Origin of the sequence: Nocardia niigatensis NBRC 100131, from assembly GCF_000308655.1 — a bacterium.
GTDB classification, from domain to species: Bacteria; Actinomycetota; Actinomycetes; order Mycobacteriales; family Mycobacteriaceae; genus Nocardia; species Nocardia niigatensis.
Genome location: NZ_BAGC01000002.1, coordinates 1 through 57,671, shown reverse-complemented (window position 1 = coordinate 57,671; position 57,671 = coordinate 1). Strand labels below are relative to the sequence as shown.

Here is a 57,671-nt window from a genome sequence, read left to right as displayed (position 1 = left end):
CTGGAAATCGACGAAACTGCTCATGTTCCGGAACGCTAGTACCTTCCACGCCCGAGCGGAGGGGGTCGAAATTACTTTCGGACGCGGACCAGAGCACGCGGCGCATCGGTGGCGATGAATCCGGACATCGCCATTGCAGCCAGGATGACCATGCCGCCGAGGACGGCCAGGGTGGTGATCATGGAATCTCCTCTCGAATGCCTCCGTCCACGGTGACGGCCGATGCTGAGAGGATGCTGGGCCGCCGCCGAGGACGGCCTGACAGTAATCGGCGAGCTCCGGTCGTAGGCTCGTTTTCATGTATGCGGTGACGCTCGACGGTTTCGGTGGGCCCGAGGTCATGAAATGGGCGCAGGTGGACGACCTGCCCGCGCCCGGACCGGGCGAGGTGGCGATCGATGTGGTGGCCGCGGGGGTGAATCGCGCGGACCTGCTGCAGCGGCAGGGTTTCTATCCGCCGCCGCCGGGCGCCAGCGAGATTTTGGGCCTCGAGGTGTCCGGAACTGTCGCGGAAGTCGGCCCGGGGGTGCGGGATTGGCATCCGGGCGATCCGGTGTGCGCGCTGCTGTCCGGCGGCGGCTACGCCGAGCGGGTGGTCGCGCCCGCGACCCAGCTGCTCCCGGTGCCGGAGGGACTGGATGTGGCCGCCGCGGCGGCGCTGCCGGAGGTGGCCGCCACGGTCTGGTCCAACCTGGTGATGACCGCGGGAATGCACAGCGGGCAGTTGCTCCTGATTCACGGCGGCGGCAGCGGTATCGGCACGCACGCCATCCAGGTGGCGCGGGCGCTGGGCGCGCGGGTCGCGGTCACGGCAGGTTCGCAGTACAAGCTGGACCGGTGCGCGGAATTGGGCGCGACGGTGCTGATCAATTATCGCGAGCACGATTTCGTGACCACGCTGCACAGCGAATATCCCGGCGCGGACATCATTCTCGACAATATGGGCGCGGCGTATCTGGAGCGGAATGTGGAGGCGCTCGCCGAGGACGGGCACCTGGTGGTGATCGGCATGCAGGGCGGGGTCAAGGCCGAATTGAATCTGGCCGTGCTGCTGGGCAAGCGGGGCTCGATTCACGCCACCAATCTGCGGCGGCGGCCCGAGACGGGGCGTGGATCCAAGTCGGAGATCATCACCGAGCTGCGCCGCCACCTGTGGCCGCTGGTGTCGGACGGGACGGTGGTGCCGGTGGTGTCGGCCGAGGTTCCGGTCACCGACGCCGCCGAGGCGCACCGGCTACTGGACTCCGACGAGACGGTCGGCAAGGTGATCCTGCAGATCCGCGAGCTCTAGCGCCCTAGGTGTCCAGGGCCGCCAGCGCGCGACCGAGCTGGTCGATCTCGAATTTCGTTGTGTAGGGCGCGAGTCCGATGGTCACGGCGCCGCCCTCGTCGTTGACGCCCAGGGCGTCGAGCAGGCGGCTGCCGCCATGGGAGCCGCTCAGCGTGCCGATGCGGGCGTCGGCCAGCTTGGCCGAGACCTTCTCCGCCTGCATCCCGGAGATGGTGAAGCTCACCGTCGGGATGCGGGTGGAGGCCCGGCCGATGACGGTCAGGTTGGGGATGGTGTCGAGCACCGACATCAGGTGCTCGAAGAGATGGTCGTGGTAGTCCTGCAGGGACGTGATCGACACCTCCAGGCGTTCGCGCCGGGTGCCCTCGGCGCGCTCGTCGAGCGAGGCCAGGTAGTCGATGGAGGTGGTGAGGCCGGCCAGCAGGGCGTACTGGTGGCCGCCCACCTCGAGCCGTTCCGCGCCCTTGGCATAGGGATTCAGCGACATGGACGGAATCCGGTCCAGGAACGCGGGATCGCGGAAGACCAGCGCGCCGATCTGCGGGCCGCCCCAGGCGGGTGCGCTCAGCGCGATCACGTCGGCATTGAGTTCGTCGATGTCGATGAGCGCGTAGGGCGCCGCGCCGAAACAGTCGGCGACCAGCAGACCGCCGACCTCGTGCACGCGGTCCGCGGCCACCCGCACCGCGGGCGCCGAGCCGACGATGGGTGAGGCGGCGGTGAGCGCGACCAGGCGGGCGGTGGGTCCGATGAGCTCCTCGAACTGCCAGGCCGGCATCTCGCAGGTCTCGATCTCCACTTCCGCCCAGCGCACGTGTGCGCCATAGCGATTCGCGATGCGCAGCCACGGCGCGACATTCGCTTCGTCATCCAGACGCGACAGCACGATCCCGGTACCCAGACCCAGCCGGGAGCTCAGCGATTCGGCCAGCCAGGCCAGCAGCACCGCGCGATCGGGTCCGAGCACCACGCCCGCCGGATCGCCGCCGACGAGATCGGCGACGGCCTCGCGCGCGGCCTCCAGGATCGCGGCGCTGCGCTGGGCGGCGGCGTGCCGGTTGCTGTGCGAGAAGGCGGAGGTCCGGAAACCTGTTGAGACGGCCCGGGATACCGAATCCGGGACCAACATGCCCGCTTGCGGGTCGAGGTGGATCCAGCCGTCGCCCAGGGACGGTATGAGGCCCCGCACCCTTGCGACGTCGTAAGTCATGGTGGCCACTCTAAAGGGAGTGAGCACAACAAGGTAACGGTAGGCAGTGTTTGATTGCCTCCGCTCCGCTCCGGCGCGGTTCGCGGCCGTGAAGGTCCCGGTCTTCCCTCCTCCGCTTCGCTTCCCCGCTCCGTCGGTCCAGACCGGACGGTCCGCAAACCATCCGGTTTTGCCACTCGGCCGTGGAGATCGGAGCGGACACTCGGGATGTTTCACGCGTCACTCCGGCCGACCAGGTGCTGCGAACCGGGGGGGCGCGCTCAGCAGGTTCGGCCCGTCTTCGGCAGGATGGGGGCATGACGCAATCGGATGGGGTTCCGGAATCCATCGTCGTAATCGGCCCCGAGGGAAAACCGCTGTTCATCCCGGCGGCGGCGCAGATCGGCGGTGAGCCGGTGGAGATCACCGGACAGGTTGTCGGTGAGGATCTTTCGGGCGGGTCGCACGACAAAGAGGAAACGCTCGCCGACATGGTGGAGCAGCCCGCGAAGGTCATGCGCATCGGCACCATGATCAAACAGCTGCTCGAGGAGGTCCGGCACGCACCGCTGGACGACGCCTCCCGCACCCGGCTGCGCGAGATCCACCGCACCTCCATCCGCGAACTGGAAACCGGCCTGGCCCCGGAGCTCCGCGAGGAGCTCGAGCGGCTGGCGCTGCCCTTCACCGACGAGACCGTCCCCTCCGACGCGGAACTGCGCATCGCCCAGGCCCAGCTGGTGGGCTGGCTGGAAGGCCTGTTCCACGGCATCCAGACCGCGCTGTTCGCTCAGCAGATGGCGGCCCGCGCGCAGCTCGAGCAAATGCGCCAGGCGCTGCCGCCCGGCATCGGTCACGGCGACCCGCGCACCCAGCAGAATCCGGGCGGCGGGCAGTATCTCTGAAGTGTCGGCCGACACCCCCTGCCGCCGAGAAGTCGGCGTCGGCGGCAGGTTCTGCGCGCAATGCGATAGCAATTAGATAAGGTCGGGTGCTGTGCCTGCTGCTGCTCCCCCTGACTCGGCCGAGGCCGACGTGCGCCCGGCCAGTGAACCGGTGCCGTTGGTGTCGGATTCCCAGTCCTTCGGTCGCGCATTCAAGGATTTCCGCGACGGATTCTCCCAGCGTGAGCTGTGGCTGGCACTCGGCTGGCAGGACATCAAGCAGCGGTACCGGCGCTCGGTGCTGGGCCCGTTCTGGATCACCATCGCCACCGGTTTGCAGGCGGCCGCGATGGGCGTCCTCTACGCCACCCTCTTCGGGCAGTCGCTGAGTTCGTATCTGCCCTACGTGACCGTCGGCCTGATCGTCTGGAATGTGATCAACGCCAGCATTCTCGAGGGCTCGGACGTCTTCATCGCCAATGAGGGCCTGATCAAACAGTTGCCGTCGGCGCTGAGCGTGCACGTGTATCGCCTGGTGTGGCGGCAGTTCCTGTTCTTCGCGCACAACCTGATCATCTATGTGGTGATGGTCGCCGCCTTCAGCATCTGGCGGCACCTGCACTGGTCGGCCCTGCTCGCGATTCCGGGTCTGCTGCTGCTGTTCCTCAACGCCATCTGGGTGACCATCGTGTTCGGCATCTTCAGCACCCGCTACCGCGACCTGGCGCCCATCCTGGGCAGCACCACGCTCATGCTGTTCGTCCTCACCCCGGTCATGTGGAAGACCTCGGCGCTGTCGGGCGCCGCGAGCGACCGCGCCAAGCTGGCCGAGCTCGTCCCCACCTTCCACTATCTGGAGATCGTGCGCGCACCCCTGCTGGGCGACCCGATCCACCTCCGCAGCTGGGTGGTGGTGGTGTCCATCACCGTCGTCGGCTGGATTGTCGCGATACTGGCTATGAAGAAGTTCCGTTCCCGAGTCCCCTACTGGGTGTGAAGGCTCAATGACCGACCATGTGAGTATCGAGACCCAGAACGCGTGGGTGGAATTCCCGATCTTCGACGCCAAATCCCGATCGCTGAAGAAGGCGGTGCTCGGCTCGGCCGGCGGCGCCATCGGGCGCAATCAGTCCGATGTGGTGGTCGTGGAGGCGCTGCGGGATATCACGCTGTCGCTGAAGGAAGGCGATCGCGTGGGCCTGGTCGGCCACAATGGCGCGGGCAAATCCACACTGCTGCGGCTGCTTTCGGGCATCTACGAACCGACCCGCGGCAGCGCGCGGATCCGCGGCCGGGTGGCGCCGGTCTTCGATCTCGGCGTGGGCATGGACCCGGAGATCTCCGGCTACGACAACATCGTGATTCGCGGCCTGTTCCTCGGGCAGACCCGCAAGCAGATGCTCGCCAAGATCGACGAGATCGCCGAGTTCACCGAATTGGGTGACTATCTCGCGATGCCGCTGCGCACCTATTCGACCGGTATGCGGGTGCGCCTGGCCATGGGCGTGGTCACCTCCATCGATCCGGAGATCCTGCTGCTCGACGAGGGCATCGGCGCGGTCGACGCGGAATTCATGAAGAAGGCCCGTATCCGGCTGCAGGAATTGGTCTCGCGCTCGGGCATTCTCGTGTTCGCCAGCCACTCCAACGAATTCCTGGCCCAGCTGTGCGATTCCGCGATGTGGATCGATCACGGGCAGGTCCGCATGCAGGGCGGCATCGAGGATGTCGTGCGAGCCTACGAGGGCCCGGAGGCGGGTGATCACGTGGCGCAGGTGCTGCGGGATCTGGAACGTGAACGTGAACCGGAACGGAATCCCGCATGAGTGAACAGTCCGCCCCCGTCTATGGCGACGAGGCACGCATCGTCGCCATCGTGGTCACGCACAAACGCCGGGACCTGCTGGCCGAGTCCCTGAAGGTGCTGTGCAGCCAGACCCGGCCGATCGATCATCTGATCGTGGTCGACAACGGCAACGAGGCCGAGGTGGGCGAGCTGGTGAAGCAACAACCCATCGAAACCACCTATGTCGGTTCGGAACACAATCTGGGCGGCGCCGGCGGTTTCGCGCTCGGCATGCTGCACGCGCTGACCATGGGCGCGGACTGGGTGTGGCTGGCCGACGACGACGGCCGGCCCGAGGGCCCGGATGTGCTTGCCACGCTGTTCGATTGCGCGCGCCGCCACGACCTGGTCGAGGTGTCGCCGGTGGTGGCGGACATCGACGATCCGGACCGGCTGGCCTTTCCGCTGCGCCGCGGCGTGGTGTGGCGGCGGCTGCGGTCGGAGCTGGGCGACGAGGACTTCCTGCCCGGCATCGCCTCCCTGTTCAACGGCGCGCTGATCTCGGCCGAGGCCGTGGACAAGATCGGCGTGCCGGATCTGCGGCTGTTCGTGCGCGGCGACGAGGTGGAGGTGCACCGGCGGCTGGTGCGGTCGGGGCTGCCGTTCGGCACCTGTCTGCAGACCGCCTATCTGCACCCCAACGGTTCGGCGGAGTTCAAGCCGATTCTCGGCGGGCGCATGCACACCCAGTACCCGGACGATCCGGTCAAGCGGTACTTCACGTATCGCAACCGCGGCTACCTGATGTCGCAGCCGGGTATGCGAAAGCTGTTGCCGCAGGAGGTCGCCCGCTTCGGGTGGTTCTTCCTGGTGCAGCAGAAGGATCCGGCCGGGTTGATGGAATGGCTACGCCTGCAGCGGCTGGGCCGCCGGGAGCAGTTCGACAAGCCGAAATCCTGACGAGAGCCAACTCTCGGGACTCTCAGGGGTGAACCCCTGGATCCCCCGGGGCGGGGCCTCGAAAAATACATTGCGCGGAACGGGGACAGCCTGACAAGGTTGTCCCCGTTCTTGTCGGCGTCGAGTCTCACGGGACTCATGAGGGAGCGAAGGAGGTGGACCACGTGACAGCGACAGTGCGGATTGTCGTGCCCTGGCGAACTCTCGCCGCACGCGTTTCCCTCTCGAATTCCCCGCGCTGAGTCCATGATCCGGGCTCGGCCCGTCGAAGGACTCAGAAATGTCTTCGGTCGACTACGACCTTCTCGTTCCCTACGGCTGGAACTCCACCTACGCCGCCGACTATCTGCCGCTGCTGGGTGACGGCCTGATTCCGGCCCGCGTGATCCGCATGGATCGCAGCGAATGCGATATCGCCGCACCCCTTCCCACCGCCGATTACCAGAGCCGGCTGACGGCCGCGGTGGTGCGCGCTCAGCTCCCGCGCTCGGATTCCGAGATCAGCGGGCTGTGCACCGGCGACTGGGTGGCCATCGATCGCGCCCGCACCGTGCGGGCGCTGCTACCGCGCCGCACCGCCATCGTCCGGGCAGCCATCTCCGGACAGCCCGATGCCCGGGCCCGATCCGCCCAGCAGGTGCTGGCCGCGAATGTGGACACCGTGCTGGTGTGCACCGCGGGCGACGGGGACATCGATCTCGGGCGCATCGAGCGGCTGCTCGCACTGGCCTGGGAATCCGGCGCCCAGCCGGCTGTGGTGCTCACCAAAGCCGATCTGGCGCACGATATTCCGATCGAGGACGTCGGGGCCGCCGCGCCGGGGGTGACCGTGCTGGCGGTCAGCGCCACCGGTGGTGCCGGCATGGACGCGCTGCACTCCCTGCTGTCCGGCACGGTCGCCCTGATCGGCCCCTCGGGTGCGGGCAAGTCCACCCTCGCCAACGCGCTGCTCGGGGCGAGGGTCTTCGCCACCAGTGCGGTCCGTGAGGGCGACAAGCGCGGCCGGCACACCACCGTGCACCGGGAACTGCGTCCGCTGCCCGGTGGCGGCACGCTCATCGACACTCCCGGACTGCGTTCGGTCGGTCTGTGGGATGCCGCCGAGGGGCTGGGCCGCACCTTCAGCGATGTCGAATCCCTGTCCGCCGACTGCCGTTTCGCCGACTGCTCGCACGAGACCGAGCCGGGCTGTGCGGTGCTCGCGGCCATCGAGTCGGGCGCCCTGCCCCGGCGGCGTCTCGACAGCTACCGCAAACTCAGCCGGGAGAACGACTGGCTGGCCGCCCGCACCGACGCCCGGCTCCGGGCCGAGCGCAAGAAGGTGTGGAAGGACATCAACAAGAGCCAGCGGCGCATGTACAAGGACCGCGGCGGCAAGCAGCGCTGATCCGTGCGTGCCCGGGGCGGCGGGTTCACCGCCCCGGGCAGAACCGCGTCCGCCATCGATATGCACCTTGTTGCATAGTGCGGTCTTCTCGCTTACCGTCCGAGATGCCAACAACCCTGAAAACCATGCGAGAGATTCCGCCCCGCCGGGTCATCCGGGCGCGGATGATCGGACACGGGGCGTCACAACAGCGGACAGGAGCGGATCCATGACCGAAGCACCGAAGCAGCTGGCGGGCCGGACCATGATCATGTCGGGCGGGAGTCGCGGCATCGGGCTGGAGATCGCCAAGCGGGCGGCGGCCGACGGCGCGAACATCACCATCATCGCGAAAACCGATACGCCACACCCCAAACTGCCCGGCACCATCCACACCGCCGCGGCCGAACTGGAGCAGGCCGGCGGCACCGTGCTGAAGTACCTCGGCGACGTGCGCGACGACGAGGCGGTGGCGGACGCGGTACGGCAGACCCGCGAGCGCTTCGGCGGCATCGATATGGTCGTGAACAATGCCTCGGCCATCGACCTGTCCCCCACCGAGACGCTGCCGATGAAGAAGTACGACCTCATGCAGGACATCAACTGCCGCGGCAGCTTCCTGCTGTCCAAGCTGAGCATCCCGGCGCTCAAGGACTCCGCGCAGGCCGGGCGCAATCCGCACATCCTCACTCTGTCGCCGCCGCTGAACCTGGATCCCAAGTGGGCGGGCACGGCACTGGGCTACACCATCGCCAAGTATGGGATGTCGCTCACCACACTGGGTTTGAGCGAGGAGCTGCGCAAGTACGGGATCGGCGTGAACTCGCTGTGGCCGCGCACCACCATCGCCACGGCGGCCGTGAAGAACTTGCTCGGCGGCGAGGAGATGGTCTCCACCTCGCGCACGCCCGACATCTACGCCGATGCCGCCTACCTGGTGCTCACCTCGCCGGCCAAGGACACCACCGGCAACTTCTTCATCGATGACGAAGTCCTTGCCGCGCACGGCATCACCGATCTCGACAAGTACCGGGTGGTGCCCGGCGACGGCCCGCTCACCACCGATCTGTTCCTCTGAGCAGTACCGGTTCCCGCTGAAAACGAAACATGGCCCGGGACAAGGCGTCCCGGGCCATGGTCAGGCGATTATCCTGCCCTCTAGTCGATTCCGTAGAGGCGTTCCCAGTTCTCACGACTGGTGAGTTCCGGCATGGCGGCCCGCCAGCGGCGCTGCAGATCGGGCAGGTCCCTGCGGAGCTTCCGCAGCACGCGGTAGGAGCGCAGCAGCAGGCGGCGCGCGGTTTCCTTGTCGCGCACGCGGACCCGGACACCGGACTGCGAGGCGTCGGTGACGACCACGTGGTTGAACAGGCCGACGTGCCACCAGTGCGCGTCCTCGCGGGTGACCGCGACCGGGCCCGGGATGACCCGGCCGGTCCACTGGCTGAGGGCGCGCTTGTAGAGCACCAGCAGCGGGTGGCTGGGCTCGCCGCCGGCCCGGCGGACGTGCAGATGCGCGTTGGGGACCGGGGAGGTGGCGGCCGGGTGCTTGACCGTCTCCGGGTAGTCCGACCGCGAGCCGCGGGCCTTGGCCAGCGCCTCGATGCCGCCGTCGCGCAGGATCTCCGGACCCCTCAGATAGTCCTCGATGCCCTGCAGGGTGGTGTGCGCCAGACCGTACTGCATGCCGACCAGGTACTCACCGATCTCCCGGAACAGCTGGCGGGTAACGGATTTCGCGTCCAGGTCATGGTGCAGGGAGGACACGATGAGCGAGTTGCGCGAGGAGAAGTAGCGCGCCCAGTCGTCGAAGTCCTTCCAGTAGAAGTCGGCGTGCCACACGGCGGCATTGGGCAGGGTGACGGTGACGAAACCGTTCTCCCGTGCGCGCAGGCCGTATTCCACGTCGTCCCACTGGAAGAAGATCGGCACCGGCAGCCCGATCTTCTTGACCACCTCGGCCGGGATGAGGCAGGTCCACCAGGCCTGGTAGCCGGCGTCCACGCGGCGTTCCTGGTGTTTCTTGAGCATGGAGGTGTTGCGCAGCGCCTTGGCCACCTTCTGGCCGTGGCGCAGCCTGCCCAGATTCGTCTCTTCCGCACCGACATTCAGGTAGTCGGGGTTGAACAGGAAGAGCATCTGCGCGCCCACCAGGGTGGGTTCCACGGTCAGGTTGGCGAAAGCGTTGAGCCGCAGCACCGTTTCCGGTTCGCACAGGATGTCGTCGTCCATGAGGATGACGTCGGCGTGCTCGTTGGCGCCCGACACCTCGTAGAGGCCGCGGGTGAAGCCGCCCGCGCCACCGAGATTCGGCTGCCGGATGTAGCGCAGCTTGTCGCCGAACTTCGGCTGGGTCTCGGCGAACAGCGCCTGATCCTGCACCAGGTCGGTGCCCTGGTCGACCACGTACACGGCGTCGATGAGCGACAGCACGGTGGTGTCGGAGGCCAGGGCCGCAACGGTATCGGCACAGTCCTGAGCGCGGTTGAAGGTGCAGATGGCGATGGCCACCGGGCGCACCTGCTCGGGCGCGGCCGCGGTCCACGCCAGATCGGTGAGCACGGCCTCGCCGCCGAGCGCCTCGATCTCCAGCCAGATCGCGCCGCCGTCGACGTACATGTCCAGCGGCGCGCGCAGCACCACCCGGCCGGTCTCCTTGACCACCGCGGTGTCGACCACCCGGCGGTGCCCGGCGATATCGGAGGCGGCCAGCCGGATCCGTACCTTGCCGGTGACCTCGAGGGTCATCCCGACCTCGACCTCGGTGACGGTGGTCCACCGCTGCCAGTAGGCGGCGGCGAAGCGCCCGAAGTAGGTGTTGGTGCTGACCGACGCGCCCTTTTCCAGGCGTAGCGCCTGCCGCTCGCGGGTGACCTTACCCTTCGCCACCGCGTACAGGTCGTCACTGATCTTCGGCGCGGGCCCGGTGAAGATGCCCCGCGCCAGCACCAGCCGCTCCGGCGCGGTGTGTTCCGCGCGCAGGGTCGCGGGGGCCTCCTCGGGGCTCTTCCGGTCCTCGGTTTCGGTCACGGCCTGCCCAGCCGACGCATCCATGAATCCCTCGACATCCTTTGAATACTCAGACACCGGCACATCCGACGTGGTCGCATCGCCACTGTCACTGTCTTGCTCGGCGGGCCGAGAATATCAGTGCCTATTGGGCTCCGCTGCGCTCCGGCTGTTCGATCAGGAGTTATTCGTTCCCGAAGCCGGTTTGGCGAAGACGAATTTCCCATAGGCCCAGAATCGGAAGCCCATGGCCACGGCCTGGCCGACGAGGGTCCCGGAAACGTTGTCCGCCAACGGACTGTCCAGCCCGAGAACATAGCGTGAGAAACCCAGGCAGCCCAGCTGCAGGCCGATGGCCATCACATTCAGCGCCGCGTACATGAGGATGTGCCGGGCGCCGGTATCGCCGTCGTGGTCGGAGTAGGTCCACCACTTGTTGCCGAAATAGGTGACCACCGTGGCCACCCCGATGGAAATGATCTTGGCGACCAGCGGGGCGCGGAACAGCGGGCCCTCGCCGCCCAGGAAGACCAGCAGGTTGTAGGTGCCCGCATCGACCACGAAACCGATCGCACCGACCACCAGAAATGCCCCGCCCCGCTGCAGCAGGGCCCGGACCTTGCCGGTCAGAGAGGCATTCGGGGTGGGTTCATCCACCGCCGTGGACTCGTTCGCAGGCACCGGCCGACGGTACCCCAACCCGCCGCACCCATATACCTGTGAAGGTCGGGTACCCTCCCGGTGTTCATATTCGCCTCCGATCAGAGGATTGACCGGGTGGACTCCACCGAGCTTCGTATTGCCGCCATTGTGCCGTGCCACAACGAAGAGGCCGCCGTCGCGAAGGTCGTCACCGACCTCCAGGCCGCCGTCCCGGGCATAGTCGTCTACGTCTACGACAACCTGAGCACCGACGCCACCGCCGAGAAGGCGCGCGCCGCCGGGGCGATCGTGCGGACCGAGAACCGCAAGGGCAAGGGCAATGTGGTGCGCCGCGCCTTCGCCGACATCGAAGCCGACGTGTACCTGATGGTCGACGGCGACGACACCTACGACGCCGCCGCGGCCCCCGAGATGATCCGCACCCTGCTGGCGGGCCCGTACGACCACGTGCTGGGCGTGCGCCGCGAGGTCGAGGCCGGATCGGCGTACCGGGCCGGGCACGAGACCGGCAACAAGATCCTCAACGGCGTGGTGGGCAAGGTGTTCGGCGAGAACGTCGAGGACATGCTCAGCGGCTACCGGGTGTTCTCCCGCCGCTTCGTGAAGTCGTTCCCCGCGGTGTCGCGGGAATTCGAGATCGAGACCGAGCTGACCGTGCACTCGCAGCACCTGCGGGTGCCGCAGACGGCCGTCCCGGTCGGCTTCCGGGACCGGCCCGCGGGCAGCGAGTCCAAGCTGCGCACCTACAGCGACGGCTTCAAGATCCTGCGCCTCATCTTCGGCCTGGCCCGGCACGAGCGGCCGGTCGCCTTCTACGGCCTGTTCGGCACGCTGGCCTGGCTCGTCTCGGTCATCCTGATCACGCCGATAGTGATCGAGTTCTACGAGATCCACCAGGTCCCGCGCTTCCCGACCCTGTTCCTCGGCTTCACGCTGCTGCTGCTCGGCAGCCTGGCCTGGACCGCCGGCCTGATCCTGGACGGCATCCGCCGCTCCCGGCACGAGGCCGCGCGCCTGATGTACCTGCGTTACTCCGCGGTCGGCGAGACCGACCCCGAGGCCCGGCCGGGCGGTTCGCTGCGATGACGGTGCGGCTTGCCGGGCAGAATCCCGACGGCACAGCAGAATCGGACATCGTGGTTACCGAGGTGGACGACAGCACGACCCGCGAGACACCGGACTCGGGCGCTCCCGCGCCCCGGCCGGCCGGATCGCGACGCGCGGTGATCGGCATCGAGCGGCGGTTCGGTTCGGCCGCCGTGGCGTTCGTGCTGATCGCAGGCGTCTTCGGCGCGGTGTGGTCGGTACTGACGCCCCCGTTCTGGGGCCACGACGAGATCACCCAGTTCGGCCGCGCCTACCAGGTCGCGCACGGCGGCTTCCTGCCCGAGAAGATCCACGACGATCGCGGCCCGGCGTGGGGCGGCGACGTGCCGGTCAGCATCGACGCGCTGATGAGCTACGCGTTCAACGACTATCAGGACAACCCGGACGAGCCGGAGCCCATGGTCGAGGACCCGCACGTCTACGACCAGCTCGGCGGGGCCGCTGTCTCCGCGCAGACCAAGCAGGTGTGGTTCACCAATACCGCGGCCTACTCCCCCATCCCGTACTTGCCGCCCGCCGCGGGCATCCGCATCGCCGAGACCTTCGACCTCAGTGTCGGCGGCATGGTGCTGGCCACCCGCTGGGCCGGGCTGATCGCCTACCTGGTGATCGTCGGTTTCGCGCTGCGCGTGCTGCGCGGGCACCGGGTGCAGTGGCTGGCCTTCACCGTCGCGGTGCTGCCCATCGCGCTGTTCCAGGCCGGTACCGTCACCGCGGACACCGTCACCAACGCGCTCGCCCTGCTGGTGTCGGCGCTGGTGGTGAAGGGCCTGTTCCTGGGCGAGCGGCTGTCCAAGCCGGAGACGGTGGCCGCGCTCGCCACCACCGTCCTGCTGCCGGTGTGCAAACCGACCTATGTGCTGATCGCCATGCTCACCGTGCTGATCCCCGTGCGCCGCTTCGGCTTCGGCGGCGCCTCGGAGCGCGTCGCCATATGGCAGCGGGCGCTGCCGTGGGCGGCCGCGGGTGTCGGCGCGGTCTCGTTCGCGGTGTGGATGAAGATCGCCGCACCGACCGGCGACGGCATGAGCCTGATGCGGCCCGAGAAGGATTGGGGCAGCGTGCGCCCGGGCGACCAGCTGCACGGCATTCTGACCGGCCCGTTCCATTTCCTGCGGGTGTTCGGCGACAGCATCGCGCGCCGCGACCAGCACTGGTTCACCCAGTTCTTCGGTGAGCTCGGCTTCTCATACGTCGAGGTGCCCGCGCTCACCATTCTGGCGAGCCTGCTGGCCTTCACCATGAGCATCGGCGCCGCCGAGCGCTTCTCGGCGCGCGGCGCGGACCGCACCCGCACCTGGCTGGTGCTGCTGACCATCGCGGCCAGCGTGGCCATGATCTACGTGACGCTGTACATGTCCTTCACGCCGGTCGGCTATTTCATCATCGACGGCGTGCAGGGCCGCTACTTCGTGCCGCTGGCGGTGCTGGGCCTGGCGGTGGTGCTGCGCTGGATGCCGCTGCGGCTCACCGACGCCGCGGGCCGGGTCCCGGTGCGGGGCGCGGCGATCACCGTGGTGGCGGCCACCTCGGTCGCGCTCATCGCCGCGGTCGTGAAGTACTCGACTATCGTCTGGGGATGACCCCCTGGGGAGTCCGATGGCCGCGCTGGTCATGGACTCGATGGCGTCGATGGTCACGCGCGCGGCGAATTGCCGTGGTGTTGCTGATCATTGTCGCCATCCTCCTGACTCCCGTCGCGGCGGCCGCAGGGTTCCTGCGGCTGGAGGACGCGGGCACGACGCGGGCCGACGCCCGCACCCGCGGCCACGACGCCATCTGGCTCGGGCACGCCTGGGTCGACGGCCGTAAATCCGACGCCGATATCGCCCAGCTGGGAATTCGGCTGTCGGGGACCGGAATCAAGGATCTGTACGTGCACACCGGGCCGCTCGGCAATGACGGCACGCTATCCCCGGAGCTCTGTCCGCAGGCCCGCTGGTTCGTCGAGGCGGTGCGCCGGACGCTGCCCGGAATTCGCGTGCAGGCCTGGCTCGGAGATGTGCTCACCCCCGAATTCGACGGCCTGAATACCGATGATCCGGGGACCCGCGATCATGTCCGCACGGCATCGTCCCAGGCCCTCGATCTGGGATTCGACGGCATTCACTTCGATTTCGAGCCGGTGCGCTCCGGATCGCGCGGCTATATCGCCATCCTCGATCAGGTGCGTGCCCTCACCGCGGCCCGGCACGCACTGCTGTCGGTGTCCGCTCCGGTTATCGATCCGCTACCCGGATTGCATTCGTTCGGCGTCGCGTTGTTCGATCACGGGAAATGGTGGTCGCAGGCCTATTTCGCCGATGTGGCCCGGCACGTGGACCAAATCGCGATCATGTCCTACGACACCGCCATGCCGACCCGCGCGCTCTATGGCGGATATGTCGCCCAGCAGACCGGTCTGGCCCTTCAGGTCACGCCGCCCGGCACGGATCTGCTGATGGGACTGCCCGCATTCCGGGCCGAGAACGCGGCTCATCACGGCGCGGCCGAAACCGTCGCCGCCGCATTGCGCGGCGTGCGACTGGGACTGGGCCGCACCGGGCCCGCCCGGCCGGCATTCGGGGTCGCGCTCTATGTGGATTTCGCGGCCACCCAACAGGATTGGAACGACTACCGGCGGGACTGGTGCTAGGCCGGCTTTTCGCCCGCGGCTAGATCACCTGTTCACCCGCGGCGAGGTACGCGGATTCGGTGGCGGCTTTCTGTGGCCGCCACCAGGATTCATTCTCGCGGTACCAGTCGACGGTGGCCGCCAGGCCCTTGCGGAAATCGTGATATCGCGGCTCCCAGCCGAGTTCGGTGCGCAGCAGGGAGGCGTCGATGGCGTAGCGCAGATCGTGGCCGGGACGGTCGGTGACGTGGTCGTAGTCGTCCGGGGCGCGGCCGAAGGCCTCCAGGATCAGCTCCACCACGGACTTGTTGTCGCGCTCGCCATCGGCGCCGATCAGGTAGGTCTGGCCGATTCGCCCGCGCTCCAGGATTTCCCAGACCGCGTTGTTGTGGTCGTCCACGTGGATCCAGTCGCGCACCTGGTGACCCGCGCCGTAGAGGCGGGGGCGGACACCGTCGATGAGATTGGTGATCTGGCGCGGGATGAACTTCTCCACATGCTGGTAGGGCCCATAGTTGTTGGAGCAGTTGGAGATTGTGGCCTGCACCCCGAAGGACCGCACCCAGGCGCGGACCAGCATGTCGCTGGAAGCCTTGCTGGCCGAATATGGACTCGACGGGTTGTAGGGCGTGTTCTCGCCGAATGCCGAGGGGTCGTCGAGTTCCAGATCGCCGTACACCTCGTCGGTGGAGATGTGGTGGTAGCGCACCTGATGGCGGCGCACCGCCTGGAGCAGCGAATAGGTGCCGACGATATTGGTCTGGACAAACGGCCACGGGTCGGCGAGCGAATTGTCGTTGTGGGATTCGGCGGCGAAATGCACCACCGCGTCCACGCCGCCCACCAGGCGATCCACCAGCGCGGCGTCGGCGATGTCGCCGTGCACGAACTCGATTCGGTCCGCAACCGGGTCGAGTGAGGCGCGATTGCCCGCATAGGTGAGTTTGTCCAGCACGGTGACATCCACGCCGGGACGCGTAGTCACGGTCTGGTGAACGAAGTTCGCGCCGATGAAGCCGGCGCCGCCGGTTACGAGCAGTCGCACACCGAAACACTACGACGGCCGGGGCGAACGTCCGCGCGGGGTCCGGGGAGTTGCCGTCTCTACACCAATCGGGCGGTGGTTGTGCGCGGATTCGGACATCCCGTTGAAACAAATGCACTTAATTGAAAGACGGCCCCTCGGGCGAAATGTCGCAATTCCCCGTTGCCGCTGCGATTTTCATGCGACGGACGTCACGACTTTGCACACGACGCGTGTGACCTTCGTCACAAGGAAGCGCGCCGGTAACCATCCGGGGGTCAGATATCCAGATCCAAACCCTGTCCTACGCTGCGCATTTCGGCTAGCTTGCAAACCGCGCAATCGACATGGTGAACAAAAATTGAACGGACGGTCACGGGGGGTTCACCGCTCGTTAGCTGTTCTCGATTTCGATTCCAGATGTCCCCCCGAGCTCTCCGATGAGGTTTCTACAAATGCTGATGAGGAAATTCGCCGCCACCGCAGCGCTGGCCGTCGCGGCCGTGGCCGTCACCGCCGGCACCGTGAACGCTGCGCCCGCCGAGCAGGCTGACAACGGCGTGATCAACTACTCGGCCGTCAACTCCGACAACGGTGCGATCATCCACACCGACGCCGGTTCCATGGTCATCGAGAACAACACCTTCGAGATCAAGGCCGCCAACGGCACCGTCGTCGCCGGCATGCCGCTGAGCTTCCGGGTCGACGACTTCGAGTTCCCGATCGCCGCGCAGATCGCCGACGACCACACCGCCACCATCACGCCTCAGTACGACATGGACCACGCGGTCTACAAGCCGGTCGCCCTGCCCTACGAGGACCAGGCCCCCTGGAAGTCCGACTACGACCGCGAGGTCGCCGCGTTCAACCGCATGAAGGACACCATCTCCACCGGCGCCACCATCGGCACCCTGGTCGGCGGTCTCGGTGGCGCGACTCTCGGCTGCATCGCCGGTGTCGGCGTGGGTCTGGTCGCCACCGGCGCCCTGGCCACCCTGTTCGGCGCCGGCCCGCTCGCGGGTTGCGTCGTCGGCGCGGCCACCGTCGGCTTCCTGGGCACCCTCGCCGGTCAGCTGTTCGTGACCGCGCCGGTCGCGATCGCCGCCGTGATCCAGTACTTCTCCACTGTCAACGAGCCGCACATCCAGTCCAAGTAAGCGGCCTGCTGCGTCACGAAACCCCCGCCCGGATCACCTCCGGGCGGGGGTTTCGCCGTTTGCCGGGAACCGCTGCGGCGGAACAGATGTGGGGCTCGAGATCGGCGCCCCGAGCCCCACATCATCAATCAGGCTGCACCCCAGCCGAATCGATCAGCGTGCATCACACCCGATCACGCCGTGCGAGCGACCTGCCCGGCCTCGAGGCGGTCGCGGACGAAGCGGGCCACCTGAGCCAGGGCGGCCCGGCTCTCCGGCATGGCGGGGAAGATGGCCATGAAGGCGTGCACCTGGCCGCGCCAGATCTGGAGCGTGGCGGGCACGCCGGACTGGGCCAGGCGCAGCGCCATGATCTCGCTGTCGCGGCGCAGCACCTCGTCCTCGGCGACGATGAGCAGCGCGGGCGGCAGTCCGGCCAGCACATTGTTGACCGGTGAGAGTCGCGGATCCAGGCAGCCGTCCACCTCGGCCCCCAGCTTGATCACGGACTCCAGCGCGGACAGCGGAATCAGCGCGTCGCGGCGGTAGTTGGGGTGGGCCCGCTTCTCGGTGCAGTCCAGATCCAGTGCGGGGCACAGCCCGACGAGTCCGGCGGGGACGGGCAATCCGGCGTCGCGGGCGCGCAGGGCGGTCGCGAAGGTCATGTAGCCACCCGCGGAGTCGCCCGCGAACACCACCTTCGAGGCCGGGACGCCGTGCGCCAGCAACCATTTGTAAGCGGTCAGGCAGTCGGTGACGGATCCGGCGATATCGGTCTCGGGCAGCTGCCGGTACTCCACGCTCACCACCGGCAGCCCGGTGCGGCGGGCGATGGCGGCGACCACGGGGCGGTGGGTGTCGAGCCCGCACAGGAAGAAGCCGCCGCCGTGCATGTACAGCACCGCGCCGTCGCGCAGCGCCTTGCGGGCCCCGGCGGGGCGCACGATCTCCATGCGGAAGCCGTTGAGCCGTACCTGTTCCCGCTCCACTCCCCGGGGAGCCGGGCGCAGCTTGGCCAGGCTGTTGATGAGCGTGCTCGCCACCGGCATGGAGGCGACCGTGACGGGCACCAGCTCGCCGGCGGGCCGGATCACGGTGCGGGCCACGACCGTCAGCGCGCGGGCGGCGGCACTGGTCCGGTTGGGGTTCTGGACGGGGACGTCGTCATGGGCCGTATCTGTCACAGACCGGTCGTGAGCCATCGCGCACCTACCTCGTTGTTGGCGCGCCGAGCCGTTCGTTCCGGAGCACCGATACGTTGGCTCGGCACCCGGCGCGCGAGAGTCGGCGCTGACATCTCACATAGCGTTGTTTCAGAACACCATGGGAACGTGACCTACGCAACAGTTATCGCCGTATCCGCATGCCGGTAAACGGCCGTGATCGATTCGAAGTCCAGTCGGAACCTGACCGCCGCGCTTCGCGATCGAACTGGCAGACTGTCGTGACATGCGCGGAATCATCCTGGCCGGGGGCACCGGATCGCGGTTGCACCCGATCACGCGCGGGGTGAGCAAACAGCTGGTCCCGGTGTACGACAAACCGATGGTGTACTACCCCCTGTCCACACTCATGCTGGCGGGGATCCGGGACATCCTGGTGATCACCACTCCCGAGGACGCCGACGCCTTCGCCCGGCTGCTCGGCGACGGCAGCCAGTTCGGCGTCTCCATCTCCTACGTGGTGCAGCCGGAACCGGACGGACTGGCCCGCGCGTTCGTGCTGGGCGCCGGCCACATCGGCACCGAGAGCGCCGCGCTGGTGCTGGGCGACAACATCTTCCACGGTCCCGGGCTGGGCACCCAGCTGCAGACCTTCCACGATCTGGACGGCGGCGCGGTCTTCGCCTACCGGGTCTCCGACCCCACCGCCTACGGCGTGGTCGAATTCGCCGAGGGCCGGGCCATTTCCATCGAGGAGAAGCCCGAGGCGCCGCGCTCCAACTACGCGATCCCGGGGCTGTACTTCTACGACAACGACGTGCTCGCCATCGCGCGCGACCTGAAGCCCTCGGACCGCGGCGAATACGAGATCACCGATATCAACCGCACCTACCTGGAACAGGGCCGGCTGCAGGTCCAGGTGCTGGCCCGGGGCACCGCCTGGCTCGACACCGGCACCTTCGACTCCCTGCTGGACGCCGCCAATTACGTGCGCACCATCGAGGAGCGGCAGGGCCTCAAGATCGGCGTGCCGGAGGAGGTGGCCTGGCGGCTCGGCTTCATCGGCGACGATGAACTGACCCGGCTGGCCGAACCCCTGGTGCGTTCGGGCTACGGAAAGTACCTGCTGGGCCTGCTGGACCACGGGCGAAGCTGGGAGTAGACGGTATGGGATTCAACGACGTGCGGATTCGGGAACTGTCGGTACCTGGCGCGTGGGAGTTCACGCCCCGGCTGCACGGAGACGAGCGCGGCGTCTTCTACGAGTCGTTCAAGGCCTCGGAATTCGAGAAGGCGGTGGGACGGCCTTTCGACCTGCTGCAGGTCAATATCTCCACGTCCGCCGCAGGGGTGCTGCGCGGCATCCACTACACCGAGAATCCGCCCGGGCAGGCCAAATACGTGACCTGCGTGCGCGGCGCGTTCCTGGACGTGGTGGTGGACCTGCGCCGCGACTCCCCCACCTTCGGCCGCTGGGACGCGGTCGTCATCGACGACGTGGAGCGCAAGTCGGTGTATTTGTCCGAGGGTCTTGGGCACGCGCTGCTGTCGCTGGAGGACGACTCCACCGTCAACTACCTGTGCTCGCTCGAGTACTCCCCCGAATTCGACCGGGACCTGGACGCTTTCGACCCGGACCTGGCCATCGAGTGGCCGGCCGCCGGCCGCAACGGCGAACCGCTCACCTATGTCCGCTCGGACAAGGACGCCGCCGCTCCGCGCCTGGCGCAGCTCCCCCGCCTCCCCGGAACTTCGGCGCGCGGCTGAGAGCCGTCGCCAGTCCGGCACGCGTGCCGGCGGGTCGAGTGCCGAACCGATTCGGACGTTCCCGACTCTCGCGAAATCAGTGATTACGTCGCCGGGGCGCATCGCGTAACGCGATGCGCCCCGGCACTTTTCGGAGGCTTCACCTGTGTGAGCGGCAAGCGAAGCCACGCTGACGTCAACCGGCCAGTTCGACCTCCAGGTCACGGGCCTCCTGGCGGCGGGCCCGCAGCCGGGGCAGGAAGACCGTGAGGGCGACCAGGGCGCCGACGATCGACACACCGGCGGCGAATTCCAGGCCGGGACGGTAGATGTCGAGCATGGCCGCGGGGGTCGGCTCGCTCGGCACGCTCGAGGTGACGATGGCGGTGGTCACCGCGAGCACGATGGCCGCGCCGACCTGCATGGCGGTCTGCAGCACACCGGCGGCCAGACCCTGCTCGTCATCGTCGATACCGCTGGTGGCCTGGATGTTGATGGCGGGGAAGCCGACCCAGCCGATGCCGACCAGCAGCACTGCGGGCAGCAGGACCGTCAGATAGGACGGCGCGGTGTCTATGCGCAGGTACAGCAGATAGCCGACGGCCATGACCACCATGGTGATCGCGATGATCGGGCCGGTGCCGAAGCGGTCGACGAGCTTGTCGGAGACGAAGGCCGAGGCGACCACCAGCAGGCCGACCGGCAACAGCGCCATGGACAGCTTCAGCGGCGACCAGCCGAGAGTGTCCTGCAGGTACAGCGTGGTGATGAACTGCCAGCTGAAGTACGAACCGGCGACCGCGATGATGGCCAGGCCGGCCCGGACCAGCGTGGGCTTGCGCAGGATGCCCAGGCGCACCAGCGGGTAGCGCACCCTGGACTCGGCGTAGACGAACGCCGCACCCAGCACGGCCACCGCGACGAACGATCCGATGGTGCGGGCCGAGCCCCAGCCCGCCTGCGGCGCCGAGACCACGGTGTAGACGAGCAGCAGCATGGTCGCGGTGGACAGCAGCGCGCCGATCAGGTCGTGGCCGCCCTCCTCGGCGGGCTTGTCCTCGGGGACGAGGAAATACGCGGCGGCCAGTGCGGCCAGGGCCACCGGCACCGGGAGCAGGAAGGTCCAGCGCCAGCCGAGACCGGTCATCAGGCCGCCGAACAGCAGGCCCATGGAGTAGCCGCCGGCGCCGAACACGGTGTAGATGGACAGCGCCTTGTTACGGGCCGGTCCCTCTAGGAAATTCGTGGTGATGATGGACAGTCCGGTCGGCGCGGTGAACGCGGCGGCCAGGCCCTTCACGAAACGGGTGAGGATGAGCAGTGCGGGCGAGCTCACCAGCGCGCCGGCGAGCGAGGCCAGGGCGAACACGGCCAGGGCGATCAGGAAGACCTTGCGGCGCCCCAGCAGGTCGGCGGTGCGGCCGCCCAGCAGCAGCAGGCCGCCGTAGCCGAGCACGTAACCGCTGACCAGCCACTGCAGGGTGGAGGTCTGGATGTGGAGTTCGGTGCCGATCGACGGCAGCGCGACGCCGATCATCGATACGTCGAGGCCGTCCAGGAACAGCACGATGCACAGGGTGATGAGCATGCCCCAGAGCCGGCCGGTCCACTGCGTGGTGTCGGCCGCGGTGCTCACTGCGGGGCGGGTCTCGGTGGAAGTCACGAGAAGCGACAGTACATGCGCGTGCATCAAATGCACAAGCATTTAATGCGGTTGCATGATTCTTCCGGACGGACTAGGATGGCCGCATGCCGAAGCCGACAGCGCCCGTCGACCGGCCCGTGACCACGCCGATGGAGGCGTCAGGGCTGGTGGGTGAGTGGCGCGAACTGCTGGCCCGGCACGCGACGACCTCGTGCGCACTGGAAAAGGAACTGCAAGGCCGCCACCACATCGGGCTCAGCGAATTCGAAACCCTGGACCGCCTCGTCGAATCCGGCAGCGACAGCTGCAAGATGAGCGATCTCGCCAATGACATCTACCTCAGTCAGAGCGCGCTCTCCCGCACCGTGGCGCGGCTCGAACGCGACGGACTGGTGGATCGCACGCTCTGCACCGAGGATCGCCGCGCGATCTTCGTCTGCGTGACGGAAAAAGGGCGCGAACTGCACAAGCAGGCCGCGCCCACGCACCGTGAGGTGCTGGCCCAGAATCTGGGCTAGACGGTCGCGCGCAAGGTCTCGATGACCGGAAGCGCTTCCACCGCAAGGGAACTCACGCTCGCGAAGGCTTCGCGGTAGCGGTCCACCTCGTGCTCCTTGTCGAGGTACGAGGAGCCGGTGAGGGATTCCACGTACACCACCGGCGGTTCGGTGGGTTCACCGGCGGCGGTGGGAAATTCGAGCAGCACGAAGCGGCCCGCGTCCATGCCGTGGTGGTAGCCGCACTCGGCCGGCAGCAGCCGCAGCCGGACATTGGGCAGCTCGGCGAGCTTGCGCAGCCGGTCCAGCTGGCCACGGGTGACGTCGTCGCCGCCGATGCGATGCCAGAGCACCGCCTCCGCGATCACCACATCCAGCTGCAGCGGCGACTCGTCGCGGGTGAGCAGCGACTGGCGCGCGGTGCGCACCCGGACCCGGCGGTCCAGCTGCTCGGCCGAGATGCCCGGATAGGCCCCAGCCAGCACCGCCCGGTAATACTGCTCGGTCTGCAATAGCCCCGGGACCAGCTCGTTCTCGTAGCTGGTGAGTCGCGCGGCGGCCTCCTCGAGACCGATGTAGACCTCGTAGCCCTCGTCGATGACGTCACTGAACTCGGTCCACCAGCCGCGGGCCTTGGTCTCCCGGGCCAGCGTGGTGAGCGGTTCGATGGCGTCCTCCGGAGCGCCGTAGATCCGGCACATGGCCTCGACATCCAAACTGCGCAAAGACGTCTGACCGGTTTCGATTCGCCAGATCTTGGCCTCTGACCACTCCAATCGCTGCGCGGCTACCCGAGTCGTCATCCGCGCGCGATTGCGCAGGTCGCGCAGGTGTCGGCCGAGCTGCCGGCGCGGCACGGTCGATCCGGTAATCCCCTGCGGTAGAGCCATTCGTCCCCCTATTACCAGTGTTGCGATCGCATTGTTGCACAGGAAAACTCGGCGATCCATGGACGCGGGAACGACCGCTCTGCGGCCTACTTCCGGGACGATCGCCGGCGGAAGCGCCAGAACTGCACCGCCTGAACATCTTTGGATAGCTGATTGACCGGCTCGGCCACGTCCGAGAGGGCCTGGAACAGATCGTCGGCCATATCGGAGATGTGCTCGACCCGGCCCGCCAGCCGCGAGGCATTGAGGACGAACTCCAGCAGCAGGCGCACCACCGCGGCGATCGTCAGGCCCAGCGGGATCGCGAACACCACCGCGAACACGATGCCCAGCCAGGCCGAAATCCGCCACAGCCCTATCGTTCCCACGACCGGGACGGCGATGGCGCTCGCCAGGCCCAGCAGATAGGCCAGCGGCAGCAGTGTGCGGGTGGCGGGGCGCTGGAACTGCAGGTCCAGCAGGGCACGGGCGGCATCCACGCTCCAGGAGCCGAAAGCACCTGGGCTGGCGAAGGGTTCGACCGGCTCCTCGTCCTCCTCGTCCTCGGCCAGCCGCCGGGACATGCGGCGGGTGGCGGACTCCTTGAAGGCGGCCCAGCGACCCGCGGTGATGATCTCGTCGAACTCCTCGAATTCCTCGGGTTCGGCGGCGTTCCCACCCGATTGATCGGTCATGCCGACGATCTCCTCTCCCGCAGACCTTTTCGGCCGATCCAGTGTCGCCGGTAACGCCGCGGCCCCGCAGGACGAGACAGTGTGTTGTAGAACACGTCACGCTCTCGGGCCGGCGCTGGGCTCCCGAACCACGGCAGGCCCCTTGACGGTGTCGCCGCAGGCAGGGCCACTGCACCGAGGTCGCGTCGCAGCTGGGACATGGTCACTGATGAGCCAAACCGAACTGGACAAATGCCGTCCCGGGGGACAACCGAACTCGGGGCGAAAAAGAAGGTGTAACGCCCCGAACCCTCCATGCCGATACGAGGCACAGAGCAGGAACGAGATCTACCGGGGAATGGAGAATCCAGTGCGTACGACGTTTTCGTCAGCCGTTGCGGAATCTGCGCAGGACTACATCCGGCGCGGCTGGACGGTCGCCGAAACCGCCAATGGCGTCTGCTTGGTCACCGACGAGAACATCGCGGGCATCGAGGTCACCGGCGACACCGCCGCCTTCGTGCGCCGCTACCTGCGGGCCAACGACCTGACCGGCCCGGTCATCGAGATCCCCGGCGCCGAGCGCCGCGAGATCCATCTCGTCACCGGCCTGCGCAAGGCCGCACGCGCCGTCGAGGCGCTGCGTGAGTCCGGCGTGGTCGTCTACGCCGACGGCGCGGGCATCCCGCTGCCGCCGAGCAAGCTGTCCGCCGGCGCGGCCTGCTGGGGCGTCGCCCCGCACGAGGCCCGCTGGATCCCGCCGGTGGTCGCCATCGCCGCCGGTGTCCGCGCCGCCGCCAAAGGGGCGCCGCAGGCTGCTCGTATCGCCTCCTGATACCACCGGCTCCCAGAACGACACGAAACCCGCGAGTGCACCCCGGCGCTCGCGGGTTTCGCCGCGTCCAGGGCCGGACGTTGCAAATTAAGAGGTATCGGACATAAGCCGTGGCTCCGCCATGGGAGCCGAGTGCGAATCGCCTGTTGTGGCTGCCGGGAATTCGCTCCGGGAGCCACCGGGGAAGAAGCTCCCGAACCAGATCCCGGTTCCCCTGAATACTGTCAAGCCCAGGGCCTTTCGCAGGTCGTGAGGCTCTCCAAGATTTCCTGCGGAAAGCTGTAGGAGTCCGCATGCTTCGGCCTCGGCGCCGGCGGGCATATCCGATTGCCGCAGGTGTTCCGTCCAGTTCGTTTCCGAGTGATCATGGGGTATGACCCATGTCACGGACAGCCCCCGGACACTGCTACGCACCTGCCCGCTCTGTGAGGCCGTGTGCGGCCTCGAGATCACCTTGGACAGCACCGATCACATCGTCTCGGTGCGCGGCGACAACGCCGATCCCTTCAGCCGGGGCTTCCTCTGCCCCAAGGGCGCCACGCTCGGACATCTCGACGCCGACCCGGATCGGCTGACCGCGCCCATGATTCGCGATCGCGCTACCGACACCTGGCGGGAGGCGAGCTGGGACGAGGCCTTCGGGGTGATCCGGGAACGGCTGCCGCAGGTGACGGCCGCGCACGGGAATCAGGCGCTGGGGCTGTATCTGGGCAATCCCAATGCCCACACCGTGGCCGGGGCGCTGTACGTGCCGCTGCTCATCCGGGCGCTGGGAACCCGGAATCTGTTCTCCGCCAGCACCGCCGACCAGATGCCCAAGCAGGTTTCGAGCGGGCTCATGTTCGGCGATCCGCTCACCGTGGCGGTGCCGGACCTGGACCGCACCGACTATCTGCTCATGCTGGGCGCGAATCCGCTGGAGTCCAATGGATCGCTGTGCACGGCACCGGACTTCCCGGGCCGGCTCAAGGCGCTGCGGCAGCGCGGCGGGCGGCTGGTGGTGGTGGATCCGCGGCGCACCCGCACCGCAAAACTGGCCGACGAGCATCTGTTCGTGCGACCGGGCAGTGACGCCTACCTGCTGTTCGGGATCGTCCACACCCTCTTCGCGGAGGGGCTGACCGATGTCCGGGTCGAGGTGAACGGGCTGGACGAAGTGCGGTCCGCGGCCGCCGAATTCACGCCGGAGCTGGTGTCCGGGCGCACCGGGGTGCCCGCCGAGACCATCGTGCGGATCGCGCGCGAGCTGGCGGCCGCGCCGACGGCCGCCGTCTACGCCCGGATCGGCACCTGCACGGCCGAATTCGGCACCCTCACGCAGTGGCTGGTGGATGTCGTCAATGTCCTCACCGGCAATCTCGATACGCCGGGCGGGGCGATGTTCGCGACCGGGGCGGCGCTGGGCATCGTGCGGTCGCGGCCGTTCCGGCTCGGGCGCTGGGCCAGCCGGGTGCGTGGATTACCCGAAGCCATGGGTGAACTGCCGGTCGCCACACTGGCGGACGAGATCGGCACGCCCGGCGAGGGGCAGATCCGGGCCATGGTGACGGTGGCGGGCAACCCGGTGCTGTCCGCGCCCAGCGGCGCGCGCCTCGACAGCGCCTTCGCCGGACTGGAATTCATGGTGAGCGTGGACCGCTACCTCAACGAGACCACCCGGCACGCGGATGTCATCCTGCCGCCGCCGCGCATCCTGCAGTCGCCGCACTACGATTTCGCGCTGCTCAATTTCGCGGTCCACAACTATGCCCGCTACTCGCGGCCGCTGGTGCCGCTCGGCGCGAACGAGCTGTCCGAGGCCGAGGTGCTGGCCCGCCTGGCGCTGGCGATCTCGGGCCAGGAAGTCCAGCCCGGCGTGGATCCGCTGGCCGCGGTCGACGAGATCGTCATCGCCGGGACTCTGCACAAGGCCGGCCTGGCAGACCGCCGTGCCGAACTGCTCGGCACCAACACCACCGAACAGCGGCTGGACCTGATGCTGCGGCTGGGCCCCTTCGGCGAATGGGCCGGCACGCCGGACGGCAGCGAATGGCGCGGCAGACTGAATCTCCAAGTGCTGCTGGACAATCCGCACGGCATCGATCTGGGTCCGCTGGAACCCCGGCTGCCGGACGCGCTGCGGACCGCCTCGCGCCGGATCGAGCTCGCGCCCGCCGAACTGCTGGCCGACCTGGAGCGGCTGCGCGCGCGGCTGGGGGCCGAGCGGCCGGAGATGGTGCTGGTGGGGCGGCGGCAGCTGCGGTCCAACAACAGCTGGCTGCACAATGTGCCGCCGCTGGTGGGCGGGTCGAATCGCTGCACGCTGCACATTCATCCCGAGGACGCGACGCGGCTGGGGTTGAACGGACAGGCCGTGGTGAAGTCGGCGGCGGGCACGCTGACCGTGGACGTCGAGCCGACCGAGGACATCATGCCCGGCGTGGTGAGCCTGCCGCACGGCTGGGGACACGGGGACAGCGCGCAGACCGTCGCGCGCGAGCACGCCGGGGTGAATGCCAATGCGCTGACCGATGATTCGCTGGTGGACGCCCCGTCCGGGAATGCCGTGTTCAACGGCGTGCCGGTGACGCTCACCCGGGCGTGAGGCGGGGGCGGAATACTCCGCGATAAAATACCTTTCGGTATTTTGGTTTCGAGTACCGAAGATCGCCGCCGACTAGGGGGATGACGGTCGCGCGACACCCCGGGAAACTCTGCAAAATGGACAAATCAGGAATGCGAAATCCCCCCGCCCCCTGGGGATCTCGCAAACCTGAGGTCCGGAACCGCGAACAGCATCCCCCCGGCTAAGGGACGAAGGCCCCTTGCGGACACTTTCATCCGGGGGGATCCTCCCCCGGGAAGGTCTGTCCAGCAACAGTCGAAGAAGCCCCACCAGGGCAGATACGCCGGTTCACGCATTCGCCACACGAAAATAGTTAAACCGTATAGGATTTCGAGTGGCCGAAGTTCGTGGCCGAGCCTCTTCCATCCGGTATTCAGCTACCAAAGGGGGCGCACGATGCCCGGTATCAGAAACGGCAGCGACGGCGAACGGGAACTGCAGGAGCGATACGGTACCGAGGAACGGGCACAACGCTTCTACTCCGATCAAGTGCGAGATCGGCTCAATACCCACATGATCGATTTCATCCGGCGCATGGACATGGCCTTCATCGCCACTTCCGACAAGCACGGTGAATGCGATGCCAGCTTCCGCGCCGGCAAACCGGGTTTCCTGCACGTGATCGACGATCGCACCGTCGCCTATCCCGAATACCGCGGCAACGGCGTCATGGCCAGCCTCGGCAATATTCTCGAGAACCCGCACGTCGGCATTCTCGTGATCGATTTCGTGCACGACCTCATCGGCCTGCACCTCAATGGCACCGCTCGCATCGTGGACGACGCGCTCATGCGCCGCTGCGTCCCCGATCTGCCCGCCGACACCCGTGGCCGGATTCCGGAGCGCTGGGTGGTGGTGGATGTGGAGGAGGCCTACATCCACTGCCGCAAGCACATTCCGCACCTGGTCCCGGCACAGCGCGAGCTGCGCCAGTGGGGTACCGACAATGTGCGCGCCAAGGGCGGCGACTACTTCCGGGCGAAGGAGGAGACCGACGCCCTGGTCGAGTCCTAGTTGATCTTGAAGATCACCGCGCGCTGCACAATGAAGTTGATCACGGTGGCGGTGCCCTGGGCGACGCAGAACGCGAAGAACATCCTCCACCAGACATCCGGCAGGGCGTAGTAGCAGACCTGGTTGATGCCGACCTGCAGCGCGAAGGTCACCGCGTACAGCAGCACCACGGCGATGAAGCGCTTGCGGCTCGGCTCGGCCTTGAAGGTCCAGCGCCGGTTGATCAGGTAGGCCGTCGTCGTCCCGGCGATGAAGCTGATCGATTTGGCCACCGGCAGCGGCAATCCGACCAGTTGGAACAGCAGGGTGTACAGCCCGAAGTCGACGATGGCGGACAGGCCACCGGTGACCGCGAATCGAATGATCTGCGTCTTGAGATCGACGTCCGTACCACCCGGTTCGTCAACGAGGGGCAGCTCGGGCGGCAGGGGCAGATGGGGTTCCGCGGTCACAACGCAGAAGAGTAATGCCCGGGACAAAGGACACAAGCCTCGAGACGGTTATGCCTGTAGCCTCTATGCCGATGTCCACGAAAGCTCAGACCACCACCGCGGCCGCCACCGAGCCCAGCTCGGCAGGCGTGGGTGAGGGCTCCGCGTCGCAGGGATCGTTCGACCTGCCGACGCAGACCCGGCGCCTGACCGGTTGGGGTCGCACCGCAGCCACCACCTCGGAAGTGCTCTCCACCAATGACCCGGAGCTGATCGCCAAGGCGGTCGCCATGGTCGCGGAGGACAACGACTCCAAGCCCGCGCACCTGCGTCGCGGCGTCATCGCCCGCGGCCTGGGCCGCTCCTACGGCGATCACGCGCAGAACGCCGGCGGCCTGGTCGTCGATATGACCGCACTCAACCGCATTCACCGCATCGACCGGGACTCCCGGCTGGTGGACGTGGACGCGGGCGTCAGCCTCGACCAGCTGATGAAGGCCGCGCTGCCGTTCGGACTGTGGGTTCCGGTGCTGCCGGGCACCCGGCAGGTGACCGTGGGCGGGGCCATCGGCTCCGACATCCACGGCAAGAACCACCACAGCGCGGGCAGCTTCGGCAATCACGTGCGGTCCATCGATCTGCTCACCGCCGACGGCAAGGTGCAGACCATCGGGCCGAAGAAGAACGCCAAGCTGTTCTGGGCCACCGTCGGCGGCAACGGCCTGACCGGCATCGTGCTGCGCGCCACCATCGAGATGACGCCCACCGAGACGGCGTATTTCATCTCCGACGGCATCAAGACCGTCGACCTCGACGAGACGATCGCGGTCCACAAGGACGGGTCCGAGGCGAACTACACCTACTCCTCGACCTGGTTCGACGTGATTTCCGGGCCGCCGAAACTGGGACGCGCCAATGTCTCTCGCGGCCGGCTGGCGAAACTCGACGAGCTGCCGAAGAAGCTGCGCAAGAATCCGCTGAAGTTCGACGCGCCGAATCTGCTGACGGTGCCGGATATCTTCCCGAGTTTCGCGGTCAACAAGTTCACGCTGGGCATGGTCGGCGAGGCGTACTACGCGCTGGGCGGCAACTACACCGGCAAGCTGATGAACTTGACGCAGTTCTATCACATGCTGGATGTGATCTCGGAGTGGAATCGGGCCTACGGCTCGAAGGGATTCCTGCAGTACCAGTTCGTGGTGCCGCCCGAGGCCCTCGACGAATTCACCAAGATCATCATTGATATCCAGGCGTCCGGCCATCATTCGGCGCTCAATGTGCTGAAGTTCTTCGGTCCCGGGAACCAGGCTCCGCTCAGCTTCCCGATGGAGGGCTGGAACACCTGCTTCGACTTCCCGATCCGGCCCGGCCTCAATGAACTGGTGCGCGAACTCGACCGCCGCGTCCTGGAGTTCGGTGGCCGTATCTACACTGCCAAGGACTCCCGCACCGATGCGGAGACTTTCCACAAGATGTACCCCCGGATCGACGAGTGGATCAAGGTCCGCCGAAGTGTCGACCCCACAGGGGTTTTCATGTCCGATATGGCGAGAAGACTGGAGCTTCAGTGATCAATGCGGTAGGGAACCCGCAATCCATTCTGCTGCTGGGCGGCACCTCGGAGATCGGCTTGGCGATCTGCGCCGAGTACCTGAAAAAGGGTCCCGCACGCATTGTCCTGGCCGCCCTGCCGGGCGACCCGCTGCGTGAGGACGCCGTATCGCAGATGAAGGCGGCCGGCGCCTCCGAGGTCCAGCTTCTCGACTTCGACGCGCTCGAAACCGACGGACACCCGGCCGTGATCGAGGCGGCGTGGGCCGCCGGCGACGTCGACGTGGCGATCGTCGCGTTCGGCATCGACGGCGACGGCGAGATCTTCTGGCAGGACCAGCGCAAGGCCGTCATGATGGCCGAGATCAACTACACCGCGGCGGTTTCCGTCGGTGTGCTGCTCGGCGAGAAGATGAAGGCGCAGGGCTTCGGCCGCATCCTGGCCATGTCCTCGGTCGCCGGTGAGCGCGTGCGCCGCTTCAACTTCGTCTACGGCTCCACCAAGGCCGGACTGGACGGCTTCTACCTGGGTCTCGGCGAGGCGCTGGCGAAGTTCGGCCCGCGCGTCACGGTCATCCGGCCCGGCATGGTGCGCACCCGGCTCTCCGCGCACGCCAAGGAGAACGGCCTCACCGTCAACAAGGAGGACGTCGCCCTCCTCGCGGTCGCCGCCTCCGAGAAGGGCAAGGAAATCGTCTGGGCCCCCGGCGTTTTCCGCTACGTCATGATGATCCTGCGCCACGTCCCGCGCCCGATCTTCCGCCGCCTCCCCATCTAGGCGACAGCAACTCGAAACGCCGCCTCCGGTCGCACCGGGGGCGGCGTTTCGCTATTCGAGGGACGCGACGATGGCGTCGGGGTCGGCGCCGGCCGCAGTGACTAGGCTGGCGCGCGGTCCATGGACACGAATGCGAAGGCAGGGTGCGGATGAGTGAGCGGGCGAGCGGGCGGCTGGGGGTGCTGGCGCGGCAGGCCGGTGGGGCTGTCGGCGAGGCGGTACTCGCCGCGGTGGTGGCGGCCGTGGTGGCCGCGATCGGGCTCGAGGCGTTCGCGACCGTGCACTGGCCGGCGTTCAACTCCTCCAATGTGACCCGGTCGCTCACCACCGTCGGACAGGTGGTCGCGCTGGCCGTGCTGGTGGCGGCGGTGGTGCTGCTGCGGCTGCACAAGTGGGAAGGACCGGCGAAAGCGCTGTCCTGGGCCGGGCTTTCGGCCTTCGTGACGGTGACGCTGGGCATGCCGCTGGCCGCGACCAAGCTGTACCTGTTCGGCATGTCGGTGGACCAGGAGTTCCGGACTCAGTACCTGACCCGGCTGACCGACAGCGCGGCGCTGCACGACATGAACTACATCGACCTGCCGCCCTTCTATCCCGCTGGCTGGTTCTGGCTGGGCGGCCGATTCGCGAGCCTGACCGGCATGGCCGGGTGGGAGGCGTTCAAGCCGTTCGCCATCATCGGCCTGGCGGTGGCGGCGGTGGTCGCGCTCGTGCTGTGGTCCAGGCTGATCCGGGCGGACTGGGCGGTGGCGGTCGCCGCCGCGACCACGGCCGTGACGCTCGCCTACGGCGCGCCCGAGGCGTACAGCGCGGTGCTCACCCTGCTGCTGGGCCCGGCCCTGCTGCTGGCCTGGGGAGCATTGCACCGGCCGGCCGAGCCGGCCGGGGAGCCGACCGCGGGCGGCTGGGGCGCGGTCCTGGGCGCCGGGCTCTTCCTGGGACTGGCGGCCACCTTCTACAGCCTGTACTTCGGTGTTGCGGTGTTCGCGGTGTGCCTGATGGCCCTGATCGCCGCGGGACTCGCCGTCCGGGCTCGGCACGGCCGACGCGCGATCCCGCCGATCCTGGTGCGGCTCATCGGAATCGGCGCGGTCGCCGGTGTGCTCGCGCTGACCGTGTGGACGCCCTTCCTGCTGAAGTTCCTGTCCGGCAAGGCATCTCTGGGCTCGGGGTCGGCCTTCCACTATCTGCCCGAGACCGGCTCGCGACTGCCGCTGCCCATGACCGAATTCGACCTGCTCGGCATGCTCTGCCTGGCCGGTACCCTCTGGCTGGTGCTGCGCGCGGCGAGTTCGCGGCGCGCGCAGGCGCTGGGCATCGGCGTCGTCGCCATCTACCTGTGGTGCCTGCTGTCCATGGCCGCGACCGCGGCCGGGACCACGCTGCTGTCGTTCCGGCTCGAATCCCCGCTCATCGCGCTGCTGGCGGCGGCGGGCGTGTTCGGCTTCGCCGAGGGCACGCGGGCGATCTACCAGGCGCTGAACGAGCCCGGCCGGTTCCGGATCGCCGCGGCGGCGGTGGCGCTGGCCGGTGCGATCGGGTTCAGCCAGGGCATTCCGACGGTGCTGGCGGCGGAGATCACCACCGCCTACACCGACACCGATGGCAGTGGCTCCCGGGCCGACGCCCGGCCGCCGTCAGCGGTGTCGAACTATCGCGAGGTCGACACGAAGCTGTTGGAGCAGACCGGCCGCCCGCGCGACGCCACCGTGGTACTGACCGCGGACACCAGCTTCCTGGCCATTTACCCGTACTACGGATTCCAGGCTCTCACTTCGCATTACGCGAACCCGCTGGCCGACTTCGCGGCGCGGACCGCCGAAATCCAGCGCTGGAGCACGCTGAAGACGCCGCAGGAGCTGACCGAGGCGCTGAACCACTCCCGCTGGCGCGCGCCCGATGCCTTCCTGTTCCGTCGCTCCGGGGACGACTACACGCTGCGGCTCTCGCAGGACGTGTATCCGAACGACCCGAATGTGAAGCGGTTCACAGTGTCCTTCCCCACGTCCCTGTTCGACGAGAAGCACTACCGGATCACCGATATCGGACCGTTCACCCTGGTCGTGCGCATCTGAGGAAGCGGACGAGACAAGGATCACTTATCCCCAAAAACCGCCGCGATTCTGTGGATAAACACCGGTTTCTGTGGATAACTTCGCGACTTGCCAATGCATTCTCGGCGGGAACCGGTAGCGTGGGCCGCTGATTGCAAGGCACCCAACAGTTTGGGCTGCAAGGCGACCGAGGAGTTTGCGCGTGACAGTGGGGCGGCCAACCACCCTGGGGGATGAAGACGGTTCGGCGGTAGCGGTTCTCGACCGCTCGGCACCGGAAACGGCTCCGCCCAAGCTGTCTCGGCCGCAGCGCGCCGCCCGCCGGGTGCGGCTGGCGCGCACCGATCTCATCGTCGCCGTGGCCTATCTGTCGCTGGCGGTGCTGGTGCTGTCGGGTCAGTGGCTGCACACCGACCGCGGCTACCTGATCAAGAGCGGCCAGGACCAGACCATGTGGGAGTGGTTCTTCGCGGTCACGGCCCACAATGTGGCACATCTGGAGAACCCGCTGGGTTCCATGCTGCAGAACTATCCCGACGGCGTGAACATGATGGCCAATACCGCCATGTTCGGCGTCGGCGTGCCGCTCACTCCGGTCACCCTGCTGTTCGGGCCGACCGTCACCTTCGTGCTGGTGCTCACCCTGGGCCTGTTCGGCACGGCTTTCGCCTGGTACTGGCTGTTCTCGCGGGAACTGGTGACCTCCAAGTTCGCGGCGGCCGTGGGCGGTCTGTTCTGCGGTTTCGCGCCGGCCATGATCTCGCACGCCAACGCGCACCCGAATTTCGTGGTGCTGGCCCTGCTTCCGCTGATCGCGCTGCAGCTGATCCGCATAGCGAGACGCGCTGGTTCGCGGCGCGTCTCGTTCCGGACTGACGGAGCGGAGGAGCGAAGCGGAGGAGCGGAGGAGGGAAGAACGAGACCTTCAGCGCCGCGAACCCGCCCGCAGCGAAGCGGAGGGCAAATCAAACACAGCTTCATCCTGGGCCTGCTGGTAGCGCTGCAGATCGCGCTCGGCGAGGAGCCGCTGCTCATCTTCGCGCTGTCCTTCGCCGTATTCGCGGTCGTCTACCACGTGCACACGCCGCGCACCGGACTGCGCGTGCTGCGCGCCATCACCCCGACGGTGTTGCTGGCCGCGCTGATCACGGTGGCGCTCACCGAGATTCCGCTGTGGTGGCAGTTCTTCGGCCCGCAGTCCTACCGGTCCATCGACCATGGGCCGATGAACAACGACCTCAAGGCGCTGTTCCAGTTCCCGTCGGAGTCACTGGGCGGCATGGTCTCCCACGGCCAGAACGTGGCCATCAATGCCACCGAGGAGAATTCGTACTTCGGCTGGCCACTGTGGATCGTGGTCACGGTGGCCGTGGTCCTCATGTGGCGCGAACGCACGGTGCGCGCGGCCGCCGCGGTGATCGCCGCGTTCACCCTGCTGTCGCTGGGCGCGACCCTGATGATCGGCCACCACAACACCGGTATCACCCTGCCGTGGCAGCGGCTCGAGAATGTGCCGCTGCTGAATTCGGTGCTGGAGTCGCGGTTCACCATGGCAGCGATCCCGGCCATCGCCCTGATCCTGGCGCTGGCCACCCAGCGCGCCCTGGACTACTGGAAGGTCTCGGCGACCGACTGGCGGCCGCTGGCGTTGTTCGCCGCGATGGCCTTCGCCCTGTTGCCGCTCACCCCGACCATCCTGCCCGCGGTGCAGCGCGCCCCAACCCCGGACTTCTTCGCGGACGGCACGGTGCGGCAATACGTTTCGCACGGTTCGGTGGTGGTCGCCCCGCCGCCGACGCCGCCGGATGCCCGCGCCCTGCGCTGGCAGGCCGACTCGGGCTTCGAATTCCCGCTCGCCGGTGGCTATTTCGTCGGCCCGACCGGCACCTCCAAGAAGGGCCGCTACGGCCCGGACGACCGGCCCACCGCGAGCCTGCTGCTGAAAGCCCAGCAGTCCAACAAGATTCCGGTGATCGACGAGGCCGCCAAGGTGCAGGCGCTGGTCGACCTGCAATACTGGCGCGCCGACGTGGTGGTGCTGCCGCCCACCGACAACAGCGACACCCTGCGCGCGACCGTGAACCAATTGCTCGGCTTCCCCGCCGAATTCGTCGACGGCGTGTGGCTGTGGGACGTGCGCGGCCTGGTGGCCGCGACCGCTCCGTAATCAGCTCACGCGGGTGTAGGTCACGTGACCGCTGACCGACAGGGCGCGGGTGATCCGGCCGTTGCCGAGCACCAGTTCGTGGCTGCCCTGCGGACTGCAGCTGGTGCCGCCGCTCACGACCGTGCCCGCGCCGACTGTGATGTCGCCGGCGCCGGGGACGCCGAGCAGCCGGTAGTCGAAGACGCAGATCGGCCGGTTGTCGCGCAGCACCGTGGATGTCACCACGTCGTCGTTCAGCGCGCCCTGGCGGATGACCAGGCGGTAGTCGTCGGCGTTGGCGTCGCTGGTGCCCGACCACTCGCCGATGAACGCCTGCGGCACCAGTCCCGCCGGCGTGGAGGGCGGGATGGCGGCGATCGAGGTCCGGTCGGTGGCGGACACCGCCGTCGCCACGGTCGGCACCACCGCGGACAGCGGCGCGCCACTGGTTCTTCCGTGGCTCTCCAGGTCGGCCGTCACCAGGATGGCGCTGCCCCCGATCACCGCCGCGGCCAGCACCGCCAGCAGTCCGGTGAGCACGCCGCGGCCCACGCCGGAGCCACCTCGCACCGGATCGGGGGCCCGATGCCGGTGCGGCGCGGCGTCTTCGAACGAGTCGGCGTGCGCTCCGTACGCCATGCCGTAGACGGGTGCGCCGGGCTCGGTGTGAGAGCGGCCGGGACCGAGCACGGTCGGATCGGTACGCGGCGAACCGACCATGCCGGGGCCGGTGCGCGGGGTGCGCAGGAGGGTCGGATCGGTGCTGGGTGAGCGCAGCGCGGCCGGATCGGTGACGAAACCGCGGGGCGGCGTGCCCGCCCCGGACGGCGGGGTGCTCAGCAGGGTCGGAGCGGCCGGCACCCGCCACGCCTCCCGGACAGCGTCGGCGAAATCCGTACAGCTGGGGAATCTTTCGTCCGGATGCTTGGCCAGCGCGCGGTCGAAGACGGCATCGAAGCCCGCCGGCAGCTCGGGCCGCACCTGCGTGACGTGCAGGGGCGGGGTGCTGGTGTGCGCGTAGATCAGGCCGGCCAGATCGGTGGCCAGGAACGGCCGTGATCCGGTGAGCAGCACGAAAAGCGTGCAGGCCAGCGAGTATTGGTCGGTGCGCGGATCCAGGAAGCGGCCCGACACCTGTTCCGGCGAGGCGAAGGCGAAGGTCGCGGAGATGTCCCCGGTCTTGGTGACATGGGTGGTCTCGTCGCGCAGCCGGGCGATGCCGAAGTCGGTCAGCAGGGCGCGTTCGGGGCGGCCGTCCTCGGCCGGCGATAGCATGATGTTGGACGGCTTCACATCCCGATGCAGCACGCCCTTGCCGTGCGCGTAGTCCAGGGCGGAGGCGATGCCGCTGCCGACCCGCAGCGCCCGCTCCGGCGCCAGGCCCGACCGGCTGTCCGCGTCCGGTCCGGCCACGAATTGCATGGCGATCCACAATCTTCCGTCGTCGAGACCGCGGTCGTAGACCGACACGATGTTCGGATGGTCGAAGCGGGCGGTGATGTCGGCCTCGCGTTCGAAGCGCCGCCAGCCCCCGGCGTCGGCGTTCACCTCATCGCGGTTGAAGACCTTGAGGGCGGCCAGGCGCGGTAGCCGGGGATGCCGCGCGGCGTAGACCGTGCCCGAACCCCCGGCGCCGATCCAGCGTTCGATGACGTATCCGGCGATATCCTCGCCCGGCTTCAGATCGGCCATGTTGGCGCACCTACCTACTTCAGAGGAGCCCTTTCGAGCCAGTCGGTCAGGAGGCTGTTCACCGTGTGCCCAGGCCAGCGCAGGACCATGACGAATCGCGACCTCGGATCACCGTCGGGAAAGGAGACGGCGGCGAGGGCGCGATGGGCCTCGGTGTCCTGGGTGGCGGCCGGGTCCACGCCCGCGGCGGTGGTGACGGTCAGCGCGCCGGCCACATCCTCATGCGTGCGGGTGGTGACACGAGCGTTGTTGTCGAAGAAGACGGCGGCGATGGAACTGCCCGGCCGGGTGTCGAAGTCGAACACGTCGAAGTGGACCTGGCCGGTGGCGTCGTCGGCATTGCACATCACGCGATGCGCGCCCTGGGCCGTCTCGCCCGGGCCCGGATCCCGCGACCGGCAGGAGGCGCCCTGCCAGCCGACCGAGGTGCCGGTGGCGGCCAGTTGGCCGACCAGGCTGGGGAACGCGCGGGCGATGGCGGCGGCGTCGCGGCCCCAGGAGGACACCAGGGCGTCGGCGCTGCTGTACGTGATCAGCCCGCTCACATCGGTTTTGCGGCTGATCCGCCCGTCGGGCAGCAGGGAGAGGGTGGTGGGGCCGTTGGCGCGGCAGGCATTGGCCGGTTCCCGGACCACGATCTCGGAGGTGCCGATGACCAGACGGTCCCCGTCGCCGGGCACCCGGTCCAGCGGCGCGGAGAATTCGCAGTGGAACGGCGAGCCGTCGGGCAGCACGCCGTCCACGCGATTGGAGAGCACCGGATCGCCGATCTTGGCCTGCTGCACCGTCAACCGGTAGTTGGTCTGCCCCTCGGTGGCCAGCCAGGTGCCGACGAACGAATCCGGCACCATGCCCGGCCCGGACCGCGCCGGCAGCGAATCATGCTGGTGCAGTGCGAATCCCACGCCGGTAGCGGTCACCGCGGCCACCACCGCCGGGATCACGGTGCGCCGGTGCACGAGGCGCTGCCACACCGGTTTCCGGCTCCGATCCCGGATACGCCGGGACGGCGCCTGCGGCAGCAGACCGGCCGGGGCGGTCACCGCCAGCGCCGGATCGGAGTAGTACGCCTCGGTCGCGGCGTAGGCGAAATCCGCGCAGCTGTCGAAGCGGTCCTCGGGATCCTTGGCCAGTGCCCTCTCGAAGACCGCGTCCAGGGCCGCCGGGAGTTCGGGATTCGCCGTGCTCGGCCGCAGCGGCGGCTCCCGGGTGTGGGCGTGTACCCAGCCCAGTGGATTGTCCGCCCGGAACGGCCGCTGGTCGGTGAGCAGCACGAAAAGCGTGCAGGCCAGCGAATATTGGTCCGAGCGCGGGCCCACCGGCCGGCCGCTCACCTGTTCCGGCGAGGCGAAAGCGAAAGTGGCGGAGATGTTTCCGGTGTGGGTGTGCTTGGTGGTCTCGTCACGCAGCCGGGCGATGCCGAAGTCGGTGAGCAGGGCACGCTCGGGGCGGCCGCTGTCGGGATCGGCGATGAGGATGTTGGAGGGCTTCACATCCCGGTGCAGGACGCCCTTGCCGTGCGCGTAGTCCAGGGCGGCCGCGATCTCGGCGCCGATGCGCAGGCCCCGGTCGGGCGAAACATGGTGCAGTTCAGCGCCATCCACGCCGTCGACGAACTGCATGGAGATCCAGAACTGATTCTCGGCGACGCCGCGGTCGTAGACCTGCACGATATTGGGGTGGTCGAAGTGGGCCGCGATATCCGCCTCGCGCTCGAAACGCCGCCAGACCTCGTCGTCCTCGGCGACCTCGTCGCGCTTCAAGATCTTGAGGGCCGTGAGCCGGGGTAGCCGCGGATGCCGCGCCGCGTACACGACACCCGAACCCCCGGCTCCGATTCGCCGCGCGATCACATACCCGGCGATGATCTCGCCAGGTCGCAGCTCGGTCATGCTTCCTCTTTGTCTTCCGGCCCGGCCCCACGCCCGGTTCGGATAACAACCATCCTGACGGACATCCGCCGATTCGGCTACAGGTCAGCCTCTTCGAAGCGGCGAACGGCTGTCTATAGAGTCGGTGCTCGTGCGCGCAGACTCCCGAGCGTTCCACCGCATCCGCCTTCTCGCCCTGGTGTCCGGGTTACTCGGATTCCTGCTGGCGGTGATCACGCCGATCCTGCCGGTCAACCAGGATCGGCCGACACTGCATTGGCCCCAAGGGGATACGACCGACGTCGCGGCGCCGCTGGTGTCGTACGTGCCGTTGCGCCTGGACGTGACACTGCCGTGCCCGGCGCTGCGGGATCTGCCGACCGGCACGCTGTTCTCGACCGTGCCCGCGGCCTCCGGGCAGGCCGAGTCGAAGGGCCTGGTCGTCAAGGTCACCGACGAATCCGGCAAGGGACGCACGGTATCGGTGCTGGCCCGGCTGATTCCGCTGCTCAGCGCGCCGGTGGCGGAGATCCAGGACTGCACGGCGATCACCGTGCGCTCCGACGCCACCGAGACCCGGGTCGAATTCGCCGGCGTCCACCGCCAGGATGGCACGGCCTTCACCGGCCGGGTCGGCGGCGACACCCGGCCGCAGGTGGTGGGCCTGTTCACCGATCTGAAGCGGGATCAGCTCGGGAACGCCTCCGCCACCGTCGATATCGACGCGCGCTTCACCTCCAGTCCGTCCTGGCTCAAGCGTCTCGCGACGCTCGGGGCCGTGCTGTTCACGCTGCTCGCCCTGTACGCGCTGCATCTGCTGGACACCTCCGACAGCCGCAAGCCGCGGCGGTTCCTGCCCGCGCACTGGTGGCGGGTGCGGCTCGTCGACGTCGCGGTGCTGGGCACGCTGGTGGTGTGGCACATCATCGGCGCGAACACCTCCGATGACGGCTACATCCTGAATATGGCTCGGGCCTCGAAGGTTTCGGGCTACATGGCCAACTACTACCGCTGGTTCGGGGTGGCCGAGGCGCCCTTCGGATGGCCGTACGAGCTGCTGGCCTGGATGACCCGGATCAGCGACTCCAGCCCGTGGATGCGCCTGCCCGCGCTGCTGGCCGGCATCGTGTGCTGGCTGGTGATCAGCCGGGAAGTGCTGCCCCGCCTGGGCGCCCGGGTGCGCCGCGACAATATCGCCATCTGGACCGCGGGACTGATGTTCCTGGCCGCCTGGATGCCCTACGACAACGGCCTGCGCCCCGAACCGCTCATCGCCGCGGGCGCGCTGCTGACCTGGTGCTCCATCGAAAGGGCCATCGCCACCGGGCGTTTGCTGCCCGCCGCCGTGGGCGTGCTGATCGCGGCCTTCTCCCTGGCCGCCGGGCCGACCGGGCTCATCTGCATCGCGGCGCTCATCGCGGGCGCGCGGCCGGTGCTCATGATCGTCATCAAGCGCGCGAAGGGACCGGGGTCGTGGCTGCTGCGCTACGGCGCGCTGCTGGCGCCCGGCGTGGCCGCCGGAACCCTGGTGCTGGTGGTCGTTTTCGCCGACCAGACCCTCGCCTCGGTCATGGAGGCGACCAGGGTGCGCAAACTCATCGGCCCCAATGTGGCCTGGTTCGACGAGCGCACCCGCTGGGACTCGCTGCTCATGCTCTCCCCTGACGGCTCGCTGGCGCGGCGCTTCGGCATCCTGGCCATGCTGCTGAGCCTGGGCGTGTGCGTGATGGTGATGCTGCGCAAGAACGGCCGCATCCCCGGCGCCTCGCGGGGGCCGTCGGCGCGGATCCTGGGCATCGTCTTCATGTCGCTGTTCCTCATGATGTTCACGCCCACCAAGTGGACCCACCACTTCGGCGTGTACGCCGGGCTGGCCGGATCGGTGGCGGCGCTGGCCGCGGTCGCGGTGGGGGTCAACGGGATTCGCTCGCCGCGCAACCGGACGCTGTTCGCCGCCGCGGTGTTCTTCCTGCTGGCCATGACCTTCACCGGACCCAACGGCTGGTGGTACGTGTCCAGCTATGGCGTGCCGTGGTTCGACAAGGCGCCGCTGATCGCGGGCAAGGGCTTCTCCACGCTGTTCCTCGGCCTCGCGGTGCTGTGCGTGCTCATCGCCGCCTACCAGCACTTCCGCGAGCCGCACACGCGGCCGAAGCCGGTGCGCGGCTTCGACAAGTTCGCCAGCATGCCGCTGACCATCGCGGCGGCCGCGCTGGTGTTGTTCGAGGTGCTGTCGCTGGCCAAGGCGGCCGTCGGCCAGTACCCGGCCTACTCCATCGCGCAGTCGAATCTGCGTGCGCTGAAGGGTGATTCGTGCGCGCTGGCCAATGAGGTGCTGGTGGAGACCGATACCGCGGATTCGCTGCTGCGCCCGTGGACCGGATCCGACGCCGACGGGCTGTCCGCCGAGAACGCCGGATTCACCCCCAACGGCGTCGCCTCCGACCTCACCGCGGACGCCGAGGAGACCGTCACCGGCGGCGCCAACTCGGTGAACGAGAAGTCCGGCAACAAGACGTCCAAGACCACGGGCGCGGGCACCGGCGGCGGGAAGAGCGAGGAGGCCGGCATCAACGGCAGCTCGGTCGCCCTGCCCTTCGGGCTGGACCCGGCCAAGACCCCCGTCGAGGGCAGTTACACCGATGGCGAGCAGCAGGTTTCGAAGCTCACCACGCAGTGGTACAACGCCGAGAAGCTGAACAGCGTCCGCGACGACCCCGCCTACCAGGTGCTGGTGGTGACGGCCGCGGGCCGCATCCGGTCCTTCAACAAGGACGGCGTGGAGAGCTACGGGCAGGACCTGTTCGTCGAGTACGGCACCCGCGACGCCCAGGGCACCGTCACGAACACCGGCCGGATCCGGCCCATCGATATCGGGCCGAGCCCGTCCTGGCGCAACCTGCGCGTCCCGCTGGATCAGATTCCCGCGGGCGCCAACGCGATTCGCCTGGTTCTCAACGACGCCGACATCACCCCGCGCCAGTGGCTGGCCGTCACCCCGCCCCGGCTGCCCAGGCTGGAGACGCTGAATTCCCTTGTCGGCGACAGCGCTCCGGTGCTGGAGGACTGGCACGTCGGTCTCGCCTTCCCGTGCCAGCGCCCCTTCGACCACCACGACGGCGTGGCCGAAGTCCCCGAGTGGCGCATCCTGCCGGACCGGGTGGGCCAGGACGCCTCCAATGCCTGGCAGGACGACATCGGCGGCGGTCCACTGGGCTGGACGGGATTGCTGCTGAAGTCCGAGACCCGGCCGAGCTACCTGAAGCACGACTGGGCCCGGGACTGGGGCTCGCTCGAGAAGTTCACCCCTTATGCCCCGGATGCGAATTCCACCCCGACCTTGGACGTGACCGTCCAGTCCCGTTCCGGCCTGGCCACGGATTCGCCCATCAGGACTCGATGACCAGCAACGCTCGTTGAAAGGTGACGACTGATTTCGCTAGGTGAGGGCAACTCGTCGGGTACGTCCAAAATCGGTTCGGCGCCCGACCGTCGGCACGCGCGCAGAACTGACCGCGGCTCTTAGCCGTGCGCCAAGATTCGGGGAGGCGGGGGAGCTACGATCAGCAACCGTGCCAGACGCCTCCGCTGTACTGACAAAGCCGAATCCCCCGGCGACCGCCCCCGCGACACCGCGCGATTTCCGCATCGCGAAGCTCATAGCGATCGTCGCCGGCGTGCTCGGTGCGCTGTTCGCGCTGGCGACACCGTTCCTGCCGGTGCAGCAGACCCAGGCGGAGGTGAGCTGGCCGCAGGGCGGTTCGCTCGATCCGGTACAGGCGGCGCTGATGTCGCAGGTGCCCGTCGACGCGAACGCCACCATCCCGTGTGCGGCGGTCCGGCAACTGGATCCGCGCGGCGGCATCCTGCTGGCAACGGCGCCGCCGCAGGGCAAGGGCGCCGACCTCGAGGCTCTGTTCGTCCGCGTCTCCGGCGAGAGCGTGGACGTGCTGGACCGGAATGCCGTGGTGGCCACCGCCACCCGCGCGGAGATGAACGAGTGCTCGCGGCTGGTCATCACCTCCGACAGCACCCAGACCTACGCCAATTTCGAGGGCGTCACCCGCACCGTGGAGAAGCCCACCGCCGACGGCGGGCGGGAAATGGTGACCGCGCCCGTCGACGGCCGCCTGCTCGGCGATCTGCGCCCCCAGGTGGTCGGCGTGTTCACCGATATGAAAGGCGGCGTGCCGGAGGGTCTTTCGTTCCACATGACCGTGGACTCCCGATTCTCCTCCTCGCCGACGGTCATCAAGCTGGTCGCCATCATCGCCGCGGTGCTGCTGACCCTGCTGGCCATGGGCGCGCTCGCGGTGCTCGACACCAGTGACGGCCGCGGGCACCGGCGCATCCTGCCGGCGCACTGGCTGAAGCCGACCTGGGCGGACGGCGGCATCATCGGCACCCTGCTGCTGTGGCACTTCGTGGGCGCCAACACCTCCGACGACGGCTACATCCTGACCATGGTGCGGGCCGCCCCGCACGCCGGCTACCTGGCCAACTACTTCCGCTGGTTCGGCGTCCCCGAGGCACCGTTCGGCTGGTACTACTACGTCATCCAGGCGTTCGCCGAGATCTCCACCGCCAGCCCGTGGGTGCGAATCCCCGCACTGCTCTGCGGCATCCTGTGCTGGCTGGTGATCAGCCGCGAGGTCGTCCCGCGCCTGGGCAACGCGGTGGCGAAGTCCCAGGTCGCGCTGTGGACCGGCGGCCTGGTGTTCCTGGCCTTCTGGCTGCCCTACGACAACGGCCTGCGCTCGGAGCCGATCGTGGCCCTGGGCGCGCTGCTCACCTGGGTGTCCATCGAGCGGGCCATCGCCACCTCGCGCCTGCTGCCCGCCGCGGTCGCGGTGCTGGTGGCGGCGTTCACGCTGGCGGCCGCGCCGACCGGTCTGATGTGTGTCGCGGCACTGCTCGCGGGCATCCGGCCGCTGGTGCGGATCGTGGTGCGACGACGCCGGCAGTTCGGCGATCTGGCCCTCCTCGCCCCCATCGCGGCGGCCGGATTCCTGGTGCTGGTGGCCGTTTTCGCCGACCAGACCTTCGCCGGGATCATGGAGGCCAACCGGGTTCGGCAGGTCACCGGGCCGAATCTGGCCTGGTACGAGGACTATCTGCGCTACTACTACCTGTTCGTCGAGACCGTGGACGGCTCGCTGGCCCGCCGCTTCGCGTTCCTGCTCATGATCCTGTGCCTGATCACCACCATGCTGGTGCTGCTGCGCCGGCGGCAGGTGCCGGGCATCGCGAGCGCGCCGACCTGGCGGCTCATGGGCGTGGTCTTCGGAACCATCTTCTTCATGATGTTCAACCCGACCAAGTGGACCCACCACTTCGGTTCGTACGCGGGCATCGCGGGCTCGCTGGCGGCGGTGACCGCGGTCGCGGTATCCGCCACCGCGCTTCGCTCCCGCAAGAACCGGTCGGTGTTCCTGGCCGGGCTGCTCTTCACCCTCGCCGTCGCCTTCTCCGGCATCAACGGCTACTGGTACGTCTCCAGCTACGGCGTGCCGTGGTACGACAAGACCGTCTCGCTGCACGGCTTCCAGTCCAACACCCTGATGCTGGTGCTGTTCGGGCTGGCGCTGGCCGTGGTGGCCTGGCAGTCGCTGCGCGAGGGCTACGCCAAGCCGATGGCGAACGGGAAGACCGAACGCGGCAGGCGGGTCCGCAAGTTCGCGGCCATCCCGCTCACCGTGGTCGCCGCGCTCATGGTGCTCTTCGAGGTGGTGTCGCTGCTCAAGGGCGCGGTGCAGCAGTACCCGGCGTACTCGCTGGCCCGGTCCAATATCGACGCGGTCACCGGCAAGACCTGCGGGCTCGCCAATGACGTGCTGGTCGAGGGGGATGTCAACAGCGGCAACCTGACCCCGATCCCCGACCCGGCCCACCCGCCGCAGAACGGCGATCCGCTGGCCGGGGAAAGCCCGGTCGGCTTCTCCCCCAACGGTGTCGCCGACAAGCTGGACGCCGACAGCGTCGAGGTGAAGCCGGGCACCGGCAACACCTCCACCCAGACCGTCGGCCCGGCCTTCGAGAAGGGCCAGAACGCCGGCACCGGCGGCGGTAAGGGCGCGCAGGGCGTGAACGGGTCCACCGTGGCCCTGCCCTTCGGCCTGGACCCGGCCACCACCCCGGTGATGGGCAGCTACCAGGACGGCGTGCAGCAGCCCGCCGAGCTCACCTCCAGCTGGTACCAGCTGCCGGCCCGCTCGGACGACTCACCGCTGATCGTGATCTCGGCGGCCGGGCGCGTGATGTCGTTCGACGACACCGGCAATATGACCTACGGCCAGGACATCTTCCTGGAGTACGGCCACCACAACGCGGACGGCACCGTCACCTACCTCGACAAGTTCCGACCGCTGGACGTCGGCCCGGCCCCGTCCTGGCGCAACCTGCGCATCCCGCGCTCGGCGCTGCCCGACGACGCCGACGCGGTCCGCATCTACGCGCGCGACCCGATCCTGATCGGCGACCAGTGGCTGGCCTTCACCCCGCCGCGGGTGCCGAAGCTGGTATCGCTCAACAGCTTGCTGGGTTCCACCCAGCCGATCCTGCTGGACTGGGCCGTGGGCCTGCAGTTCCCGTGCCAGCACCCGTTCGATCACCGCAACGGCGTGGTGGACGCGGCGCCCAAGTACCGCATCCTGCCCGACCGGCCGCTGGCCATCAGCTCCACGAATACCTGGCAGGCCGAGGAATTCGGTGGTCCGCTGGGCTGGGCGGAGATGCTGTCGGCGTCCAAGACGGTGCCGACCTATCTGAAGGACAACTACGCCCGCGACTGGGGTTCCCTGGAGCAGTACGAGCCCTTCTACCCGGATCCGACCGATCCGGCCAAGGCCAAGTTCCCCAAGCCCGCGCAGGTGGACACCCATGTGGTGACCCGCTCCGGGTTCTGGTCACCGGGCAAGATGCGGGTCTTCTGACCCGGGAAACACGCTGATCGGTGGCCGCCCGCGAGCATGCGGGCGGCCACGCTTTGCTGGCTGCTGGGAATTCCGGCCGCTACCGTTTGGCGTCCACGTGTGCCACCCACTCGTAGACGGGCAGGCTGCCCTCGGGGGTCTCCTGCCAGCGTGGCGTCACTTTGAACCGCTCGTACCCGCCCCCGAATGCCACTCGCAGCTCGACGCCCGGTGGCGTGATCGGGACGATCCGCGTTTCGAGGCCATCCGGCCCGCCTTCGAGTAGCGCCATCGGTGAGGTACTCATAGCTGAAGGCTCTCACATATGTACGGGGCACCCGATAGATTCAGCGCAATCGGCGAGCCGTCCGGAGGAGCCGTCCGCGAGCGGGACACGGCTCGGCTTCAGACGGAGGGAATCGGGGTCAGACGAGGCCGAACTGGCTGAGCAGGTTGCTCAGCAGGCCGCCGATGATCGGAATCTTCGAGGCGCTGCCGGTGCCCATGCCGCCGACCGGAACCGCGGTGACGCTGATGCCGATGGTCTGGGCATTACTGCTGGTGTTGCTGCCGTCGTCACTCGCGATGATCTTGTAGGTGCCGGCCGTGGTCGGGGTCCAGGGGGCGGTGGCATGGCCCGTGGAGTCCACGGGGAAGGCGCCCAGGTAGGCCGGGGCGCCGCCGGACGGATCCCCGACCCAGAAACCGACCTGGGTGCCCGCGGTGCTGCCGCCGACGGAGGCGGTGAGGTTGTACGTGGTGTTGACGTGCGCCAGACCGGTGCCGGCCGACAGACCGGTGACCTGCGCGTCCGCGGCCGGCGCGGCCGATATGACCGCGAGGGCCGTAGCGGCGGTCGCCGCGCTGCCGATGAGCGTGTTTCGAATTCGATGGGTAGCCATAAGCTCTACGCCCCAACTCTCATTGCCGAGCTAAATTGAAATGAGATGTTTTCACATGGTGGGGCGGTGTGCAACGGTCTTGCGCGATTACAGCGGCAGCAGATGATGTTTACGGGGGTTGCGGGGAATTCTCTTGTCGCGTAACAGGTGCAGCGCCCGCCGAATTTCCAGCCGGGTGGTGGCGGGTTCGATGACCGCGTCGATATAGCCGCGCTCGGCCGCCACCCACGGCGTCGCGACCGTGGCATTGTAGAAGTCGACCATCTGCTGACGCATGGCCGCGCGCTGCTGCTCCGGGGCCGCGTCCAGGGTCTTGGCGCCGATCAGCGACACCGCGCTCTCCGCGCCCATCACCGCGATCCGGGCGGTGGGCCAGGCCAGATTCACATCCGCGCCCAGCTGTTTCGACCCCATGACCGCATAGCCACCGCCATAGGACTTGCGAATGACCACGGTGACCTTCGGAACCGTGGCCTCCACGAAGGAGAAGATGAAACGGCCGCCGCGCTTGATGACGCCGATCTTCTCCTGCTCCACTCCGGGTAGGAAGCCCGGGGTGTCGACGACGAAGACCAGCGGGATCTCGAAGGCGTCGCAGAGCCGCACGAAATGCGCGGCCTTGTCGGAGGCGCGGGCGTCGAGCGCACCGGCGTAGACCAGCGGCTGATTGGCGACCACACCGACGCTGCGGCCATCCACGCGGCTGAAACCACAGATCACGTTCCGTCCGGCGGCCTCACCGAATTCGTGGAACGCGCCGTCGTCGAAAATCCGGAGCAGGATGTCGTACATGTCGTAGCCGGCATTGTCGGCGTCGGGCACGATGCCGTTGAGTTCCCGGTCCGAATCCGTAATCTCGGGTTCCAGACCGGGATTCACCACCGGCGGCTGCTCTTTGCAACTCGACGGTAGATAGCTGAGGTACTCGCGCACCCACTCGAAGGCGGCCGGCTCGCCCTTGGCGACGTGGTGGATATTGCCGTACTGGGCTTGGGAATTCGCGCCGCCGAGCTCCTCGAGGCTGACGTCCTCACCGGTCACCTCACGGATCACCTTGGGCCCGGTGACGAACATGTAGGCGTCTTCGGTGGCCACCACCACGTCGGTATTGATCGGCGCGTAGACCGCGCCGCCCGCGCAGCTGCCCAGGATCATGGAGATCTGAGGCACCAAGCCGGACAACGGTTCCTGCCGCCGGCCCAGCTCGGCGTACCAGGCCAGCGAGGTCACCGCCTCCTGCACGCGGGCGCCGCCGGAGTCGTTGATGCCGACCACCGGACAGCCCACCCGGGCCGCGAATTCCATGATGCCCGCGACCTTGCGGCCGAACATCTCGCCGACCGAACCGCCGTAGACGGTCTGATCGTGCGAGAAGACGGCCACCGGGCGGCCCTCCACCAGGCCGTGGCCGGTGACCACGCCATCCCCGTAGAGGGCGGTCTTGTCGCCCGGATTGCGCACCAGCGCACCGACTTCCACGAAAGTCCCGGGATCCAGCAGCATCTCGATGCGGTCGCGGGCCGAGGGAATTCCCTTGCTGGCCCGCTTGGCGATTCCCGCATCTCCCGCCGGCTCCCTCGCGAGGTCGAGCTTATGTCGAAGGTCGGCGAGTCTGTCGGCGGTGGTGCTCACAGGACTCCTTTCGGCAAAACCTACTTTCGCAGAACCTGTGTCGCACCGGTGCTATTTCGTTGTGGTGTCGATCTCCGAAAGTTTCTTGCTGAGATCGGCACCGATGGTGGCGATTCGCGGCTCGTCGATGATCTGCAGATGGTCACCCGGGATGTGAATGATCTCCAGCTCCGGAATGTGCTCGGACCAGCCACCATTCGGGCGGCGATCGCCGAAGCGCGGCTCCAGCTCGATCAGGCCATCGTGGTAGCGGTCAGCCAGGTAGAGCGTGACCGCACCGTCGTAGTTCGACAGCTCGAGCTTCTGCAGTTCCCGGTTCTCGATGAACGAGGTGCGCTGGTGTTCGAGCACGCCACCGGGAATATTCGCGCCGGCGAATTTGACCAGCTCGAGAATGATCTGGATCTGTTCTTCGTCCGAGGCCGCGGCCAGCTCTTCCAGCTGCTCGTCATCGAGTTCGCCGTTGAATCCATAGGTCTTCTGCGCGAAGGCCTGGTACCGGCGCATGCGCTCCAGCCGCTCCTCGGGCGTATTGCGCTCGGGCTCAACCGGAATGGCCAGGTCGATCAGACCGACCAGGCGCACATCCGCGCCTTCCGCGCGCATCAGCTGCGCGACGGTGAGCGCGAACACCGCACCCAGCGACCACCCGTAGAAGACGTACGGACCTTCGGGCTGCCGTTTGCGGATCTCCGGAAGGTACTGGCGCGCACGCTCTTCGATGGCACCATCGACCCGTTCGAACCCGTACATCGGAGTCCCGGCCGGCAGCCGCTTCAGCAGCGGCTCGTACACCAGGGTGTTGCCGCCCGACGGGTGGAACACGAAGACCGGCACGGCATTCGAACCGGGCTCCTTGGCACGGAGGGTGCGGACGAAGCCCTCGACGTCATCGCCGTGCTCCTGGTATTCCGCCACCACGTCGGAGATCTTCTCGATGGTCGTGCAGGCGCGAATTCGTTCCGGATCGATCTGGGCCTTCGCGCGCTCGGACAACCGGGCGACCAGCTTGCCGAAGGTCTCGTCGTCGATCGTCGGCAGCGTATTGAAGATGCCACCCGCCGACTTGCCCGTAACGAGGGCCCACGTCGCGAAGACGAGTCGCTCGGGCGCGTTGCGCGGTGGGACATTGTCGGCGTCGGTCTCGGCGACCTCCGGCGCAGCCTCGTATTCGGCTACGTCCGCTTCGGCCTCGACAACGATCTCCTCGGCCTCGGCCACCACGTCGGTGCTCTCGGTCGCGGGCAGCAGCGCGGCCGGATCCTTGCCCTCCGCCATGGCGGCGCGGGCAGCGGAGATGAAGTCGGCGTCGACGGTGATGTCCTCACCGGCGGCCTGCCGCTTGGCGATGTCGTCGAGCTGATCGCGGTGCTCGATGGCGTAGCGCAGCACCTTGCCGACCTCGAGCAGGCTGGCGTCGCGCACCGCCTGGATCTGCAGCTGCGGAATGTCGAATTCGTATTCGACACGGTTCTTGATGCGCATGGCCATCAGCGAATCCAGGCCCAGCTCCATCAGCGGGATCTCCATCGGGAGGTCCTCGACCGCGTAGCCCATGGACTCCGCGACGATGATGGCCAGGCGCTGTTCGATGGTCTGCTTGCCCGTGGGGTCCCAGCGTTCGCCGGGGGCCGCCTCGATCTCGACCGTGGCGGGAGCCGCCTGCACGGCCGCGACCGGCTGCGCTACAGCCGATTCCGGCAGCGGGGCTCCGGAGGTGACGACCGCGTCGAAGAGCGGGCGGAAGACGTTGCCCTCCTTGGCGTGCACGGAGACCGACGCGCCGCCGGGGTGCGGGGTGAGCGTGGTGGTCAGCGTGCCCGCGGCCGGGATCGCGCCGTGCGCGATCGACGCGCCGACGGTGACGTCCGAGAGCACCTGCGCGGCAGCGGCATTCACCAGCGCGGCCAGGTCGGTGACGGCCGGGGCCCGTACCTCCCAGACGTGGCGGCCGTCCGGCAGCGCCACGTGCGCGCCCGGAACGCGAGCGGCGCCCGAGCCGCCGCCGAAGCCGCCGGTCACCTTGGGCCAATACTGCTTGCGCAGGAACGCGGTGCGCGGCGCGGGAGCGTAGGCACCGGCGGGCAGCAGCGACGGCAGGTCCACCTTGTGGCCGTGCACGTACAGCTGGGCCAGCGCGGAGATGACGCCCGCGGCCTCGTCCTCCTTGCGCTTCAGGGTCGGGATGAGGGCCGCGTTGTGCACGCCCGCCGCGAAGGTGGTGCCCAGGACCTGCATGAGCGCAACGGAATTCGGCGCGAGTTCCAGGAAGGTGGAGATGCCGGTGTCGACGGCCTGGCGGATGGCGTTGGTGAAGTACACCGAGCCGCGCATGTTCATGACCCAGTAGTCGACGTCGTGCACGGGCGCGTGCCCGGCGCGGTAGACGGTGTCCTTGTGAACGGTCGAGTACAGGTCGCGCTTGAGCCGGGTGGGCTCGATGCCGGCCAGCTCGGCGGCGAGTTCGCCCAGCAGCATGTCCATCTGCGAGGTGTGGCCGGCGCCGCGGGTCTGCAGCACGCGCGCGAACTTGCCCTCGGCCTCGGCGCGCGCCACGATCGCGTGCACCTGGTCCGGCATGCCGCCGATCACGGTGTTGTTGGGCGCGGCATACACCGCGACCTCGATCTCCGGGAACTCGGTCTCGACCAGCTTGGCGATCTCCTCGGCCGAGTACTCGAGCAGGGCCATGTTGCGCACCTGGTCGTCGGTGAGCATGGCCTCGCCCTCGGCCATCAGCCGCGAGCGCGCGCAGATCACGCGGACCGCGTCCTCGAGCGGGAGGCCGCCCGAAATGTACGCTCCCGCAACCTCACCCTGGGAGTGGCCGACCACGCCCTCCGGCTCGGCGCCGTGCGCCCGCAGGATCGAGGCCAGACCCACCTGGATGGTGAAGGTGCCGACCTGGCCGGTGCCGATGTCCCAGTCCATGGAGTCGTCGAGGATCATCTCCTTGACCGAGTACCCGGCCTCGTCCATGACCAGCTCGTCGACCTGATCGACGGCCTTGCGGAAGATCGAGTTCTCGGTGTAGAGCTGCTTGCCCATCTTCCGGTGCTGCGCACCGAAACCGGCCATCACCCACAGCGCGCCCTTGGCGGCCGGGGCGTCCGCGGTGTAGACGCCGGTGCCCGGCTTGCCCTCCGCGATGGCCCGCAGGCCCGCGACGGCCTCGTCGTGAGTCTTGGCGACCACCACGCCGCGCGAGCGGCCGTGGTTGCGCTTGGCCAGCGTCCGGGCCACGTCCACCAGCGGGGTCGCCTGTCCCGCTTCGGATTCCAGCCAGTCGGCCAGATCCTTGGCGGCGCGCTTGCGCCGCGAGGGCAGGTAGCCCGACACCGGGAGGATCAGCGGCATCGGCTCTTCGCGATTGCCCCACTCCGGTTCCGGCACAGCGGTTTCGGTGATGGCCTCGGCCTCGGCGACCACGTCGGTGGTCTCGTTGTCGAGATCGGTGGTCTCGGGAATCTCCGGCGCGGCGGACGCCGGCACGTACTCCTGGATGACCACATGCGCGTTGGTGCCGCCGAAACCGAAGCCGGAGACACCGATGGTGGCCTTGCCGCTGTAGCGCGGGAATTCGGTCGGCTCGTCGGTGACCTTCAGGTGCGCCTGGTCGAACGGAATGAAGGGGCTGGGACCCGCGTAGTTGAGGTGCGGCGGAATGACGTTGTGCTGCAACGCCATGATGACCTTCGCGAGGGCCGCGGCACCGGCGGCGGCCTCCAGGTGACCGAAGTTGGTCTTGGCCGAACCCAGCAGGGCGGGCTTGTCGGCCTCGCGGCCCCGGCCGATGACGCGGCCGAGCGCGTCCGCCTCGATCGGGTCACCGATGGGGGTGCCGGTGCCGTGCGCCTCGATGTAGTCGACCTGGGACGGCGGGATTCCGGCATCCCGGTAGGCACTGCGCAGCACATCGGCCTGCGCGTCCGGGTTCGGGGCCAGCAGGCCGTTGGACCGGCCGTCGCTGTTGACCGCGGAGCCCTTGATGACCGCGTAGATGGTGTCGCCGTCGCGCTCGGCGTCGGCCAGCCGCTTGAGCACGACCAGACCGCCGCCCTCGGAGCGGACCATACCGTCGGCATCCGAGGAGAACGCCTTGATGTGGCCGTCTTTCGACACACCGCCATTGGCGTCGAAGGCCAGTGTCGCGGCCGGGGACAGCAGCACGTTCGTGCCACCGGCCAGGGCCAGATGGGCCTCGCCGTTGCGCAGTGCCCGAACGGCCTGGTGCACCGCTACCAGCGAGGACGAGCACGCGGTGTCGATGGCCACCGATGGGCCGCGGAAGTCGTAGAAGTACGAGACACGGTTGGGGATGATGGCCGAAACGCTGCCCATGATGCCGTAGCCCTCGGCCGAGAGCGGCGTTCCCGGATCGGTGTTCCCGACCGCCATGCCCGCGATGAGCATGAACTCGGTACTGGTCGAACCGATGAAGACGCCGACCTGCTCACCCTTGAGGGTGTTGGCGGGAATCCTGGCGTGCTCCAGCGCTTCCCAGGTCAGCTCCAGCGCCATCCGCTGCTGCGGGTCCATGCGCTCCACCTCGACCGGCGAGATGGCGAAGAACTCGGCGTCGAAGCTCTTGAGGACGTCCTGATCGAGGTAACCGCCCTTGACGTTGGACTTGGCGATCTGCTCCACCAGGCGCGGATCGTCGAGGAACTCCGACCAGCGGCCCTCGGGCACGTCCCGGATGGCATCGCCACGGTTGATCAGGAAGTCCCAGGTGGATTCGGGGGTATCGCCCGCGCCCGGCAACCGGGTCGAGAGCCCGACGATCGCGACGTCGTGCGCCTGGCCCGGCTGGAAACCCTGGGTGTAGAACGAGTCGTCGGCCGACTCGGCCGGAACATCGGGCTCCCCATTGATGATTCGCTCCGCCAGCGAGCCGATGGTCGGGTGCTGGTAGACGATGGTCGCGTTCAGCACGACCCCCGTCAGCTCCTCGATATCGCCACCGAGCGCGAGGGCATCGCGCGAGGCCAGGCCGAATTCCTCCATCGGCCGGTCCACGGTGATGTTCTCGATCGGCTGCCCGGTCGCGTCGGCGACCCAGCGGCGCAGCCATTCCCGCAGATCCGACACCGACATGTCGGCCGCGGCAGGTTTCTGCGTGGTCTCGCCCTCGGCCGCCGGTGCGTTCTCGCTCGTCTGGGTGGGGTCCGTGCCCTCGTTCTCAGCCATCAGTTCCTCAAGCTACCTGTCTGCTCACGGTGCGCGGCGGTGTTATCGAGACTCTCGCCGTTCCCTGCCCGGAACGGCTCGGTCTCCGCGTGCCGGTTCGGCACTGCCTTCATGCGTGAATGGCGCGAACCGAACAGGATCGCGCCATCCAACTTCGAGACGGTCGTCTCACTCCTCGTCTGGTGCATCGGGGAAGGCCTGCTGCGTGTAACCACCACGCAGCGTGCCTCCGATGTACTCCGCCTTGCAGGCGCGACGAGCGATCTTGCCACTGGAGGTACGCGGGATCGAACCGGCCGGAACGAGGAGGATGTCACGCGCGGTGACACCGTGCCGGGACGAAATGGCCGCGCGGACCGCGTCCGCGATGGGACCCGGATCGGCCTTGCCCGCACCCGGGCCCCGCTCGGCCACGATGACCAGCTGCTCGCTGGCGTCGTCGGCGTCGTAGCTCAGGCCCGAATGGCTTTCCTGCGCAAAGACTTCGGCGGGCAGCTGGTTGGCCGGCACCGCGAAGGCGGCGATGAAACCGGGGCGCAGCATGCTCGAGGCCTCCTGCGCGGAGTACTCGAGATCCTGCGGGTAGTGGTTGCGGCCGTCCACGATGACCAGGTCCTTGACGCGGCCGGTGATGTAGAGCTCGCCGTCCACGTAGACGCCGTAGTCACCGGTGCGCAGCCAGTTGCCCTCCAACGGCACCTCGGCCGCCTTGCTGCCCTCGGACAGGCGGTTGGTGAGCCGGTTGCGGAAGGTGTTCTGGGTCTCCTCGGCGCGACCCCAGTAGCCGATGCCGATGTTGTTGCCGTGCAGCCAGATCTCGCCGACCTGACCCTCGGCCAGCTCGCGGGCGCCCGCCGGGTCGTCCACGGTCTCCGGATCCACGATGGCGGCCCACTGCGACAGCGACACGTAACCGCAGGACACCTGGGCGATGGAGTTCTCCGTGCCCTGCTCGACCTTCTTCACACGACCGGCATTGAGCTCCAGGCGGTCCACGTAGATGACCTTGGCCTCGTCCTCGTGCCGGGTGGCCGACACGAACAGGGTGGCCTCGGCCATGCCGTAGCACGGCTTGATGGCGGTCTTGGGCAGGCCGTACGGGGCGAACGCCTCGTTGAACTTCTTCATCGAGGTGGTGGTCACCGGCTCGGAGCCGTTGATCAGGCCGAGCACGTTCGACAGGTCCAGCGACTCGCCCGGCTTGGGCAGACCGCGCACGGCGGCGTGCTCGAAGGCGAAGTTCGGTGCGGCGGCGAAGGTTCCGGCGCCGTCGGACACGGCGGCCAGCTCGTTGATCCAGCGCGACGGGCGGCGCACGAACGAGGCCGGCGACATGATGGTGATGTACTTGCCGCCCACGGCGGGCAGGATCACCGTCAGCAGACCCATGTCGTGGTACAGCGGGAGCCAGGTCACGCCGCGCGAATTCTCGTTCAGATCAAGCGCCTTCACCATCTGCAGCACATTGGTGCCGACACCGCGGTGGGTGATCTCGACACCGGCGGGCACCCGGGTGGAGCCGGAGGTGTACTGCAGGTAGGCGATGTCGTCGACGGCGATGTCGGGGCGAATCCAGGACTCCCCGACGCTGTCGGGAATCGCGTCGACGGCGATGATGCGCGGGCGCTGGGCCGCGGGCAGCGACCGGAAGAACTGGCGGACACCGGCGGCGGAGGAGCTCGCCGTCAGGATCGCGGACGGCGTGCAGTCACCGAGGACCGCGTGCAGGCGATCGGTGTGGCCCGGCTCGTCCGGATCGAACAGCGGCACGGAGATGGTGCCCGCGTACATGGCGGCGAAGAAGGAGATGACGTAATCCAGCCCCTGCGGAGCCAGGATCGCGACCCGATCGCCCCGCTTGGTCACTTGCTGCAGTCGGGCGGCCACCGCGCGCAGCCGCGTGCCGAACTGACTCCAAGTGAGGTCCTGGTACTCACCGTCGCGCTCGCGTGAGTAATCGATGTACCGGTAGGCCAAGTCATTGGCGTCGTTACCGTGAGTGTGCTTCTCGACGTAGTCGACGAGGGTGCGTCCCTCGGGAATCGTGATGTTCCCCGTTTCGTCGAGGTAATCGTCGAAAGTCTCGTCCATTCCTTCTTCTCCTCCGAGGCGCACGCGGCATGAGACGGCATGCATTGCCGCTGTTACCTGTGAGGCCCCGACTCTCTTCGCCCGCGGAAGCTCCATGCGAGAGCCAACCTGCAGAATTGTGTTGCGGTCTGCGCGGTGACCGTCTAATGGCTAGATGTTCTCAAACCAGGGACATGTTACAGAGGAGCCGCCCGCCCATGCTTCGGAGCGGCCGAACATCTCCCAGCTCACACCTCTGGATCAGTGCTTCACCGGCGCGAATGCCTCCAAATGGGTGGGGAGCGCCCCACATAGGACACAACTAGGACTGGATGTGAGTTGCCGCACGCACCGGGTCTCGGCAGTGTCGCAACCCGGAGCACTTTACCGGGTGACCCCGAAACTGGGGGGGCTGTATCCGATTGCCCTCCTCCGCTTCGCTCCCCCGCTCCAAGGCGGAGGTCCATCAAGCCGCAGTCCGGACCGAGGCGGGCCGCGAACAGCCTGGTGATCGGCGAAAGAGCGGGTGCGAAGCCACTTCCCGAGGCTCCACTCCGGACTGACTCGATGTGGAGCACGCCTACCCGTCAAGGGTGGGCGCACTCACAGAAGGAAGCCTGAGCGAATGCTTATGTATGTGCAGGGCGGGGTGCGTTTTCGATGAGACCCGACGCCCAGTTCACCGTCCACTCGGTGGCGGTGGTGCCGTTGTCGTCCACCTGGTAGCCGTTGTAGAGGCTGTGCACCGGATTGCCCGCGGCCCGGACCAGGATGTTCAGGCTGCCGAGGATATTGTTCGGGCTCAGCGCCTGACGGGGGGAGTCGCAGATCAAATCGCCTGGGGCACAGATGGTGAAGGTGCGGCCGGTGAGCTTGCCGTAGCCGCCGCGCGGTCCGGTCATGGTGATGCCCGGGACGTTGAGGCCCTTCAGCGCCACCTCCGCGCCGACCCCCGGCGGGATCGGGCCGATCTCGGTGGCGTCGCCCGGATCGCCGACATCGCGGCGGCCGTCGGCGATGGTGGTCACGCCCAGCACCAGATCCTCGGCCACCGGGCCCTTGCCGGCGCCGATCTGCGCGGCGAGATCACCGACGATCACCGCGCCCTGCGAGAAACCCGCCAGAACGTAAGTGGTGAGCGGACATTGGGCGGCGGTCTGCGCGAGCTTGTCGGTGGCGTGCTTGGCGCCCTCGGAGCGGCTGTTGTTGTAGGAGGACTGCCCGTCCGGCGGAATGGCGACCGGGTTCGAGAACTGCGCGACGTATGGGACGGTGTAGACCTCGACCCGCTCACTGGGGAACTTGGCCCGAATCGGGTTGGAGATGTTCAACATCAGCGAGGCCGGGTTCGCACTCGGGTTGTAGGGGTCGTCATTGCTGTTCGACTCCCAGGTTCCCGGCACGGACAGCATGAGCACGTCCGGGCAGGCGGCCGGCTGCGAACTCGGACGGGTCGGCCCCGGCGGCTTGGGGCCGGGCAGCCGCAACCGGCCGGCCAGCAGGTACCACAGCAGCAGCGCCAGCACGACCACGATCACGATCGCGGCGATGGCGAGCAGCAGGCAACCCGCCAGCCGCGGTCGGCGTTGTCCGATTCGGCGTCGCGTCGTCACTGCTAGCAGTAGCTCTTCGAAGCGACGTCGTAGTAGATCTTGCCCGCCTGCTCGACCGACATCTTGGACGGATCGAAGGACGGATCGGAACCGGCGATGGCGGTCACGTAGGTGATGATCTGATCCTGCGGGGCGTTCTCCGACTTGCCCTGGCACACCAGATTGGCCGCGGTGATCGCGATATCGGAGGAGCCCGGGGTGATCCCGGCCTTCTTCAGCTCGTCGAGGAAGGTCTTCTCCTTGCCCGACAATGCCGGGGAGCCGTTCGGGGTGGTGATGAACTGGCTCGGCACCGGCTGCGGGCGCTCGGGCGTGGAGGTCGGGGTCCCGGCATCCGGCGCGGCCTGCGGAGCCTGCTGATCCGTGGACGGCGTCGCGGCTGCCGCGGAGGTGCTCGCGGCGGCGGCCTTGGTGGTGGTCAGCGTCGGCGTGCTCTTGGCGGTCGAGTCATTGCTACCGCAGGCGGCGAGCAGTCCGGTGGCGGCGATGGCGGCCACCACGCCGAAAACCTTTCCACGGGTCCCGTGCATCAATTCGCTTCCTATATCTGTCCAAGGGCAAGAGGTCGCCCCCAGGCTAGCCGCAACCCTGTCCGGAGTCCCGGGTCGCACCGGAACCTCATCGTCTTCTCAGGGCGGTATGGCCGGAATGTATTAGTTCGGACGGACCTCGGGACCCAGCGCGGGAATGGGCGCGGGCTGGGCCGGATCGGCGGGTGCGGGCTCCGGTGACGGGGCCGGAACCGCCGCGGGC

At 68.0% G+C, this 57,671-nt stretch carries 42 protein-coding genes (1 of these 42 running past the window's edge); 23 read left to right on the top strand and 19 right to left on the bottom strand.

The genetic code is table 11. The features are described 5' to 3' along the window. Window positions 1-24: the 5' portion of an alpha-hydroxy-acid oxidizing protein gene (locus ON33_RS00675; RefSeq protein WP_040853714.1), read on the bottom strand. Its footprint begins 1,155 nt before the window's first position; only the first 24 of its 1,179 coding nucleotides appear in the window; its start codon is at window positions 22-24; its stop codon lies off the left edge, out of view. A 274-nt stretch (window positions 25-298) separates the two neighbouring features. On the opposite strand from ON33_RS00675, the gene ON33_RS00670 reads away from it, so the two are divergent. After that, window positions 299-1,291, top strand: coding sequence for an NAD(P)H-quinone oxidoreductase (locus ON33_RS00670; protein ID WP_040853712.1), 993 nt, complete (start codon window positions 299-301; stop codon window positions 1,289-1,291). A gap of 4 nt (window positions 1,292-1,295) precedes the next feature. Here ON33_RS00670 and ON33_RS00665 read toward each other — a convergent pair whose 3' ends face one another. Beyond that, window positions 1,296-2,501 (bottom strand): cysteine desulfurase-like protein, encoded by a 1,206-nt coding sequence (locus ON33_RS00665; protein ID WP_040853936.1) that lies wholly within the window; start codon window positions 2,499-2,501, stop codon window positions 1,296-1,298. A 296-nt stretch (window positions 2,502-2,797) separates the two neighbouring features. Here ON33_RS00665 and ON33_RS00660 point away from each other — a divergent pair, with 296 nt between their 5' ends. The 6 genes from ON33_RS00660 to ON33_RS00635 all read left to right on the top strand — a co-directional run bounded on the left by ON33_RS00660 (window position 2,798) and on the right by ON33_RS00635 (window position 8,554). Beyond that, on the top strand, window positions 2,798-3,385 hold the full coding sequence (locus ON33_RS00660) for a bacterial proteasome activator family protein (RefSeq protein ID WP_040853710.1): 588 nt from the start codon (window positions 2,798-2,800) through the stop codon (window positions 3,383-3,385). A gap of 130 nt (window positions 3,386-3,515) precedes the next feature. Continuing rightward, complete coding sequence (gene wzm, locus ON33_RS00655; RefSeq protein WP_040853707.1) at window positions 3,516-4,361, top strand: galactan export ABC transporter permease subunit Wzm/RfbD; 846 nt, start codon at window positions 3,516-3,518, stop codon at window positions 4,359-4,361. 7 nt (window positions 4,362-4,368) lie between these two features. After that, complete coding sequence (wzt, locus tag ON33_RS00650) at window positions 4,369-5,190, top strand: galactan export ABC transporter ATP-binding subunit Wzt/RfbE (protein ID WP_040853706.1); 822 nt, start codon at window positions 4,369-4,371, stop codon at window positions 5,188-5,190. After that, window positions 5,187-6,110, top strand: a complete 924-nt coding sequence (glfT1, locus tag ON33_RS00645; RefSeq protein ID WP_040853704.1) for a galactofuranosyltransferase GlfT1 — start codon at window positions 5,187-5,189, stop codon at window positions 6,108-6,110. The genes wzt and glfT1 overlap by 4 nt, the downstream gene beginning before the upstream one ends. A 280-nt stretch (window positions 6,111-6,390) precedes the next feature. Then, window positions 6,391-7,497: a ribosome small subunit-dependent GTPase A gene (rsgA, locus tag ON33_RS00640; protein WP_040853702.1), complete on the top strand. Its 1,107-nt coding sequence runs from the start codon at window positions 6,391-6,393 to the stop codon at window positions 7,495-7,497. A 208-nt stretch (window positions 7,498-7,705) separates the two neighbouring features. Next, window positions 7,706-8,554, top strand: a complete 849-nt coding sequence (locus ON33_RS00635; protein ID WP_040853699.1) for an SDR family oxidoreductase — start codon at window positions 7,706-7,708, stop codon at window positions 8,552-8,554. 80 nt (window positions 8,555-8,634) lie between these two features. On the opposite strand, the gene ON33_RS00630 is transcribed toward ON33_RS00635, so the two are convergent. Both ON33_RS00630 and ON33_RS00625 read right to left on the bottom strand, forming a co-directional pair. Further along, on the bottom strand, window positions 8,635-10,530 hold the full coding sequence (locus tag ON33_RS00630; protein ID WP_051151523.1) for a glycosyltransferase: 1,896 nt from the start codon (window positions 10,528-10,530) through the stop codon (window positions 8,635-8,637). A gap of 132 nt (window positions 10,531-10,662) precedes the next feature. Then, on the bottom strand, window positions 10,663-11,166 hold the full coding sequence (locus tag ON33_RS00625; protein WP_063710917.1) for a GtrA family protein: 504 nt from the start codon (window positions 11,164-11,166) through the stop codon (window positions 10,663-10,665). A gap of 96 nt (window positions 11,167-11,262) precedes the next feature. Between ON33_RS00625 and ON33_RS00620 the strand changes: the two genes are divergently transcribed. From ON33_RS00620 to ON33_RS00610, 3 genes are all read left to right on the top strand, one after another. Beyond that, complete coding sequence (locus tag ON33_RS00620) at window positions 11,263-12,234, top strand: glycosyltransferase (RefSeq protein WP_040853694.1); 972 nt, start codon at window positions 11,263-11,265, stop codon at window positions 12,232-12,234. Then, the gene (locus tag ON33_RS00615) at window positions 12,231-13,838 is read left to right on the top strand and encodes a DUF2142 domain-containing protein (RefSeq protein WP_083868498.1); all 1,608 of its coding nucleotides are present in this window, start codon (window positions 12,231-12,233) and stop codon (window positions 13,836-13,838) included. The genes ON33_RS00620 and ON33_RS00615 overlap by 4 nt, the downstream gene beginning before the upstream one ends. A 77-nt stretch (window positions 13,839-13,915) precedes the next feature. Continuing rightward, complete coding sequence (locus ON33_RS00610; protein ID WP_245550242.1) at window positions 13,916-14,890, top strand: glycoside hydrolase family 18 protein; 975 nt, start codon at window positions 13,916-13,918, stop codon at window positions 14,888-14,890. Between the two features lie 19 nt (window positions 14,891-14,909). Here the strand turns inward: ON33_RS00610 and rfbB are convergent, their stop codons facing one another. After that, a complete protein-coding gene (gene rfbB / locus ON33_RS00605; RefSeq protein ID WP_040853690.1) occupies window positions 14,910-15,914 on the bottom strand; it encodes a dTDP-glucose 4,6-dehydratase in 1,005 nt (334 codons plus the stop codon). A 434-nt stretch (window positions 15,915-16,348) separates the two neighbouring features. Here rfbB and ON33_RS00600 point away from each other — a divergent pair, with 434 nt between their 5' ends. Then, entirely contained in the window at window positions 16,349-17,050 is a 702-nt protein-coding gene (locus ON33_RS00600) for a DUF8020 domain-containing protein (protein WP_040853688.1), read from the top strand. A 173-nt stretch (window positions 17,051-17,223) separates the two neighbouring features. Here the strand turns inward: ON33_RS00600 and ON33_RS00595 are convergent, their stop codons facing one another. Next, window positions 17,224-18,213 (bottom strand): alpha/beta hydrolase, encoded by a 990-nt coding sequence (locus tag ON33_RS00595; protein ID WP_040853687.1) that lies wholly within the window; start codon window positions 18,211-18,213, stop codon window positions 17,224-17,226. 265 nt (window positions 18,214-18,478) lie between these two features. Here ON33_RS00595 and rfbA point away from each other — a divergent pair, with 265 nt between their 5' ends. After that, on the top strand, window positions 18,479-19,354 hold the full coding sequence (rfbA, locus tag ON33_RS00590; protein ID WP_040853685.1) for a glucose-1-phosphate thymidylyltransferase RfbA: 876 nt from the start codon (window positions 18,479-18,481) through the stop codon (window positions 19,352-19,354). Window positions 19,355-19,374: 20 nt separating this feature from the next. Next, window positions 19,375-19,959: a dTDP-4-dehydrorhamnose 3,5-epimerase family protein gene (locus ON33_RS00585; RefSeq protein WP_040853931.1), complete on the top strand. Its 585-nt coding sequence runs from the start codon at window positions 19,375-19,377 to the stop codon at window positions 19,957-19,959. 175 nt (window positions 19,960-20,134) lie between these two features. Here ON33_RS00585 and ON33_RS00580 read toward each other — a convergent pair whose 3' ends face one another. Further along, on the bottom strand, window positions 20,135-21,601 hold the full coding sequence (locus tag ON33_RS00580) for an MFS transporter (protein ID WP_040853929.1): 1,467 nt from the start codon (window positions 21,599-21,601) through the stop codon (window positions 20,135-20,137). A gap of 86 nt (window positions 21,602-21,687) precedes the next feature. On the opposite strand from ON33_RS00580, the gene ON33_RS00575 reads away from it, so the two are divergent. Continuing rightward, on the top strand, window positions 21,688-22,101 hold the full coding sequence (locus ON33_RS00575) for a MarR family transcriptional regulator (protein ID WP_083868496.1): 414 nt from the start codon (window positions 21,688-21,690) through the stop codon (window positions 22,099-22,101). Here ON33_RS00575 and ON33_RS00570 read toward each other — a convergent pair. Further along, window positions 22,098-22,970 (bottom strand): helix-turn-helix domain-containing protein, encoded by an 873-nt coding sequence (locus tag ON33_RS00570; RefSeq protein ID WP_040853684.1) that lies wholly within the window; start codon window positions 22,968-22,970, stop codon window positions 22,098-22,100. The two genes, ON33_RS00575 and ON33_RS00570, sit on opposite strands and share 4 nt — an antisense overlap. 86 nt (window positions 22,971-23,056) lie before the next feature. After that, a complete protein-coding gene (locus ON33_RS00565) occupies window positions 23,057-23,644 on the bottom strand; it encodes a DUF4282 domain-containing protein (protein WP_040853682.1) in 588 nt (195 codons plus the stop codon). 349 nt (window positions 23,645-23,993) lie between these two features. Between ON33_RS00565 and ON33_RS00560 the strand changes: the two genes are divergently transcribed. The 3 genes from ON33_RS00560 (at window position 23,994) to ON33_RS00550 (ending at window position 28,077) form a co-directional block, all read left to right on the top strand. Further along, entirely contained in the window at window positions 23,994-24,458 is a 465-nt protein-coding gene (locus ON33_RS00560) for a hypothetical protein (RefSeq protein ID WP_040853925.1), read from the top strand. A gap of 373 nt (window positions 24,459-24,831) precedes the next feature. After that, complete coding sequence (locus ON33_RS00555; RefSeq protein ID WP_040853679.1) at window positions 24,832-27,042, top strand: molybdopterin-dependent oxidoreductase; 2,211 nt, start codon at window positions 24,832-24,834, stop codon at window positions 27,040-27,042. A gap of 417 nt (window positions 27,043-27,459) precedes the next feature. Then, on the top strand, window positions 27,460-28,077 hold the full coding sequence (locus ON33_RS00550) for a pyridoxamine 5'-phosphate oxidase family protein (RefSeq protein WP_040853677.1): 618 nt from the start codon (window positions 27,460-27,462) through the stop codon (window positions 28,075-28,077). Here ON33_RS00550 and ON33_RS00545 read toward each other — a convergent pair. Beyond that, complete coding sequence (locus tag ON33_RS00545) at window positions 28,074-28,529, bottom strand: GtrA family protein (RefSeq protein WP_083868495.1); 456 nt, start codon at window positions 28,527-28,529, stop codon at window positions 28,074-28,076. The genes ON33_RS00550 and ON33_RS00545 overlap by 4 nt on opposite strands. A 65-nt stretch (window positions 28,530-28,594) precedes the next feature. Between ON33_RS00545 and dprE1 the strand changes: the two genes are divergently transcribed. The 4 genes from dprE1 (at window position 28,595) to ON33_RS00525 (ending at window position 35,058) form a co-directional block, all read left to right on the top strand. Then, on the top strand, window positions 28,595-30,079 hold the full coding sequence (gene dprE1 / locus ON33_RS00540) for a decaprenylphosphoryl-beta-D-ribose oxidase (RefSeq protein WP_174391461.1): 1,485 nt from the start codon (window positions 28,595-28,597) through the stop codon (window positions 30,077-30,079). Then, complete coding sequence (dprE2, locus tag ON33_RS00535; protein WP_040853676.1) at window positions 30,076-30,837, top strand: decaprenylphospho-beta-D-erythro-pentofuranosid-2-ulose 2-reductase; 762 nt, start codon at window positions 30,076-30,078, stop codon at window positions 30,835-30,837. The genes dprE1 and dprE2 overlap by 4 nt, the downstream gene beginning before the upstream one ends. A gap of 149 nt (window positions 30,838-30,986) precedes the next feature. Then, the gene (locus ON33_RS00530; protein ID WP_051151490.1) at window positions 30,987-32,912 is read left to right on the top strand and encodes a galactan 5-O-arabinofuranosyltransferase; all 1,926 of its coding nucleotides are present in this window, start codon (window positions 30,987-30,989) and stop codon (window positions 32,910-32,912) included. Between the two features lie 274 nt (window positions 32,913-33,186). Continuing rightward, the gene (locus ON33_RS00525) at window positions 33,187-35,058 is read left to right on the top strand and encodes a glycosyltransferase family protein (RefSeq protein ID WP_040853917.1); all 1,872 of its coding nucleotides are present in this window, start codon (window positions 33,187-33,189) and stop codon (window positions 35,056-35,058) included. Here ON33_RS00525 and ON33_RS37820 read toward each other — a convergent pair whose 3' ends face one another. Then, window positions 35,059-36,729 carry a serine/threonine-protein kinase gene (locus ON33_RS37820; protein ID WP_051151489.1) on the bottom strand — a complete coding sequence of 557 codons (1,671 nt, stop codon included), beginning with the start codon at window positions 36,727-36,729 and terminating at the stop codon, window positions 35,059-35,061. Window positions 36,730-36,743: 14 nt separating this feature from the next. Further along, the gene (locus ON33_RS42650; protein WP_051151488.1) at window positions 36,744-38,621 is read right to left on the bottom strand and encodes a serine/threonine-protein kinase; all 1,878 of its coding nucleotides are present in this window, start codon (window positions 38,619-38,621) and stop codon (window positions 36,744-36,746) included. Between the two features lie 130 nt (window positions 38,622-38,751). Between ON33_RS42650 and ON33_RS00510 the strand changes: the two genes are divergently transcribed. Together ON33_RS00510 and ON33_RS00505 are read left to right on the top strand one after the other, a co-directional pair. Then, window positions 38,752-42,003 (top strand): arabinosyltransferase domain-containing protein, encoded by a 3,252-nt coding sequence (locus ON33_RS00510; RefSeq protein ID WP_040853911.1) that lies wholly within the window; start codon window positions 38,752-38,754, stop codon window positions 42,001-42,003. A 169-nt stretch (window positions 42,004-42,172) separates the two neighbouring features. After that, window positions 42,173-45,532 carry an arabinosyltransferase domain-containing protein gene (locus ON33_RS00505; protein ID WP_040853674.1) on the top strand — a complete coding sequence of 1,120 codons (3,360 nt, stop codon included), beginning with the start codon at window positions 42,173-42,175 and terminating at the stop codon, window positions 45,530-45,532. Between the two features lie 79 nt (window positions 45,533-45,611). On the opposite strand, the gene ON33_RS00500 is transcribed toward ON33_RS00505, so the two are convergent. The 7 genes from ON33_RS00500 to ON33_RS00470 form a co-directional block, all read right to left on the bottom strand. Beyond that, on the bottom strand, window positions 45,612-45,818 hold the full coding sequence (locus ON33_RS00500; protein ID WP_051151487.1) for a DUF5988 family protein: 207 nt from the start codon (window positions 45,816-45,818) through the stop codon (window positions 45,612-45,614). A gap of 118 nt (window positions 45,819-45,936) precedes the next feature. Next, entirely contained in the window at window positions 45,937-46,413 is a 477-nt protein-coding gene (locus ON33_RS00495; protein WP_040853672.1) for a hypothetical protein, read from the bottom strand. Between the two features lie 87 nt (window positions 46,414-46,500). Further along, a complete protein-coding gene (locus tag ON33_RS00490) occupies window positions 46,501-48,045 on the bottom strand; it encodes an acyl-CoA carboxylase subunit beta (protein WP_040853671.1) in 1,545 nt (514 codons plus the stop codon). A gap of 51 nt (window positions 48,046-48,096) precedes the next feature. Next, the gene (gene pks13, locus ON33_RS00485) at window positions 48,097-53,235 is read right to left on the bottom strand and encodes a polyketide synthase Pks13 (protein ID WP_083868494.1); all 5,139 of its coding nucleotides are present in this window, start codon (window positions 53,233-53,235) and stop codon (window positions 48,097-48,099) included. 168 nt (window positions 53,236-53,403) lie between these two features. After that, the gene (fadD32, locus tag ON33_RS00480; protein ID WP_040853669.1) at window positions 53,404-55,326 is read right to left on the bottom strand and encodes a long-chain-fatty-acid--AMP ligase FadD32; all 1,923 of its coding nucleotides are present in this window, start codon (window positions 55,324-55,326) and stop codon (window positions 53,404-53,406) included. A 608-nt stretch (window positions 55,327-55,934) separates the two neighbouring features. Next, window positions 55,935-56,918, bottom strand: a complete 984-nt coding sequence (locus ON33_RS00475; protein ID WP_040853668.1) for a cutinase family protein — start codon at window positions 56,916-56,918, stop codon at window positions 55,935-55,937. 2 nt (window positions 56,919-56,920) lie between these two features. After that, on the bottom strand, window positions 56,921-57,448 hold the full coding sequence (locus ON33_RS00470; RefSeq protein WP_040853667.1) for a DUF732 domain-containing protein: 528 nt from the start codon (window positions 57,446-57,448) through the stop codon (window positions 56,921-56,923). Window positions 57,449-57,671: the final 223 nt, after the last annotated feature.

Excerpts from the sequence above, each read along its gene's own strand:
- ON33_RS00550 (WP_040853677.1), top strand. The coding sequence starts at position 27,460 with ATGCCCGGTATCAGAAACGGCAGCGACGGCGAACGGGAACTGCAGGAG.
- ON33_RS37820 (WP_051151489.1), bottom strand. The coding sequence starts at position 36,729 with ATGGCCGATCTGAAGCCGGGCGAGGATATCGCCGGATACGTCATCGAA.
- ON33_RS00570 (WP_040853684.1), bottom strand. The coding sequence starts at position 22,970 with ATGGCTCTACCGCAGGGGATTACCGGATCGACCGTGCCGCGCCGGCAG.
- ON33_RS00630 (WP_051151523.1), bottom strand. The coding sequence starts at position 10,530 with ATGGATGCGTCGGCTGGGCAGGCCGTGACCGAAACCGAGGACCGGAAG.
- ON33_RS00575 (WP_083868496.1), top strand. The coding sequence starts at position 21,688 with ATGCCGAAGCCGACAGCGCCCGTCGACCGGCCCGTGACCACGCCGATG.
- ON33_RS00635 (WP_040853699.1), top strand. The coding sequence starts at position 7,706 with ATGACCGAAGCACCGAAGCAGCTGGCGGGCCGGACCATGATCATGTCG.
- ON33_RS00600 (WP_040853688.1), top strand. The coding sequence starts at position 16,349 with ATGCTGATGAGGAAATTCGCCGCCACCGCAGCGCTGGCCGTCGCGGCC.
- rsgA (WP_040853702.1), top strand. The coding sequence starts at position 6,391 with ATGTCTTCGGTCGACTACGACCTTCTCGTTCCCTACGGCTGGAACTCC.
- ON33_RS00670 (WP_040853712.1), top strand. The coding sequence starts at position 299 with ATGTATGCGGTGACGCTCGACGGTTTCGGTGGGCCCGAGGTCATGAAA.
- ON33_RS00615 (WP_083868498.1), top strand. The coding sequence starts at position 12,231 with ATGACGGTGCGGCTTGCCGGGCAGAATCCCGACGGCACAGCAGAATCG.
- fadD32 (WP_040853669.1), bottom strand. The coding sequence starts at position 55,326 with ATGGACGAGACTTTCGACGATTACCTCGACGAAACGGGGAACATCACG.
- ON33_RS00660 (WP_040853710.1), top strand. The coding sequence starts at position 2,798 with ATGACGCAATCGGATGGGGTTCCGGAATCCATCGTCGTAATCGGCCCC.
- ON33_RS00470 (WP_040853667.1), bottom strand. The coding sequence starts at position 57,448 with ATGCACGGGACCCGTGGAAAGGTTTTCGGCGTGGTGGCCGCCATCGCC.
- pks13 (WP_083868494.1), bottom strand. The coding sequence starts at position 53,235 with ATGGCTGAGAACGAGGGCACGGACCCCACCCAGACGAGCGAGAACGCA.
- ON33_RS00495 (WP_040853672.1), bottom strand. The coding sequence starts at position 46,413 with ATGGCTACCCATCGAATTCGAAACACGCTCATCGGCAGCGCGGCGACC.
- ON33_RS00565 (WP_040853682.1), bottom strand. The coding sequence starts at position 23,644 with ATGACCGATCAATCGGGTGGGAACGCCGCCGAACCCGAGGAATTCGAG.
- wzt (WP_040853706.1), top strand. The coding sequence starts at position 4,369 with ATGACCGACCATGTGAGTATCGAGACCCAGAACGCGTGGGTGGAATTC.
- glfT1 (WP_040853704.1), top strand. The coding sequence starts at position 5,187 with ATGAGTGAACAGTCCGCCCCCGTCTATGGCGACGAGGCACGCATCGTC.
- ON33_RS00530 (WP_051151490.1), top strand. The coding sequence starts at position 30,987 with ATGAGTGAGCGGGCGAGCGGGCGGCTGGGGGTGCTGGCGCGGCAGGCC.
- dprE1 (WP_174391461.1), top strand. The coding sequence starts at position 28,595 with ATGCCGATGTCCACGAAAGCTCAGACCACCACCGCGGCCGCCACCGAG.
- ON33_RS00665 (WP_040853936.1), bottom strand. The coding sequence starts at position 2,501 with ATGACTTACGACGTCGCAAGGGTGCGGGGCCTCATACCGTCCCTGGGC.
- ON33_RS00555 (WP_040853679.1), top strand. The coding sequence starts at position 24,832 with ATGACCCATGTCACGGACAGCCCCCGGACACTGCTACGCACCTGCCCG.
- ON33_RS00500 (WP_051151487.1), bottom strand. The coding sequence starts at position 45,818 with ATGAGTACCTCACCGATGGCGCTACTCGAAGGCGGGCCGGATGGCCTC.
- rfbA (WP_040853685.1), top strand. The coding sequence starts at position 18,479 with ATGCGCGGAATCATCCTGGCCGGGGGCACCGGATCGCGGTTGCACCCG.
- ON33_RS42650 (WP_051151488.1), bottom strand. The coding sequence starts at position 38,621 with ATGACCGAGCTGCGACCTGGCGAGATCATCGCCGGGTATGTGATCGCG.